This is a genomic window from Hyalangium gracile (assembly GCF_020103725.1).
GTDB classification, from domain to species: domain Bacteria; phylum Myxococcota; class Myxococcia; order Myxococcales; family Myxococcaceae; genus Hyalangium; species Hyalangium gracile.
Genome location: NZ_JAHXBG010000039.1, coordinates 1 through 55730, shown reverse-complemented (window position 1 = coordinate 55730; position 55730 = coordinate 1). Strand labels below are relative to the sequence as shown.

Below are 55730 nucleotides of genomic sequence, written 5' to 3'. Positions count from 1 at the left end.
GGGCGCTGGCTTGCGCGAGCTCGTTGGCAGGCCCAGGGTGACGGCGATGCCTCCGGCGAGGAGCAGGGCATAAAGGCCGTAGCGCCACAGCGGGGTGGAGCGGGCCTCGCGCGGCAGCCGGCGGACCCATCGCCAGGCGAGGAGGGAGAGCAGCACCAGCACCAGCAGCACCGAAAGCAGCACCCAGGGACGGGTCAGCTCCACGCTGACCTGCTCGAGGACATACTGCTCCTGCTTCGCGGCCTGGGTCCTGGGAACGGGAGGAGGGCTCATTACCGCGCGGTCTCCTGGAGCTTGGCCAGCAGGCGCTTGCGCCGTTCGGGGCCTCGGGTGGACCACTCCTGCGTGAGCTGCACGGCGCGCGGCCCTCCATGGGCCAGCGTCTGGACGATCTCGGCGTCGAGGACCTCGTCCTTGTCCCGGTGGGCGCGGTCGAGGAGCAGCGGGACGATCTCCTCCGGAGCATCCTTGACGGGTCCCTGGAGCCCGATCAGCGCCGCCTTCGCGACCGGGAGCTTCTCATCGTGCTCACGCTCGAGCGCGCGGAGCAGCTCCACCGTCCCGGGGTGGCCCATGGTCCCCAACGCCTGGGCGATCTTCGTGCGCGGCTCATTCCCCGCGGGGCGGTTCTTCCTGCTCATCCTCGGGCGGTTCCTGTCCTCGGAGTACGCACGAAGGAGGGTGCCCAGGAGGGAGATGACCTCGGGCCCTGGTTCCTTCACCTGCATGAGGCCGTTGATGAGCAGCTGGCGTTGGTACGCGTCGGCTTGCGAGTTCACGAGCTCGACCAGGAGCCTCCCGTCCTCCGGCGTTCCCCACCGGGCCAGGAACTGGAACGCCAGGAAGTGCGCGCTCTGGGCTTTCGGGTCGGCCAGGATGGAGCGCGCGGTGGGAAGGTGGGGGCGCGCCAGGGACGCGTCGAACTCGCCCAGCTGGGAGATCGCCATGGCACGGGCATGGGCGTCAGGGTTCTGGGTGAGCTTCTGGAGCGTCGACACCACCGTGTCCGTGTGAGCGTTCCGAAGGGTGAGGAGCTTCGCCGCCTCCACCTGGAGCAGGGCATCGGGATGTTGGAGGGCCAGCAGGAGCATCGGGGTGGCATCGGGAAAGTCTGGAGGGAGCGCGCCGAGCGCCTTCACCGCCTCGTAGCTCTTCCCGCTCTTATTGGACTGGATCATCGCGCGGAGCTTCTTCGCCAGGGTCTGCTGGGTGGCGGGCTTCTGGGCGGGAGCCAGTCGGACCAACTGCTCCAGCGCGGTGCCGGCGAAGTCCTCCTCTTCCAGGAGCCGCATGAGGCGGGGCACGGCATCCGCGGGGAGAGGATCCAGGGAGGCCAGACTCTCGATGGCGCCCTGGCGCACATGGTAGTCCCGGGACGAGAGCATGGAGAAAATCATCTGCCGCGAGGCGGCATCTCCAATGCGGGCGAAGACCCGGAGCAGGTTCGCACGGAGCCTGGAGTTCTCGTACTTCCAGTAGGGTTTGAGGATGGGGACGATGGCGGGTCCGAAGCCAGCCAGGTCCGCGATGGCCGCGTCCTGTCGCTCCCGGAGCGAGGGCCCCTCGTTGCAGTCGTCCATGTCACAGAACTCGCGCTCGGTTCCCAGGACTCCCACCAGGAACTGGAGCCGCTCGAGGGCTTGCGGAGAGAGCGACGCATCACCTGTCGCCGGAGGGGAGCCCGCGAAGGCGAATTCGGGAAAGGAGACGAGTCCTGGCGCGATGATTCCCACCAGCATCACGAACAGGCGCGGCATGTGTCGCCTCGGCATGGGTCGACATACTAGCGTGTCTGGAGCCTTCACCGAGGGGCCTCCCGCTCGACCGAGGCATGACGGCGGGCCCCGCATGCGCGGGAGGGGCGGACTACACCTCTTCGAACTCGTCCGGCTCCTCGTCACTGCAGAAGCTGTACGGCGGCCAGGGGCCCGTCGGATCGAAGATGAAGCCCTCGTCGCCGAAGAGCGAGGCCAGCTCCTGCGCGGCGGCAATCAGCGCCGATGCGCCGGTGTTGTCAATGAGAATGGCGACATTGAGCGTCATGGCCTCGCTTCGTCCGCTCGTGGCCTCCGACAGGAGCGGCCGCATTCGGGTGTCCGCGGCCTGGGCCTCCAGGACGTCGAGCACCTCGTCGGAGACCTCATCGCGCCGCAGCTGGCAGAGCTCCGCCAGGCGGGCCTCGCGCTTCTTGCGGAGGACATACGCCTGGCCGGGGCTCGCCCTGGCCGCGGCGGCCTCGAGCTGCCGCAGCTCGGGCTCGCTCACGGCGAGGGCGGCCTCGAGCTTCGCCTTGTCGCAGAAGACCTTGAAGCCCCACTCCTGGCGATCCCGGACCCGCTCCAGCTTGTCCTGGAACCGCTCCTCGTTCTGGACGAGCGAGCTCTGGAGCATCTGGGCGCTGCTGAAGAGCGTGCAGAGGCGGGCCGGGACGACGGAGCCATGCTGCATGACCTCGTCCAGCACGGCGGTGTGCTTCTGCGCGAGCAAGGAGACCCAGTCGATGCGCTGGAGCTTCTCCTTGAGCGCCTGGGAGGAGAACTCGGTCGCGGAGACGGGCTCGACGAGCGCGACGAGGTTGGAGAAGGGGACGGCCTGGAGCGCGGCGGCTTCGCTCACGGGAATGGGCTGCCCCGCGGGGATGACCCCATAGAGGTACAATACGTGCTCACCACGGGCTTCGGTTTCCATGGAATTGCTCCTGCTCAGCGAGCGATCTCGGCGATCGCGGCCTCGAACTTCTCGCGGGTGATCTTCATCTTCGAGGGCGAGCCCTCCTTGCCGTGAGCCGAGATGAACTCACGCACGGCCAGCAGGGCGGCGCGGTGACACACCATCTCGATCTCCGCGCCCGAGCACCCCTGCGTCTGCTTCGCCAGCTCGGCGATGTCGACGTCGGGGGCCACGGGCTTGCCCTTGAGGTGGACCTCGAAGATCCTCCCCCGTCCTGCCGTGTCCGGGTTCGGCACCTCCAGGTGGAGATCGAAGCGGCCCGGGCGCAGCAGCGCGGGATCCAGCATGTCCCGGCGGTTCGTCGCGGCGATGACGAGCACGCCCTTGAGCTCCTCGACGCCATCCATCTCGGTGAGCAGCTGGCTGATCACCCGCTGCGAGACGCCGGAGTCCCCCGCCTCCGCTTCGCGCACGGGGGCCAGCGAGTCGATCTCGTCGAAGAAGAGGATGCAGGGCACCGCCTGGCGCGCCTTCTTGAAGACCTCGCGGACCGCCCGCTCGCTCTCGCCCACGTACTTGGAGATCAGCGCGGGCCCCTTGACGGTGATGAAGTTGACGCCGCTCTGCGACGCCACGGCCTTGGCCAGCAGCGTCTTGCCCGTCCCGGGCGGCCCGTAGAGCAGGATGCCCTTCGCCGGGCGGATGCCCGCGTGGCTGAACAGGTCCGCGTACTGGAGCGGCCACTCGACGGCCTCACGCAGCTCGCGCTTGATGGAGTCCAGCCCGCCCACCTGGTCCCACTTGACGTCGGGCACCTCCACGAAGACCTCGCGTACGCCCGAGGGCTCGACCTCGGCCAGCGCCGAGAGGAAGTGATCCATCGTCACCTTGAGCGAGAGCAGCACCTCGTAGGGCAGCTCCTTGTTGGCGAAGTCGATCTCCGGCATGACGCCGCGGAGCGTGGTCATGGCCGCCTCGCGGCACAGCGCCTCCAGGTCCGCGCCCACGAAGGCGTGGGTGATGGCCGCCAGCCGCTCGAGGTTCACGTCCTCCGCCAGCGGCATGCCGCGGGTGTGGATCTCCAGGATCTCCTTGCGAGAGATGGCGTCCGGGATGCCAATCTCGATCTCGCGATCGAAGCGGCCGGGGCGCCGCAGCGCCGGGTCCAGGGAGTTGGGCAGGTTGGTGGCGCCGATGACGATGATCTGCCCGCGGGACTCGAGGCCGTCCATCAGCGCCAGGAGCTGGGCGACGACGCGCTTCTCCACCTCGCCCTGCACGTTCTCCCGCTTGGGGGCGATGGCGTCCAGCTCGTCCAGGAAGATGATGCAGGGAGACTTCTTGCGGGCCTGCTCGAAGATCTCCCGGAGCTTGGCCTCGCTCTCGCCGTAGAACTTGTGGATGACCTCCGGGCCGCTCACGGTGATGAAGGCCGCCTCCGTCTCGTGGGCCACGGCGCGGGCCAGCAGCGTCTTGCCGGTCCCCGGAGGGCCATAGAGGAGCACGCCCTTCGGCGCGTCGATCCCGAGCCGCTCGAAGATCTGCGGATAGCGCAGCGGCAGCTCGATCATCTCTCGCACGCGCCGGATCTCCTTGCGCAGGCCTCCCACGTCCTCATAGGAGATGCCCGTCGACTTGGTGCCCCGCTCCGTCTGCTCCTCGAGCGTGATCTGCGTCTGGGCATGGACGACGGCGCACCCCTCCCTGGGAGAGGTGCTGACGACCTCGAAGTCCTGATAGCGCGAGCCGAACAGGGTGACTCGCACCCGGTCCCCCGCGATGACCGGCAGGCCCTCGAGCAGCCGCACGACATAGCGCGAGTCGCTGTTGCGCTTGAGGGACGGCGCGCCGCCTACCGGACGCAGGACGATCTTCGTCGCGGGCGCATGGGGGACCTTCGAGATCCTCACCCGCTGGTCGAGCCCGACCTTGGCGTTGCCGCGGGTGATGCCGTCGATCTGCAGCAGCCCCTTGCCTCGCATGTCGCTGAAGGCGGGCATGGCCTTGGCGACCGTGGTGCGCTCGCCCGTGATCAGGATGATGTCACCGACCTCCGCGCCCAGGAGGGCCAGGTCCTTGGGGTCGAGCCGCGCGACGCCTCGACCTACATCCTTGGCCAGGGCCTCCGCGACTCGGAGTGACGTGCCCGCGTCCTGGCTCTCTCTCTTCTTGGCTTCAGCCGTCATTGCTTACCGCTCTTTCCGTTGCCGTCAGGAAGCTTCCCTGCGCGGGAGGTGGTGAATCAGGTGGCGAAACGCGATGTTCGGGTCGAGGAAGTCATCCACCCGGTGGAGCAGCCCGAGGAAGAGCAGCCCCGTCTCGTCATCCCGGAGCGTCGAGCCGATGCGCCGGGCGATGAACCTGTCCCGCTCGCGCAGCAGCGCCTCGCCCTCGTTCTTGAAGTTCCGGACATCCGTCTCCGAGGGGCTCTGCCGGGCGGCCTCCACCAGCTGCTGCCCGCGGCGGTATTCCTTCACCAGCAGCTCCGGGCTCTCGGTGCCCATGAGCGTGGCGCCCCGCTCCATCAGCTCCAGCAGGAGGCGGTGGTTCTGGCTGCCCTTGGACGCCAGCACCTGGACGATGTCGCGCTCCCGGTCGCAGACGGGGAGCCCGTCCTGGTAGAGCCGGGTCTTCTCCCAGGGGATGGGCAGCTCGAGGAGCGTCGTCCGGAGGCTGTTCCACATGGAGTCCACCGAGGCCACGCGCTTGGACCACGCGCTGGCCCCGAAGGACTCCTGGAAGCGCCGGCGCAGCTCTTCCGCCAGGCTGCCGAGGTCTACCTCCGAGTGGAGGATGGGAACGTGGATCAGCGTGCGCACGCTCTCTCCTTGTGCTCATCGAGGAGGACCCTGTCGCCCGCGGCGGGGGCGAGGGTGAAATCACAGAAGCTGTAGGGCGCCCAGGGGCCGCTGCCGAGCATGAGGAGCGAGGGAAACGCCTGCCGGATCTGGTCGGTGGCCGCCCAGAAGCTGTCCACGTCCCGACGCGAGATCAGGTAACAGCCGTCGAACATCTGCCCGGTCAGGGTCCGCTTCATGGACTCCCGTCGGGACTGGCTGTCGGGAGCCAGCGCGCGGAGCCCCTCGAGGCTGAAGGGGAGCTGAGAGAGCCCGCCAGCGAGGAGCTCTGGTAGTTTCACCTTGAGCGCCATCTCGACCCGGCCATGGAAGCGTGCGAGGTACTGGCACAGCACTTCCTCGTTGGCGGTCAGCACGCGGTGCAGCTCCTCCTGGGAGCGGAGCACGACGCCCAGCCGGAAAGGCACCACCGCGCCACAGGCGGCGAGTGCCTTCCCGACGATACGATCGTGCCGCAGCGCGGCACGCTGGCTCTCGCTCTCGGGCTTGCCAACGATGGCCGTGAGGGGGCCTCGGGTGACCCACCGAAGGCCTCGCAACCGGGCCCGCGCGGCGAGCGCCTGATCGGCAGCTACCACGGCATAGAGACCTAATTGTCCGGACTTCGTGGCTTGCATGGCTACCCCCTGGGGCTCCAAAGGCTATCGAGCCTTCGGCAGCTTCAGCTCGAAGACACCGTTGCGATAGGAAGAGGTGGCCGCCTGGGCCTGGACGGGCGCCGAGAGCAGCACTTCCTTGCGGTATTTGCGCTCACCTCGAGTGGCGCTCAGCAGGAGCACATCCTCCTTGAGCTCGAAGTGGATGTCCTGGGTGTCCACCCCGGGCAGCTCGGCGACGATGAGCAGGTGCTCCCCCTCGTCGAACTGATCCACCATGGGCTCGCGGACCTCTTCCACCACGGGGCCCTTGCCATCGTCCTGGACGTTCCCGAACTTCTCGACGATTGGCTTGCCTCCGCCGCCTACGCGAACGGAGAAGCCATACACCGCCTTGACGCCTTTCTTGTCGTCGCCGAGCTCCTCGGAGTGAGTGAACTCTCCGCCGCTCTTCTCGGCCAGCTCGGAGAGCAGCTCCATGAAGCCGCCGAGGCTGCGGAACATCCCACCTAGTCCAACATCGATCGGGCCCGACTCTGGTTTTCGTTTGGGTGCCATGCTTCCTCCTCGCTGAAAGGAATAGCAAGCCCCGCGCCAGCGCCGCTCATGAGGTGGGAGAGGGGTAGATGATCAAAGGGGAAGCCCTTTCCCCGGGGGCAGGGGCTGTCCGCGAGGGGCCACGGGGCCGCAACGGCAGGCTGGGCTCGGGTGTGTTGCGGTCTTCCTCGACGGCGTGGGATTTCGCAACGCCCTTCTGGTTGCTCCAAAGGGAAGCCGATTCCTGCCCGCGGAAGCGCCATGCGAAAGCTTGCATATATCGATAGGGCAGGCGCCTCTCGAAGGGAGCGCTCGTGATCCTCTTGGAGATCCACCGTACGAAAGCACGTGCATTCGAGCGCGCCAGGCGCCTCCGAAACCGTGGCACCCGCCTTGCTAGACACATCAGCAAGCCGCACGAAGCGGCCCAAATACGGAGGTAATGACAATGGCAAAGGTGATGAAGTCGACGGACTCCTCGAGCCTGGCGGAAGTGGTTGATCGCATCCTGGACAAGGGCATCGTGATCGATGCCTGGGCGAAGGTGTCGCTCGTCGGCATCGAGCTGCTCTCCATCGAGGCTCGCGTGGTCGTGGCCTCGGTCGAGACGTACCTCAAGTACGCCGAGGCCATCGGCCTGACGTCGACCGCGGCGGCCCCCACCCCGTGATGAAGGTGGATGTTGATGAGTGAGTTCCGCTTCCCGGGGCGTGAGTCGTTTACCGCCCCGGGAGAGCGGTTTGTAGGAAGTGAAAGCCTGTCGGCCCTTCAGGGCCAGGAGGCTCGAGCACCCCAGAGACGAGAGAGGAGAAAGCCCATGACCGCGCATTTCAATAGCTTCACCCCCGAGGCAATGAGTGCCCTCAGGCACCAGCTCGATGAGAAGGCCCAGCGCCGCTCCGAGTTCATCAGCAACTCCTGCAAGCACACCTCGACGATGCTCGCGGGCTTTCGGAAGCACCAGAACGATGCCGAGGCTCAGCGCCGCGAGCGGGCCGCGCGCGAGGCGGATCGCCGGCGCCAGTTCATGAGCAGGCTGCGCTCCCGCGTCCACTCCCTGCTGGATCGCTTCGAGATGAAGCGCAAGGAGCGGGCCGAGGATCTGCAGGAGATGAACCACGAATTCCGGAGCGCGAGCGAGTCTTTCCGCGCCGGGTAGGTCGGCTCGAAGGCCGCCCGCCCATTCACCCCATGAACTGCAGCCTCGGCGTGATGCTGGCGCATGCCGAGGCTGTCTTGCCTGAAAGGAGCATCCAATGAGCAGGGAAGGAAAGAGGAGTGGCCAGGCGGCGCTGGCCGAGGTTCGGACCCCAGACACCATGCAGGCGGAGGCCAGCGAGAACTTCGTCCTGACGCCCCACGTGAGGCGCATCGCGGACCGGGCGCTGGCCTATCTCCAGGCGGGATATCCCGTCCACTTCTCGGGGCCGGCGGGCACCGGGAAGACGACGCTGGCGCTCCATGTGGCGGCGCTCCGCGGCCGCACGATGACCCTGATGCACGGGGACGACGCGCGGGGCTCGAGCGATCTCATCGGCAGCGACTACGGGTTCCGCAAGAGCAAGGTCGTCGACAACTTCATCCACTCGGTGGTGAGGACCGAGGAGCAGACGACCACCCTCTGGGCCGACAACCGGCTCACCCAGGCCTGCAAGACGGGCGACACGCTGGTCTACGACGAGTTCACCCGCTCGCGGCCCGAGGCGAACAACGGCCTGCTCTCGGTGCTCGAGGAGCGACTCCTGGCGCTGCCCATGCGCGGCCCCCAGGGCGACGAGTACCTCGAGGTCCACCCCGAGTTCCGCGCCATCTTCACCTCCAACCCCGAGGAGTACGCGGGCGTACACCGCACGCAGGACGCGCTGATGGACCGGCTCATCACCATCAAGGTGGACTACTGCGACCGCGACACCGAGGCGCGCATCACCCAGTCCCGCTCTGGAATTCCGCTCGAGGAGGCGGAGGTGATCGTCGACATCGTCCGCGCGCTGCGCGGGATGGCCCTCACCAAGCAGAGCCCGAGCCTGCGCGCCTGCATCATGATCGCCCGGGTGCTCGCCCAGACGAGGGCCCACGCCTACGCGGATGAGCCGATGTTCATGGACGTGTGCGGCGACGTGCTCAGCGGCTTCGCCATCAAGACGGGCCCGGGAGCGAACCCCGTGGAGGAGCTCGTGGCCCGGTACGCGCGCCGCCGCGGGCCCCGCACGGAGCTGCAGGCCGTGCCCACCCCCATCCCCCTCGCCGCCCCCCAGGAGGCCTAGCCATGGGCATTCGCGCCAAGGGTGCCACGGAGATCAAGACCATCGCCGCCATCCGTGGCAGCGGCGTTCACTCCGGCGAGCGGCACGTCCACCAGTTCCAGATCGCCTCCCTGGAGCTGGAGCGCTCCCGGCGGATGCAGGAGCGGAAGGCCGCCATGACGCGGATCGCGAACCTCGACGCGCGCCTGGCCGAGGTGGAGGCGTTGATCCGCAAGCATCAGCAGGTGCTGGGCGTCACGAGCCTGGCCGCTGGCGACGAGAGCGGCCGCGGGGCGCCCGCGGAAGAGAAGGCTCAGACGAACGAGAAGCGCCGCACGCTCCGGTACTGAGCGGGCACGAGGTTCATTCCACTGGCCTCCCGTCACAGGTGAGGCCCTACATGAGAGCGAGAAGACCATGTCCGTGACGGGACGTTATCTGTATGGAGTCATCCCGGCCCCCGAGGCCGAGACGGTAGAGTTCGGAGAGATCGGGCTGCCGCACGAGGGAAAGCCGGGGCGCGTCTACACGGTACGCGTGGACTCGCTGGCGGCGGTCGTCTCGGACTACGCCGTGAGCGGGAAGATCCTCCCGCTGCGCAAGAACCTGGAGCCTCACAACAAGGTCATCCGTGAAGTCATGAAGACGGTGACCGTCATCCCGATGACCTTCGGCCACGTCGCCAGGAGCGAGAAGGACATCGTCCGGCTGCTGCGCCGCAACCGCACGGAGATCCGGGCTCAGCTCGAGCGGGTACAGGGCTCGGTGGAGATGGGGCTCAAGATCAAGTGGGGCGTGGACAACATCTTCGAGCACATCGCGAGCCTCGATCCCGAGCTGGCCGCCATGAGGGACAGGCTCTTCGGAGGCGGAGCGGAGCCCACCCAGCCCGAGAAGATCGAGCTCGGGCGGATGTTCGAGGATCGGTTGAACAAGGAGCGCGAGGCGCAGACGGAGCGCGTGCTCGAGCTGTTCCAGGCCAGCGTCGTCGAGTCGAAGGTGAACCCGCCCAGGAACGAGCAGACGGTGATGGACGTCGCCTTTCTGGTGAAGCGCGAGGACCTTCAGAAGTTCGAGGCGCGGGTCTACGAGGTCGCCAACACCTTCCCCGCCCACTACGTCTTCGACTTCAACGGCCCGTGGGCGCCCTTCAACTTCATCGATCTCGATCTGCAGCAGGTTGCTGCCTGAGGTAGGCACGTCATGGGAATTCTTTCGATGCCATTCCGGGGACTGGTTCGTGTCTTCGAGGAGATCGCCGACCGCGCCGAGAAGGAGATCTTCGACGACGAGGCGGTGAAGACCGAGCTCATGGAGCTCTACGCCCGGCTCGAGGCCGGGGCGGTCTCCGAGGAGGACTTCGCGAAGCGTGAGGCCGAGCTGGTGGAGCGGCTCGAGCAGATCGAGGAGTACAAGAAGGGCCAGGCCAGCCATGCCGCTTAGCCCTCAGTCGAGAGCACGCCCCGCGCGTCCCGTCAGCGCGCGGCGGAGCCCGGCCTCTCGCCACCAGCGCGTCAGCCTGTGCGAGACGCTGGACCGGGTGCTCAACAAAGGCGTCGTGATCGCGGGGGATGTCCTCATCTCCATCGCGGATGTGGACCTGATCTACCTGGGGCTCAACGTCGTCGTCACCTCGGTGGAGACGATGCGCAAGTGGGAGCACGAGGCGCCCACTCCGCGGCTCCCCACCACCCAGCTCGAGGGAGAAGGAACATGAACTACGGAGAGATTCGAGGCAGCGCGGAAGAGCTGGAGGCGTTCGCGGAGTCCGCCGAGCCCCCCCAGGCCAGGCTGCCGAGCCGCATCAACGTCACCCCGGACAAGATCGAGCGAGGGCTGACCCAGCTGGTCCTCTCGCTCGTGGAGTTCGTCCGCCGGCTGATGGAGAAGCAGGCCCTGCGGCGCATCGAGGGCGGCAGCCTGAGCGAGGCGCAGGTCGAGCGCCTGGGCACGACGCTCATGCGGCTCGAGGAGCACATGCAGCAGCTGATGAAGCACTTCGGTGTCGAGAGCCTCAACCTCGATCTGGGGCCCCTGGGAAACCTGTTCGACGAGAGCGCTCCGCGAGGTGAGGTATGATCGAGCGCTCTCGAAGGGTTGCCAACTCCACCGGGCACAGCAACCTGGCCGACATCCTCGAGCGGGTCCTCGACAAGGGGATCATCATCGCGGGCGACATCAAGGTGAAGCTCGTGGACATCGAGCTGCTCACCATCCAGATCCGGCTGATGGTCGCCTCGGTGGACAAGGCGCGCGAGATGGGCATGGACTGGTGGATCCGCAACCCGGACTTCACCTCCAACGCCGGGCCGGACCGCCTCGCCGAGCTCGCCGAGCTCAAGCAGCGCATCGCGAAGCTCGAGCAGCTGCCGGCCCCCACCGAGGTCCGCTGACACGGTGGAGGCCCCGCGCGCTCGGTCGCCTCAGCGCCCGAGCGCCTTGAGCACCACTCCCGCGGCATTGTGCCCCGCCGCGCCGATGACGCTGCCGGCCGGATGGCACCCCGCGCTGCAGAAGTAGAGCCCCTGGACGGGCGTCTCGTACGGGAGCCGCTCGTTGAAGCCGAGCTTGTTGTCCACGTGGTGGATGTGGCCGTGCGTGATGCCGAAGTGGGACTCGATCTTCGGCGGGGGCAGGGCGAACGTCTCCACCACGAGATCGCTCGTGCCCGGGGCGAAGCGGTCGCAGATGGACAGCAGGTGCTGCACGTAGCGCGACTCCTCCTTCTCCCAGGTGGAGCCCTTGGGCTGGTAGGGCACCCACTGCACGAAGAGGGCGGAGTTGTGGTGCCCCTGCTCGTCCCGGAGGCTGGGATCGATGGGCGTATGGAAGTACCACTCCATGGAGGGGAACTCGGCCAGCTTCCCGGCCTTGGTGTCCGCGTACGCCTTCGCGAGCGACTCGAGTACGTCCTCCTGCGGCAGCAGGTGGATGGTGGGGCCGAACTGTCCCCGATCCTCGGGCAGGCAGGTGAAGGTGGGCAGCCCCTTCAGGCACAGGTTCACCTTGAGGGTGGTGCCCTGCGTGGCCATGCCGTTCACCCGCTGGCGATAGGCCGCCGGCACCGCCGAGGCCTCCACCAGCTTCAAGGTGCGGAACGGGTCCGCGTTGGACACCACCACGCTGGCGGAGAGCTCCTCGCCGCTCTCCAGCACCACGCCCTTCACCACGCCGCCGTCCGTGCGGATGGAGGCCACCTTCGCCCGGGTGCGGATCTCCCCGCCGTGCTTCTGCACCAGCCGCGCGAGCGACTGGGTGACAGTGCCCATGCCGCCACCGACGATCATCCACGTGCCGCCACTGCCGGGCAGCCGGCACATGTTGTGGACCAGCAGGTTCATGCCCGCGCCAGGCGTGTCGTAGCCCGCGTCCAGCCCCGAGAAGGCGTCCGTCACCGCGTACATGGCTTTCAGCAGATCCGACTCGAAGCCGAACCGGTCCAGGTACTCGTGCGCCGTGCCGCGGCAGAGGCGGATGAAGTGCGTGCGCAGCTCCGGGCGGATGAAGCGCTCGGCCGTCTCCTCGAGCGAGAGGGGAGGCTGCAGCCACGCCGGCGCCAGGTCATCCCGCATGGCGGCCAGCTCGGCATTCATCGCCTGGTTGGCCTTCCAGTCCGCCTCGGAGAAGAAAGCCAGGAACTGCGTCCGCATCTCCTTCTCGTTCGAGCCGAACAGCAGGTAGCGCTTCTCCAGCGTGGGCAGGAAGTAGTGCGGATCCCTGCGCTTGAGGGGCAGCTCCAGCTCCAGCTCGCGCATGAGCTCCGGCGGCATGAGCCCCAGCAGGTACGCCCCCGTGGAGACGCCCAGCTTCGGCGCGGAGCGGAACGGGTACTCCGTCCTGCTCGCGCCGCCCACCACCTCTTTCTCTTCGAGCACGGTGACCTTCAGGCCCCGGCGCGCGAGCAGGGCCGCGGCGACCAGCCCGTTATGGCCTGCTCCCACCACGATGACGTCTGGCATGGCATCCCTCCGGTGGGGCTGCTCTTAGCCGAGCCGGTGGCTGGTGGACAAACAAACGATTGGCCAGGGGAGCGCTCGCCCGCAAAAGCGAAGAGCCGACGCCCCGAGAGGGGGCATCGGCTCTTCAACGAGAGAAACGGCCGGGACACACGCGAAGGTGCGCTACCGTTGCTTCCTTCCGGACCTGGCGGGGTTCACGTCCCCACGTTGTCCCGACCACAAAAATAACACCTACGGAGAGGGTGGGATTCGAACCCACGATACCCGTTAAGGTATGCACGCGTTCCAGGCGTGTGCCTTCAACCGCTCGGCCACCTCTCCAAGGACCTGCTACAAGCGGAGAGCGTAGGATTCGAACCTACGGTACCGTTGCCGGTACGCCTGATTTCGAGTCAGGTGCCTTCGACCACTCGGCCAGCTCTCCAGTATTCACTTTTCACGCTTCTTCTCGCGCAGTCGCTCGAAGAAGCCCTTGAGTAGCAGACGACTTTCGTCCGCCAGGATGCCACTCGTCACCTGGAGCCGGTGGTTGTGCCTCGGCTCCTCGGCCAGGTTGTAGAGCGAGCCCACCGCTCCCGCCTTGGGATCCATCGTCCCGAACACCAGCCGCGTCACCCGGCTCTGGACCAGCGCGCCGGCGCACATGGCGCACGGCTCCAGCGTCACGTACAGGGTGACTCCCGTCAGGCGCCAGGCGCCCAGGGCCTTGGAGGCCGCGTCCAGCGCGAGCAGCTCCGCATGGGCCAGGGGACTCTTGTCCACCTCGCGGCGGTTGAAACCAGTGCCGATGACCTTGCCATCGTGCACCGCCACCGCGCCGACAGGGACCTCTCCGAGTGCCGCCGCCTCCCGCGCCAGCGCAAGCGCCTGCTGCATGAAAGCGTCGTCTTCACTCATGGAGAGAAGCAGCGTGGGGGGAAGGTGGCGCTCCCTGGAGGATTCGAACCTCCGGCCTTCGGATTCGTAGTCCGACGCTCTATCCAGCTGAGCTAAGGGAGCGTGTCTTCCAACGCTGCTACAACGATAAGTGGCGGAGAGAGAGGGATTCGAACCCTCGATACCGGTTACCCAGTATGCAGGTTTAGCAAACCTGTGCCTTCAGCCTCTCGGCCATCTCTCCAACTCTTCTCTGTCAAAGAACTGCAGAAAACAAGGACAAAGTGCGGAGGAGGTAGGATTCGAACCTACGGAGAGCTTTCACCCTCTGCGGTTTTCAAGACCGCTGCCTTCAGCCGCTCGGCCACTCCTCCAGAACTGCCTGCCGCGCGGCCCGCCATGCTGCGCGGGGCCGCCCTTCTACCTCATCCATTGCTCATTGCAATGGGGATGTGGCTCACAGTGGCCGGATCTCCCGCATGCCCCCCATGTAGGGCCACAACGCCTCCGGGATGGCCACGCTTCCGTCCTCGCGCTGGTAGTTCTCGAGGATGGCGATGCTCGTCCGCCCCACGGCCAGGCCGCTGCCGTTGAGGGTGTGGAGCAGCTGGGGCTTGTCCCCCTTCTGGGCCCGGAAGCGGATCTTCGCCCGGCGGGACTGGAAGTCGCCGCAGTCCGAGCACGAGGAGATCTCCCGGTAGGCGTTCTGGCCCGGCAGCCAGACCTCGATGTCGTACGTCTTGCGCGAGGCAAAGCCCATGTCCCCGGTGCACAAGAGCACCACGCGGTGGTGCAGCCCGAGCCGCCGGAGGATGTCGCACGCGTCGTCCGTCATGCCCTCCAGCTCCTGGAGGCTGGTGTCCGGGGTGGCGAACTTCACCAGCTCCACCTTGTGGAACTGGTGCTGGCGGATGAGCCCGCGGGTGTCGCGGCCGGCGGCGCCCGCCTCGGCGCGGAAGCAGGGGCTGAAGGCGCAGTACTTCAGCGGGAGCTGGCCGCCCTCGAGGATCTCATCCGCGTGGTAGTTGGTGACGGGCACCTCTGCGGTGGGGATGAGGAAGCGCTCGGGGTCGCCGCTCGTCTTGAAGGCGTCCTCCTCGAACTTGGGCAGCTGGCCGGTGCCCATCATCGTCTCGCGCAGCACCAGGTAGGGCGGCAGAAGCTCCGTGTAGCCCTTCTGCGTGTGCACATCGATCATGAAGGTGACGAGCGCCCGCTCCAGCCGCGCCAGCGCCGACTTGTAGAAGGTGAAGCGGCTGCCGGACACCTTGGCGGCCCGCTCGAAGTCGAGCATGCCCAGCTTCTCGCCGATCTCGAAGTGCTGCTTGGGCGCGAACAGGAGGTTGGGCTTGTCGCCCCAGGTGCGGACCACCTGGTTGTCCTGCTCGCTGGCGCCCACGGGCACCGACTCGTGGGGGATGTTGGGAATCAACAGCAGGATGCGGTTGATCTCCTCCTCCACCTCCTTGAGGCGGGCCTCCTTCTCCTTGATCTCCTGGGAGACGGCGCGAAGGTCGCCTCGCAGCGCTTCCAGCGCGGCGGGATCCTCCTTCGCCTTCTTCTTCATCTCGTCGTTGGCGGTGTTGCGGCGGGCCGACAGGCCCTCCATCGCGACGTAGAGCTCCCGGCGCTCGGTGAAGAGCCGCTGGAAGGGGCCAAGGTCCAGGTTGCCGCTCCGGGTCTTCAGCCGGGCGACAACCGCATCGAAGTTCTGGGCGACGTGACGGAGATCCAGCATGGCGGGCGACTTGTAGTCAGCCCGGACGGGTACGGCAAGCGCGAGCTGACCCGCGACGCCCGGAAGCGGACGTCGCGGGCCCCGGAGGACTACTCGAGGGCGGCGATCTCGTCCTCGATCTCCCGCTTGTCCTCGGCGTTGGGCTTGAGCTCCAGGTACTTGCGGAAGTTGACGACGGCGTCCTTCTTCTTGTTCCGGTCCTTATAGGAGAAGCCCAGGTAGTAGTACGCCATGGCGTTCTCCGGCTCGGCGGCGATGGCCTTCTTGTACCAGTCGATGGCCCGGGTGTGCTGCTCGCGCTCGGACCAGGCGCGGCCGATCTTGTAGTAGACGTAGGTGAGCTCCGGGGCCTCCTTGAGCGCCTTCTCGTAGCGCCTGACGGCCTCGTCCCAGCGGCCGGCGCTGAAGAAGGCGTCGCCGATGGCGCCCAGCACCCGCTTGCGCTTGGGGTCCACCGTGAGGGCGGACTCCAGGGAGGTGATGGCGTCCTCGATCTTGCCGGTGTCCAGGTAGACGCGCCCGAGCGCCTCGTAGGCGTCGGCCTTCTTCGGATCCAGCTCGATCGTCTTCTTCCACTCCTCGATGGCCTCGGCGAAGCGCTCGTCCTTGCGGTAGATCTCCCCGAGGGCGTAGTGGTAGTCGGGCCGCTTGGGGGCCTTGTCCACCGCGAGCTTCATCTGCTCGATGGCGCCGGTGAACTCCGCGCGCTTGGCCTTGACCATGGCCAGGTAGTAGAGCGCCTCGTGGTTGGAGGGCTCGCGGGTGAGCGCCAGGCTGAGGTTCTTCTCCGCGTTGGGCATGTCCCCCTTCTCGTAGAGCACCGCGCCCAGGGTGATGGGGATGGTGACCGAGCGGGGATCCTCCTCCTTGGCCTTCTCCAGCTCCGCGACGGCCTCGTCCAGCTGGCCGATGCGCCACAGCACCGTGCCGCGCTGCAGGCGGCCGTCCTTGAGCAGGTGCGGATCCAGCTCCAGGGCCTTGTTGGCGTGGAGCCTGGCCTTCTCCAGGTCGCCGGCGAGCAGCGCCACGCGAGACAGGCCGAGGTAGGCCTCGGCGAGGCTGGGGTTGAGCTGCGCGGACTTCTCGAACTCCTGCGCGGCCAGGTCCACCTTGTTCTCCGTGAGGGCCAGCTCACCCAGGCCCGCGCGCACGCCCGCGTCGTCGGGCGCCTTCTGGGCGGCCTCTTCCAGCTGGGCCCGGGCCTCGGCGTTGCGGCGCAGGCGCAGGTAGAAGCGGCCCAGGTGGAGGTTGGCCTCGAAGAGCTTGGAGTCCGCCTTGATGGCGCGCTGGTAGTGGCCCTCGGCGGCGGCGATCTGGTCTCGCGCGTCGTCGATGCGGCCGAAGAGCAGGGCGATGCGCGCGTCGTTGGTGAAGCGGGCGTTGGCCGCCTCCACCGCCTTGAGCGCGTCACCCATCTTGCCCAGCATCAACAGCGAGGTGATGTAGCCCTCCGTGTACTCGAGGGTGGCGGGCTCCTCCTTGGCGGCAGCCTCGTAGAGGGGCAGGGCGGCGGCGAAGTCCCGGTTGGCGCGCAGCACGCGGGCCAGCTGGGTCCTGATGAAGAGCGACTTCGGATCCTTGGCCAGGGCGTCCTTCAGCTCCGTCTCGGCCTCCTTGAACTTGAACTGCGCGGCGAGCGCCACGCCCTTGAGGCTCCGGGCGCGGGCGATCTCCGCCGGCCCCAGCTCCGCCAGGGCCTTCTCGTCCAGCGCGCGGCCCACGGCCTCCAGGCCCTTGTCCGGGTCTCCCTTGAGCAGCAGCAGCTCCACCGCGGCCAGCTCCACCGCGGAGATGACGTGGGTGGGGTCGGCCTGCAGCGCGGCCTCGTACGCCTTGGCGGCCTGCTCGGCCCGGCCGTTGTCGCGGTGGAGGTTGCCGAGCATGTGCTGGCCCTTGGCCGAGTCCTTGCGCACCTTGAGCGCCTTCTCGAGCGTGCCCTGGGCCTCCTTGTCCTGACGCTTCAGGGCCTGGGCCTCGGCCAGCAGGAAGTGCAGCTCCACGTCACTGGCGTTCTCCTCCCGCTTGGCGGCCTCGGTCAGGTCGGCGAGCACCTCGTCCGCCAGGCGCTGGGCCAGCGCGGAGCCCGCGAAGGCCTTGAGCGCCTCCATGTTCTTGCGGCCGAGCAGCTCGAAGGCCTCGCGGTTGTTCTTGCAGGTGGTCTCGTCCTTCGTCTCGGTGGCGGCGTAGCGGCGCTGCAGGTAGAAGACGGCCTGGCACCACGTGGCGCGGACCTCCGGATACTCCTTGGTCTTGAGCACCTCGTCGGTGAGCTTGCGCGCCTGCTGGTAGCCGCTGAAGGTGTCCTTCAGCAGCTCCTCCCTGGCGGTCTTGACCTTCGCGGCGTCGGGCGAGCCCTCCGAGACGCGCGCCGGGAAGAGCTTGCGCATGCCGAAGGCGCCGTACTTGGTGAAGCTGAAGCTGCCGCCGATGAGCAGCAGCACCGTCACCGCGCCACCGGAGATGAGGAAGGGCATGCGCTTGCGCCACTTCTCGTAGGCGCCGCTGCGGTCCACCACCGCGACGCTCGCCATGCGCCCTTCGTACAGCTGCTTCATGCGCTCCACGCTGGCCGCGGGGTTGGGCGCGGGGCTCTGCTCCGCCTGGGCCGCGGGCTCGCTGGGAGAGACGGCCGGCAGACCCGTCTTGGAGGCGGGGCCCTCCATCAGCTTCTGGATGGCGGCGGCGAAGGAGGCCACCGTGCCGATGGGCGTCCAGTTCTCCGAGTCGGTGGAGACGTCCTCGTTGCCCAGGAGCTGTCCCTCCTCGAGCATCTTGACGATGACGCCCTCCTCGAACGGGCCGAAGACCTTGCCCGAGCGACGGCGGACGTGGAAGCGCTTCACCTTGGCCGCGCCCTTGGAGCCACTGTCCTTGGCGGCGTCGTCGATGAAGCTGAGCATCTCCAGGCCATCCGCGGGGCCCGCGGCGGGCGGAGGCGGCAGCGGCGCGGAGAGGTCCACCTCGAGGTCGTCCCCGGCCGGGCCGCTCGTGGGGGCCGTCGGGTCGAACTCGAGCGAGTCAGCCGAGGCGCCGCCCGGCGGAGAGTCCGCGAAGCTCACGTCCCCGAAGTCCGTGCCCACGTTGATGGGCGAGGGCGCGGGGGCAGGAGCCGGAGCGGCGGCCGGAGCGGGCGCATCGCCGAAGTCCAGGCTGAGGTCGGGCACGGGCGCCGGGGTGGGCGCCGGCTCCGAGAGGTCCACGGCGAACGGGTCCGGCTCCGAGGCCGCGGGAGGCGGCGGGAAGGAGAAGGCCTGCGCCGGCGGAGGCTCCGAGGGAGGCCCCATCTCCGGAAGGGAGAAGCCCTGGTCCTGAGGCGGCGGCAGGGCGAAGGCATCCTGCGCGGGCTCGCTGGCCGGCGGCGGAGGCAGGGCGAACGGATCTTCCGAAGGAGGAGGCAGGGCGAACGGGTCCTGCTCCGGGGCCGCGGGAGGAGGCGGCAGGGCGAACGGGTCCTCCGTAGGAACGGCGCTCGCCTCGGCGTAGCCCTGAGCGGTGTCGTAGGCGGGGGGAGGCGGCAGGGCGAACGGATCGTTCGGGTCCGCGGCCTGCGCTCCGTCGTCATACGCCCCTGCCTGCGCCGCACCCGGTAGCGGGATGGCCTGCTGCGCGGCGGGCGTCTGGTCGAAGGAGTCGAACGGGCTGGGCTCGGCCGACGCCGCGTAGGGGTCCTGGCCGAAGGCATCCTGGGCCGGCTCGTTGGCGAAGTCGAAGTCCCGAGCCGTGCCGGGCATCTCCTGCGGGGCGTAGCCAGGCGCGGGCGCGGGGGCCTCGGTCGGGGCATCCCGGTAGGCGGCCTTCGGCAGCGAGGAGAGCGCGACGACGCGCGTGGACTCGGACTCGTCCCACGCGTAGTCCGAGCCGCCGCCGACCGCCTCGAAGGGATCATTGGTCGGAGCAGGAGGCAGCGGGATGGCGGCCGACTGGGGCGCGGGAGGCAGCGGAATGGCGGCCGACTGGGGCGCGGGAGGCAGCGGAATGGCGGCCGACCGCGGCGCGGCGGTGCCTGGCAGCGGGATGGCGGCCGACTGGGGCGCGGCGGTGCCCGGCAGCGGGATGGCGGCCGACTGGGGCGCGGCGGTGCCCGGCAGCGGAATGGCGGCCGACTGGGGCGCGGCGCTGCCCGGCAGCGGAATGGCGGCCGCCTGAGACGCGGAGCCCGGCAGCGGGATGGCCACCGGAGTCGGCATCCCTTCCGAGGGCGCGCGGATGGGGAAGGTGTTCTGGCACCGGGCGCACTTCAGCTTCGCGCCACCTGGCGGGATCCGCTTGTCATCGATGTTGTAGTTCGTCTGGCAAGTCGGGCACGAGACTTTCATGGGGTTCCTTCAGGGACCTGCTGGCGCGAGCGCCTGCGACCGGGCTGATCATGCCGTCGCGCGCGCGCAGGCTATCAGAGGCGTTTCCGGGGCGGAAAGAACGCGAACAAGCCCCGCTCCTACCGCCCTTGGAGGCCAGGCGAGGGGGCAGGGGGCCGTACGCCCCAGGGAGAAGCCCCCGGAGCCCCCACGTGGGCGCCCCACCCTTCGGTCAGAGGTGGTAGACCCGGAAGCCATGGATCCCACCCTCATCCTTGGCGCGGGGCTGGCGGGCCTGTCGGCAGCCCATTTCCTCAAGCGCCCCTGGCGCCTCATCGAGAAGACAGACCGGGTCGGCGGCCTCATCAAGACCGAGGTCATCGAGGGGTGCTACTTCGACCCGACCGGCCACTGGCTCCACCTGAGGGATCCGGAGATCAAGGAGCTGGTGAACACGCTCTGGCTCCCGGGCCAGATGGTCAGCATTCAACGAAAGGCGGGCATCTTCTCCCGAGGCGTCTTCACCCGCTTCCCGTACCAGGTGAACACCCACGGGCTGCCGGCGGAGGTCATCTCGGAGAACCTGGTCGGCTTCGTGGAGGCCCTCTACGGCGAGAAGGGCCGCGAGCTGCGCGAGCGCGAGCCTCGAAACTTCGAGGAGTTCATCCTCCGCTATATGGGGGAGGGCTTCGCGAAGAACTTCATGGTGCCCTACAACCAGAAGCTCTGGACGGTGCACCCGAGGGAGCTGTCGGCGGCGTGGGTGGGGCGCTTCGTGCCTCGGCCCACCCTCAAGGAGGTAGTGGATGGGGCGCTCGGCGCGGGCAGCGATGCGCTCGGCTACAACGCCTCGTTCCTCTACCCGCGGGAGGGCGGCATCGAGAGCCTGGCCCGCGCCATGCTCCGCCACCTCCAGGGGGGAGAGGTCAGCGTCCGCACCGAGCCCACCGCCATCGACTGGAAGGCCCGGAAGGTCACCCTCTCGGACGGGCGGACGCTCGGCTACTCGGAGCTCCTCTCCACGGTCTCCCTGCCGCACCTCGTGGGCCTGCTGGCTCGAGGGGAGGCCGGGGTGCCGGACGAGGTCCGCGCCGCCGCCAGCCGCCTGCGCGCCACCACCGTCACCTACGTCTGCGTGGCGGCCCGAGGGAAGAACCGGCAGCCCTGGCACTGGATCTACCTGCCCGAGCTCGAGTTCAAGACCTACCGCATCGGCTCGCCCTCGGCGGTGTATGCGCCGCTGGCGCCCCCCGACACCGCTACCTTCTATGTGGAGTACAGCCACCACGGCGAGCTGTCCGCCGCCCAGTGCGAGCAGCACGCGGTGGAGGACCTGGTGCGCTCCCAGATGATCGGCTCGGCGGAGGACGTGCTCTTCGCGCGCGGCCGGGAGATTCCCCACGCCTACGTCCTCTATGACGATGCGTACGGGCCGGCGAAGACGGAGATCCTCCGCTTCCTGGAGCACGCTCGCATCCTGACGGCCGGGCGGTACGGACAGTGGGAGTATTCCTCCATGGAGGACGCCATCCTCGGAGGCCGGGCCAGCGCCCGACTGCTCAACGAGCGCTGATCCCTGGCAGGCCCGCGTCGACTGTTGTCGACGGTCGGCGGCGGGCGTGCTAGGTCCAGCCTCCCGCCTCCGTGCGTCTGCCCTCGACCATGGCCGCCCCGCACCTCTCCATCGTCATTCCCGTCTACAACGAAGAGGCCATCCTCGGCGAAGCGGCGGCCGAGCTCTGCCAGGGGCTCGACGCCCACGGCTGGGACTATGAGGTCATCTTCGCGGAGAACGGCTCGCGCGATGCCACGCCCCAGCTGCTCGAGCGGATGTGCGCCAGCAACCCGCGCCTGAGGTGGTTCCACTCGGAGCGGCCCAACTACGGCGCGGCGCTCAAGGCCGGCATCCTCAAGGCGCGCGGCACCTATGTCGTCTGCGACGAGATCGACCTGTGCGATCTCTCCTTCTATGAGGCGGCGCTGCCGAGGCTGGAGCGCGGCGACGCGGACATGGTGGTGGGCTCCAAGGCCGCCAAGGGGGCCAGTGATCAGCGCCCGCTCGTCCGGCGCGTGGCCACGCGGGTCCACAACAAGCTGCTGAAGGTGACGCTGGGCTTCAAGGGCACCGACACCCACGGCCTGAAGGCGTTCCGCCGCGAGGCGCTGATGCCCGTCATCGCCAAGTGTCTGGTGGACATGGACGTGTTCGCCAGCGAGTTCGTCATCCGCGCCTGGCGCGAGGGCCTGAAGGTGATGGAGATCCCCATCCAGCTTCACGAGAAGCGCCAGCCCTCCATCCACCTCTTCCGGCGCGTGCCCAACGTGCTGAAGAACGTCGGCAAGCTCGTCTACGTCATCCGCATCCGAGGCACCTGAGAGGCGCGCGTGGCTCCCCGGCTCGCGTCCATCTCCGTCGACCTGGACTCGCTGCACCACTACTGCCGCATCCATGGCCTGCCGGAGTCCGTGCTGGACGCTCGCGCCCGAGGGCTCGTGTACTCCACCGCCGTGCCGCGCTTCCGCGAGCTGCTGCGCGCCGTGGGAGCGCCCGGGACGTTCTTCGCCATCGGAGAGGACCTGGCGGACGCGGACGCCGCGGCGGCGCTCCGAGCCTCCCAGGCCGACGGCATCGAGGTAGGCAACCACAGCTTCTCGCACGACTACGCGCTCACCCGGCGCTCCCCGGCCTCCATCCTCGAGGAGCTGGCGCGAGGCGAGGAGGCCATCCTCTCCGCCACCGGCACACGGCCCGTGGGGTTCCGGGCGCCGGGCTACACGCTGAACGCCGCCCTCTACGCCGCCACCTCCGAGCGGGGCTACCTCTACGGCTCGTCCACCTTCCCGGCGGCGCCGTACTACGCGGCCAAGGCCGCGGTGATGGGCGCGCTGGCCCTCCTGCGGCGCCCGTCCCGTTCGATACTGGACAGTCCCCGCGTCCTGCTGGCGCCCCGCACGCCCTACCGGCCCGACCCCCGGCAGCCCTACCGGCGGGGAGCAGGGTCGGTGCTCGAGCTGCCAATGACGGTGACGCCGGGCGTGCGCTTCCCCTTCATCGGCACGTTCGCCGCCACCCTGCCGCTGCCCACCGTGCGCGCCGCCTGGCGCGCGTGCCGGGGCGATGCGCTCTTCAACTTCGAGCTGCATGCCGTGGACGTGCTGGACGCGGCCGACGGCATTCCTCCCGAGCTGGTCCGCCAGCAGCGAGACCTGCGGGTGCCCTCGGCCCGGAAGATGGAGCAGCTGGCGGAGATCTTCCGCTGGCTCAGGGCGGACGCCGACGTCGTCACCCTGCGCGGAGCCGCCGAGCAGCTCGCTCCCACGCTGTGAGGCGCGGGCCTACCGAGGCGTCTCCGGGGCGCCCAGCACCTCGACGACCGCGTCGAGCACCCGCTTGTCCTGGAGCATCCAGTGGTGCAGGAGCACGGGAAAGGTGCGCTCGGTGGCGTCGGGCAGCTGGGAGCTGCTCGGAGGGACGATGATGAGGTCCATCGGAGTCCAGAAGGAGAAGACCTCCACCTCACCCCAGGGATGGGGATCCAGGTTCAGCGCTCGCAGCAGCCGGCTGTGAGGCCGCATCTGCTTCACCCCGGCCCCCGGCAGCAGGTAGGCCATCAGCGTGCCCGACTGCGGCCCCGAGATGGAGACGAAGCGCCGGACCTCGTCCCTGCCGCCCAGCCACTGCACCCAGAAGCGCGTCACCAGCGCCCCCATGCTGAACCCGACGACGTCGATGCGGGTGGCTCCCGTCTCCACGCGCAGCGCCGCGGCCGCGCGCGCCACCTGGCGGGCCATCTCCGGCACGCTCACGCTCCCATTGTTGGGCTCCAGCGACACGGTGCGCACCACGGGCCAGCCCGCGGCCTCCAGGTGGGTCCTCAACGGGCCGAACCCATCCGCGGTGTCGTGCATGCCGTGCACCAGCAGCACCGGCGGCGGGGGAGTGGAGTGGAAGACATAGGGAGACGGGCGCGCGGCGCTCCCCGTCGCGCACCCCCCGGCCAGCCACATCGTCAGGAGCAGCGCCCGGAAACGCATGCACGCATGATGCGCCCTCTCCACTGGGTGGTGTAAAGAGCCGGCCATGTTCGAGGGGCTTGGCGACAAGGTCCGGCAGCGCCTGAAGGGCTGGACGGAGCAGATGGCAGGCGAGGAGCGCAAGGAGCAGCTCCAGGCGCTCGCTCGCACGGAGAACGAGTATGGAGTCGACCCGTTCGGCTTCAACCTGGACTACAGCCTCGCCGCGGTAGCGCCGCTGCTGTGGCTCTACCGCAAGTACTTCCGGGTGGAGACCTTCGGCATCGAGAAGCTGCCTCGCGGCCGTGTGCTCCTCATCGCCAACCACTCCGGCCAGCTGCCCGTGGATGGCGCGATGATCGGCGTGGCCCTGATGATGGAGGCCCAGCCCCCGCGCGCCATCCGCAGCATGGTGGAGAAGTGGGTGCCCACGCTGCCGTACATCTCGACCTTCTTCGCGCGGGTGGGGCAGATCGTCGGCACGCCGGAGAACTGCCGGCGCCTGCTGGAGTCCGAGGAGGCCATCCTCGTCTTCCCCGAGGGCGCTCGCGGCATCTCCAAGCTGTGGCCCCAGCGCTACCAGCTCCAGGAGTTCGGCCTGGGCTTCATGCGCCTGGCGCTCGAGACGAACACGCCCATCGTCCCCGTGGCCGTCATCGGCGGCGAGGAGCAAGCCCCCGCGCTGATGGACCTCAAGCCGATGGCGAAGCTGCTCGGCTTCCCCGCCTTCCCCATCACGCCCACCGTGCTGCCCTTCCCGCTGCCGTCCAAGTACCGCATCTACTTCGGCGAGCCGCTGCACTTCACCGGTCGCCCCGATGACGAGGACACCGAGCTGGACAAGAAGGTGCGCGTGGTGAAGACGGCCATCCAGGGAATGATCCACCAAGGGCTCAAGGAGCGAAGGGGCATCTTCTGGTGAGCGTCAGGCAACGTTCGAGGAGGGGGGCTCCATGAGACCGGCTGTCGTCGTCACGGGCATCAGCGGCAACCTGGGCCGCGCACTCGCCAAGCTGCTCCACAAGAGCGAGCGCATCATCGGCATCGACCGGCGCCCCTTCGTGGGGCGGCCCAAGGACGTCGAGATGTACCAGCTCGACCTGCGCAAGAAGAAGGCCGAGGACGTCTTCCGCAAGAACGAGGTGGGCGCCGTCATCCACATGGGCATCATGCATGACCCGCGGATGAGCGAGGAGGAGCACCACTCCTTCAACGTGGTGGGCACCACGCGCCTGCTCGAGTACTGCGCCAAGTACGGCGTGAAGAAGGTGGTCGTCCTCTCCTCGGCCAACGTCTACGGCCCCAGCCCGGACAACTCCAACTTCCTCACCGAGGACGCTCCGCTCATGGCGGCCAGCCGCTTCTCGGGAGTGCGCGATCTGATCGAAGTGGACATGCTCGCGCACGGCTTCTTCTGGCGGCACCCGGACATCAACACCGTCATCCTCCGCCCCGTCCACATCGTCGGGCCCACCATCAAGAACGCCCCCTCCAACTACCTGCGGCTGCGCCACCCGTGGCGGCTGGCGGGGTTCGATCCCATCGTCCAGCTCATCCACGTGGAGGACGTGGGGCGCGCCATGGTCGAGGCGCTCCGCCCCGAGCTCAAGGGCGTCTACAACGTCACCGGCCCCGGCGAGGTGCCCCTGTCCTCCGTGCTGCGCGAGCTGGGCCACACCGCCATCCCCGTGCCGCACCCCGTGGCCCGCCCCCTGCTGGGCATGCTCTTCAAGTACCGCCTGGCCAACTTCCCGCCCCCCGAGCTGGACCACATCCAGTTCCTCTGCAACGTGGATGGCTCGCGCTGGCAGAAGGAGGCCGCCTGGAAGCCCCGCTACTCCATGCGGGAGACCATCCGCTCCGTCATTGGCGAGTAATCCTGGGCCTGACACTCATGTCATGGCCTATCCGCCGGGAAGGCGGCGGGTGGCTGACAGGCGTGTCATGCCTCTGGCGGCGATGGCATGGGGCTTGAGCCTGGGTTTGGGCGCAAGCGCCTGATTCCACTCGAGAAGCCAGGGTCCCAGGGGCGTGGCACCGGCCTTGCTCTATGGGTACAGCAAGAAGGCGCGGCGACGACGGACCGGACTCGAGTCATCGCCCCGCCACCCTGGTTAGGGGGTTCCATAGGGGAACCTTCGACGCCCGTCGCCTCGGCCGGCCCCGAGTCGACGGGCGGTTTTTTTCTAGGGTAGCTCGCCCGCGAAGGGCCCGCCCTCCATTCGCTCCAGCAGCCACGCCCCGTCCCGGTACACCCACTCCGAGGACACGGTGGCCGTCTGCTCGGAGGCCGAGGGCAGGCGCATCCAGCCGAGCCGCGTGGTGACGGTGGCGCGCATCCCGTCCTGCGCCAGGGCGATCTCGAGGATCTCGAAGTCGGTGATGGACAGGTCCCTCTCGTCCTGGAGGTCCGTCCGGGCGCGCAGGAACTGCTCGCGGCTCTCGGGGACGATGACCCGGGCCGCCCCCCGGAAGTCCTTCCAGCGCACGCGCTTGTGGAAGTCCTGGACCAGGGGCTTGAGCCCGTCCAGCCCGGAGCTCCTGGGGGTGTGGGCACAGGCCCCACCCAGCAGGGCCAACAATAAGAGGAGGGGAGCGAGCGAGCGCATGGTGGTAGGTCACGGTAGCACCCGGAGGTGGACCGACAAGTAGATCGCAGTGCTATCGTCCGGGTCCGCCCGCGCACCGGAGTTCCGAACGTCCATGGCCAAGTCGATGGTGGAGCGGTACGAGCAGCTCCTGCTGCAAGACCCCACATCCGCGGTTTTCGTAGAGCTCGCCAAGGTTCTTCTCGAGAAGGGCGAGCACGCTCGCGCCATTGAGGTGTGCCAGCAGGGCTTGAGCCACCACCCCCAGTCGGTCATCGGCAGGGTGCTGTGGGGCAAGGCGCTGCTGCACCAGGGCAAGCCAGCACAGGCGATGGAGCAGTTCGATCAGGCGATCGCCGTCGATAAGGACAACGCCCACGCCTACAACCTCATCGGTGAGGTGCTGGTGCAGCGAGGGTTGTTCCGCTCGGCGCTGCCCATCCTGCGCAAGGCCGCGGCGCTGCAGCCCAACGATGGGCGCGTGAAGCTGTGGCTGGATCAGACGCAGCAGGCGCTGTCGGGCGGGCCGGCCCCGGTGCTCGCGGATCTGCCGGGCATCACCGCCAACGAGCTCGCGCCCAAGCCCGTGGATGAGGTGCAGCCCGCGGCGAAGCCCGCGCCCCCCGCGCCTCCGCCCGAGGCGGTGAAGGACGAGGAGCCGCAGGCCGCCGCGCCCCCGCCCCCGCCCCCGGAGTCCGAGGGGCTCCCGTCCGAGGCGGACGACCTGGGTGGCGATGACATCACCCGCCAGATCAACATCTTCCAGCTCCAGCCGCCTCCAGGGCAGGCACCTGTGCACAGCGAGGAGGACGCCCAGGCTCAGGCCACTCCTGGCGGCAGGGTGAAGGTGTACATGTTCCCGCCTCGCAAGGGCGCGCCGCCGCCGCCGCCCGACGAGGAGGATCTCGCGGACACGCCGCCTCCGTACGGCGGAAGGCACGAGGAGCGGGAAGAGCACACGCCCGTGACCGAGCACGGCGTCCCCGAGTCCCGCGCCGCGCGCGAGGAGTCCGGAGGGCTGCTGCCCGATCTGGACGGGCCCGACGACCAGGGGCCGCCGGGCGACGAGGCTGCCGGGGCGGACGACGAGGAGGAGCTGCCGCCCGAGCCGCAGACGCAGGTAGAGCCTCGAGCGGCCTCACGCTCCTCCTCTTCCGGAGGAGGGCTCCTGGGCGACCTGCCTTCTCCTGACGAGGACGAGCTGCCCGCCGTGCCCGCCGCCGCGCGCGCGTCCTCCTCCGCTCGGAGCGCCTCGCCGGCGCGGTCGCGCGCTCAGAAGGGGGGCGCCAAGCGCTCGCTGCTCGACGACATCCCCGAGGCGGGCGAGCCGCAGGCCGTTGCCGCTCCGCGCACGCCTTCCTCCCAGGTGGACGCCGCGGCCGCTGCCGCCGCGTACGAGAAGGAGCTGCGCGAGAAGCTCGCCAAGAGCAAGGCCAACCCTTCCTTCTTCGCTCGCTACGGGCTGAAGCTGGCCGTGGGCGCGGTGGTGCTCGTGGTGCTGGGCGTGGGGCTCGGCGTGTACCGCTTCCGCCGCGCGCAGCAGGGAGGCCAGACGCTCGCCGAGGTGCTGGAGCGCACCGAGCGCGCCATCTCCCAGGACACCCGCACCTCCTTCAATAACGCGCTCGAGCTGCTCGAGCGTGCCCAGGAGATGGATGACGGCAGCAGCCGCGTCTGGGCCCTGAAGGCGTACACGCACGCGCTGCTCTACGCGGACCACGGCGGCCTCACCGAGGAGCGGCAGATGGCCCTCACCTCGCTGGAGCGTCCCGGCGTGCGGACCGACTTCCCGGGGCTGAGCCTCGCCACCGACATGCTCGTGGCCGACGACAAGGCCCGGCCCACCGTCCGCCGCACGCTGCTGGAGTCCAAGATCGACGACTCCGCCGAGCTGCACACCCTGCTCGGCACCGCGCTGCTGGAGGACAAGAAGCCGGAGAAGGCGCTCGAGCACTTCAAGCGCGCCCTGGAGATCTCCTCTCGCAACGTGCGCGCACTGGTGGCGATCGGCCACTACTACCAGGACTTCGATGACTTCGCGGGCGCGCTCCGGGTGTACACCACCGCGAAGGAGATCTCCCCGGAGCACCCGGTGGCGCGCATCGGCCTGGCGGAGAGCCGGCTCGCGGTGGGACAGGAGCTGGCCGAGGCGCTCGCGGAGGTGCAGGCGCTCAGCGGGGACGAGAAGCTGTCGGATGCGCTGCGCGCGCGTCAGCAGCTCATCCATGGACGGCTCCTGGCTGAGACGGGCAAGTACAACGAGGCGCTGCAGCTGCTCGAGGCCGGGACGAAGGGGCCGCTCGCCTTCGAGGCCCAGCTCGCGCTCGGCGAGGCGAGCCGCGCCTCCGGGAACCTGCCGAAGGCCCAGCAGGCCTACGAGGCCGCGCTGGCCCTGCAGCCCAAGAGCGAGGCGGCTCGCGAGGGCCTGGGCCGGACGCTGCTGGATCGCGACCGGGTGAAGGAGGCGATCGAGAAGCTGTCGGGCAGCGAGGGGCGCAGGGTGGCGCTGGTGCGCGCCGCGGCCTACGTGCGGCAGGCGGACTGGAAGCGCGTGCGGCAGGAGCTGGAGAAGACCAAGGTCAACAACCGCTACGTCCCCGAGGCCGTGGCCTACCTGTCCATGGCGGACACCCTGGACAGCAACGCGGGAGACCAGGCGCGCGAGGTGCTGGAGAAGGCCGTGGCCGCGTCGAAGCAGCCTCGGCCGGAGCTCCGGCTGGCGCTGGGCCGGGTGTACTGGCAGCAGAGCACCCTGGACAAGGCGCAGGTCCAGTTCGAGGAGGCCATGAAGGACTCGCGGGACTACGAGGCCGCGTGCTCCCTGGGCCGGCTGCTGCTGGCGCGCGGGCTGCCCGATCTGGCGCTCAAGCCGCTCACGCAGGCGGTGGAGCGCAACGGCTTCCATGGCGAGGCGCGGGATGCGCTCGGCCGGGCGCTGCTGGCGCTGGGGCGCACGGAGGAGGGCTTCAAGCACTTCGAGGAGTGGAAGAAGGACAGTCCGGAGAGCCCGGAGGCGCTGAAGGCGTACTCCCTGGGGCTGCTGCGCATGGGCCAGCGCCAGCAGGCCGCGGACCTCATCCGCGGGGTGAAGCTGGCGCAGGGGGATGGCTCAGGTCAGCGCCTCAAGGCGCTCATCCTCTACGCCGTGGGAGATGCCAAGGGTGGCATCTCCGCCCTGCAGCTCGCCGCCAAGACGCCGAACCCGGAGAACTTCTGCGAGATGGCCCACATCTTCCTGCGTCAGGACAAGAAGGAGGAAGCCGCGGACGCCTTCGAGCAGGCGCGCAACGCGGGCTCGGACACCCCATGCGGCCAGATCGGCGAGCACTACGTGTACCCGGAGGAGGGGACCAAGGCGACCGCCGAGACGCTCAAGGCCCTCGCGGGTCGAGCCTCCGCGGTCTGGGACAAGGCCTTCGCGCAGGCGACGCTCGCCCGGGTGTTGCTGAGCAACAAGAACGTGAAGGCGGCCCGCGCGGCGGCGGAGGAGGCGGTGAAGCTGGACCCCTTCACCGGGCGCAACCAGCTCGCCCTGGGGCTCGTGGCCCTCCGGGAGAAGCAGACGGACGTGGCGATCGCGGCCCTCACCAAGGCGGTGGAGTACGATCCGGCCCACGGGATGGCCCACCTGGCCCTGGCGGACGTGCTCGCGAACAAGCAGGAGGAGCTGCCGCGCGCCATCCAGGAGTACGAGCTGTTCCTCAAGCACGCCGGCTCCGCGGAAGAGGCGAAGCGGGTGAAGAAGGCGCTGCCCAACCTCAAGCGCCGGGTGAAGTAGCGTGGAGCACTCTCCTCAACCCGGGCCGTCCTACCCACCGCCGCCGCCCTATCCGCTGCTGCGCATCATGGGGAGCAACGCCTTCCTGCTCTCCATCATCTACCTGGTGGTGGGCATCTCGGTGGAGCTGGCGCGGCGCATCTACCCCACGCGCTTCGTCCAGCGGCTCTCCCTGTCGCTGGACTCGCTGCCGGCCAAGGCGCTGGAGCTCACCGGTTTGATGGAGCCGCTGCGCGCGGACTACCTCAACGCGAAGATCCCCGACTACCAGGTGCGTCTCATCTTCGCGAGCACCACCATCGTCATCATCTTCGCGCTGGCGTTCATGGTGGGCATCCTCGTGGGCAGCATTCGCAGCTACGTGGAGCGCCGGGCGCTGAAGAAGGCCAGCCACCACCGGCCGGGGTAGGGCACGCGGCTCAGGCCTTGCGGCTCTTGCGCGTCCGGGGTGCTTCCGAGACGGCCACGGGCTCGTGGCCCGCGGCGCGCGCCATCAGGCAGATCTCCACCACCTTGGGGCCGAAGCGCTCCCAGCGGCTCTCGCCGGTGCCCTTCACCGCGAGGAACGAGTCCCGATCCGTGGGCAGGGCCGCCGCCAGCCCCAGCAGCGTGGAGTCGTTGAAGATCATGAAGGGCGGAATCCCCAGATCCTTGGCCAGCCCCTTGCGCCAGCGCCGCAGCTCCGTGGCGGCCAGCTCGCTGTAGTTCTCCGGCTTCCCGGAAGGCGCGGCGGGGCGGGCCACCGGCGCCAGGCGCGGCATCCGGCTGCCCGCGCAGACATCGCAGTGGCCACAGTTGGGCTCCAGCTCCTGCTGGCCGAAGTAGCCCAGGATGAACGCCCGCCGGCACCGCCGCGTGTACGCGTAGTCCGTCATCCGCTTGAGCTGCAGCAGGGCCCGGCGCTGCTGCTCGCGCACCCGGTCCAGGTCCAGGCCCAGCTCGCGGAAGGGCACCTGCTCCAGCGCCCGGATGGTGCGCCCGGCGAAGGGCTTGCGCACCCGCACCGCGCCCGCCTTCTCGAGCAGCCCGAGCGCGTGCCGCACCTCCTCCTCGCCCAGCCCCGTGCGCCGGGCCAGCGGCTGCAGCTCCGTGTTGTTCAACCGCCCCACGTGGTAGACCTCCAGCATCGCCTGGAGCAGCCGCCGCGCGTCCGCCGCATGCGGGTGGGTGGCCAGGGCCTTCTCCGTGAGGGTGAGGCCGTACTCGCCCTCGCCCCGGCCGCCGCGCTCCACCTTGCCCTCGCGCTCGAAGATGCGCAGCGCCGCGGATACCTCGAACTCGCTGGCGCCCACCATCCCCGCCAGCACGCCGATGCCCTTGTTGAACTCGGGCACCGTGCGCAGCGCGTTCCAGATGTCCCCGAGCACCACCTCCGAGGGGTGGTTGCCCTCGATGAGTCGCTCCTGGGTGTAGACGTCCGCGTGGTTGAAGAGCAGCACCGCGGTGGCCGGCTTCCCGTCCCGGCCCGCGCGGCCCACTTCCTGGTAGTACGCCTCCACCGCCTTGGGGATGTTGGCGTGCGCCACGAAGCGGATGTCCGGCTTGTCGATGCCCATGCCGAAGGCGTTGGTGGCCACCACGACCGCCTCCCTGGCCGCCATGAACTCCTCCTGGGCTCGGCGCCGGGCCTCGTCCTCCATGCCCGCGTGGTACAGCACCGCGTTCACCCCCCGCTCCTGCAGCGCGGAGTGCATCCCCTCCGAGGCCTTGCGCGTGGCGCAGTAGATGATGCCGCTGCCGCCCTGGGCCGCCAGCTGCGCGCACGCCTGGCGCTTCTCCTCGTCCCCGCTGACGCTCATCACCTCCAGGAAGAGGTTGGGCCGATCGAAGCCCTGGGCGAACACCTGCGGCTCCTTCATCAGCAGCACGCGGATGATGTCGTCGCGCACCTCGGGCGTGGCCGTGGCGGTGAGCGCTACCGTGCGCGGCGGGCGCAGGCGCTTGCGCACCTGTCCCAGCTGCGCGTAGTCCGGCCGGAAGTCGTGGCCCCACTGCGAGATGCAGTGCGCCTCGTCCACCGCGAACAGGTCCACCCCCACATCCCCCAGCGTCTCCAGGAAGCTCAGGCTCCGCAGGCGCTCCGGCGCCACGTAGACGAGCTTGTACTCACGCGCGCGCAGCCGCCGCATCCGCTCCGCCCGCTCCAGCTCCGTCAGCGAGGAGTTGATGAAGGTGGCGGGCAGGCCCCGCGCGCAGAGCTGCTCCACCTGGTCCTTCATCAGCGCAATCAACGGAGAGACGACCAGCGTCACCCCCGGCAGCAGCAGCGCCGGCAGCTGGTAGCACAGGCTCTTCCCGGCCCCCGTGGGCATCAGCACCACGGTGTTCCGCCCGCTCAGCACGGAGCTGATGACCTCGGCCTGCCCAGGCCGGAACTCGGACAGGCCGAAGTGGCGGACCAGGCCTTCCTGGGCTTCCGTGAAGTGGGGAAGGTCCTGTGGCTGCATCCTCCGCATATTCACTTTTCCGGTCGGATCGTCAACGGGGGATGCTCACTACCTTCCAGGTCAAATCCCGGTGGGACGGGGACCGCCAGCCGCGCCCGTGTTTCCGCAACCTCCCGGGTAAGCCGGGCCCTCAGCTCGGGATCCAGGCGACCGTCCACCACGACGTCCCCTTCCCGAGCTCCGGTGGGCAGGGTACTCCGGTCCACCGTCCGGGCCTTGCCGCTGCCTGGCTCCACCACCCGCGCCCGTCCTTCCTCCACCGCGTCCACCTGAAGGACCTGCCCGGAGCCCTGTCCCGCGCTCCCACACCCCATCACCGCCGTCATCACCAGTCCCCTCCAGCCGCGCTCCATCGACCCTTGCCCTCGTCCTCCGTGATGAAGCCTCGCTCCATCAGCGACACGTATGCCCCGTCTCCCATCACCAGGTGGTCCAGCACCTTGATGCCCAGCAGGCGACCGGCCTCGACGAGCTGCAGCGTCAGCTGCAGGTCCTGCGCCGAGGGCTCCGGGTCCCCCGAGGGGTGGTTGTGCGCGAGCACGATGGCCGTGGCGCGCGTGCTCAGCGCCGCGGCGTACACCTCGCGCGGGTCCACCGGGCACGTGTTCATCGTCCCCTCGGCCACCCGCACATCCGCCAGCAGCACGTTGCGCGGGTTGAAGCACAGCACGTGGAAGACTTCGCGCCGCAGCGCGCTCAGCACCGGGAACAGGTACGTGGAGATCTCCTTGGGGTTGCGCAGCTTCGGGCGCCGCTCCGTGACGCGCTGGGCCCTGCGTCCCAGCTCCAGCGCCGCGACCACCTGCGCCGTCCGCGCCGGCCCCAGTTGAGGGTGCATGCTCAGCTCCAGCGGATCCTTCAGGAGCAGGGCCTTGAGGCCTCCACCCCAGGAGAGCAGCGCCTCGGCCAGCCCGTGCGCGCGGGCGCCCGTTCCCAGCAGCACCGTCAGAAGCTCCGGATCGGTGAGGGCCGAGGCGCCCAGCTTGAAGAGACGCTCCCGCATCTCTTCCAAGCCGTGGTGCCGTGCCCTCACCGACCCTTCACCCGCAGATTCCTCCTCACGCTCCATCCCCACACCCGACCCCCGCTCCATCCCGCCCTCCGCCTCCTGCTCCATCCCGCCCTCCGTCTGCGTCCGGAGGCCAAAGCAACTGGCGTGCCGCACCACGTCCCCTCGGAAGAGCCCTACCTGTCCGGTCTGGATCCTCGCGGATCCGTCCAGCTTCGGAGACTTGGAGTCCACGTCCGGAGCGGATCGCAGAGAGCGTTCGGTGTGGAGGCTCGGGCGCGAGCCTCCGAGGGGCGGCCTCAGCGCTCGTCGGGAGGGGACTCGTGAGGCAGGGCGGCGCGGGCCCGTTGCTGCTCATCCCAGGTGAGCCCGTCTTCGTAGCCCCACTCGTCCACGTCGATCTGGTAGCCGGGCTGGGACAGGAGCCGGCCGCGGCAGAGCTTCCCGCTCCAGTTGCCGCCCCGGACGCTGTCGAACGCCCGGGAGAGCAGCCCCCACATGAGCCAGGCCGGCACGCGCTCGCGGTCGGACGGGTAGGCGAAGCGGAAGAACATCAGGTGGCCCAGCAGCACCTCCCAGTAGCGCTCGAAGCGCTGGAAGAGCCGGTTCCAGTCCATCCGCTCCCCCGCGGCCAGGATGAGGTGGTTCAGCTCCGTGCCGTCGAAGCGCTCGCGCTCGAGGACGAAGGCCTTGCTCCAGATGATCTCCTCCACCGGGGAGATGAGGCAGCGCTGCCCGAGCACCTCTCCCTCCACGCCGTGCTCCACCCACGCGTCATCCACCTGGGCGATGCCGTTGCCCGCGCTGAAGATGAAGTCCACCAGCGAGTCATCCCAGAAGGCCTTGTGCAGCCAGCCGTGGGTGTTGCGCTCGGTGCGCCAGCCGTTCGCCTCGAACACGTCGATGGCCCGGTCCGCATCCGCCTTGCGCAGGAAGAGATCCAGATCCTTCGTCTCGCGCTGGAGGCCGGTGTAGTGGGTATAGGCGTACGCACCGCCGACGACGAAGGGGACGCCCGCCTCCCGCAGCAACTGGAGGGCCCGGATGCGGGCAGCCAGGTCCGCCGGCTCTCCCGGCGCCTGGGCGGGACGAGTCTCCGCTCCACCTGCTTTGGCGAGATTGCTGTCGTGTCCTTGCATGCCCGAAAGGTAGGAACGATTCCCGCCGGTTCGTCAGCCGCGCAGGAGGGCAGGCAGGCAAGGGAGCCGTTGGAGGTCTCCCCGAGGGGAGCCGCTCCCGCGTGGCTCAGCGTCGCCCCAGGCTCGTGACCAGCGTGGGGAGCACCTCGCCGACCCGGGCCTCTACGCGCACGTCCGCCAGATCGTCCCCGCGACTCTCGCCGATGTTGATCATGCCGATGGGCATGTGGCGCTCCGCGGCCCGGAGGACGAAGCGGTAGCCGGAGAAGACGGCCAGGGACGAGCCCACCACCAGCAGCGCGTCCCCCTCCTCGAGCATCGCGAACGCGGCCTCCACGGTGGGCCGGGGCACGTTGTCGCCGAAGAAGACCACGTCGGGCTTCAGGGCCCCTCCGCAGTGCTCGCAGTCGGCGACGCGGAAGTGGCGCACGGCCTCCAGCGGGAGCTCTGCGTCACCGTCCGGACGGAGCTCCACCTGCTGCTCCACGAAGCCCGGGTTGAGCGCGAGCAGCCGCTGCTGCAGGGCCCAGCGGGCCTCTCGCGCACCGCAGGACAGGCACCGCACGTCCGCCAGCGCTCCGTGCAACTCGATGATGCGCTCGCTGCCGGCGGCGTGGTGCAGCCGGTCCACGTTCTGGGTGATGAGGCCCAGCACCTGGCCGTTCCGCTCCAGCTCCGCGAGCGCTTGATGCGCCGCGTTGGGACGGGCCGTGGAGAAGCGCGGCCAGCCGATCAGGCTCCGGGCCCAGTAGCGCGCGCGCACCTCGGGCCGGCTGAGGAACTCCATGTGCTGGATGGGGTTGCGGGCGCGGGCGCGGGTGCCAGGGCCGCGGTAGTCCGGGATGCCCGACTCGGTGCTGCAGCCGGCGCCCGTGAGCACCACGGTGCGGCGCCCCCGCAGCAGCTCGACCAGGGCTCCCACATCGGGAGGCTCGGAGGTGGCAGGCTCTGGCGCCAGGGGAGCACGCATGCCCGGTATGTATAGCGCCGGCCTCCTGGCGTTTGCATGGCCGACGCCGCCGTGCCTGCCTGCCCCTCGTCCGGGGCTCTACTTCTGGGGCGGGGGATGGGCGCCGTGCTTCATCCGCTCGCGCAGCTTCGCGCAGAGGTCCTCCCGCTCGGCCGCGGGTGTGAACCAGACATAGTCGAAGGGCAGCCGGCCGGTGCCATCGGCCTCCACGTAGTCCCCAGGCTCGCGCTTGTCGGCGGAGACCTCCACGAAGCCCACGCTGCGCACCGTGGCCCCGCCGGCCCCGCGAGCCAGGTGCGCCGGCACACCGCGGTCCGTGCGCGCGTGCCCGGCGCCGGTGATGAGGATGGCGCCGTCGCCCGTGTCCGAGGCCCGCAGGCGCTCCGCCATCTGTGCGTCTCGCGCGCGCTGGACCTGCACCATCGGCTCCATGTGCGTCTCGGGCATGGCGCCGCAGTGGGCCTGGAACAGCTCCGAGCGCATGGCGCGGGACACGTCCTCGGGCAGCGGGGTGTCGAGCCCCAGCCGGGTGACGAGCTCCGCGGGCAGGGCGGACGTGCCCTGCATGGCCAGCGCCTTGCCCTGGGCCCGGGACAGGTTGGCCGCGACGATGGGCAGCCCCCGCTCGAGCCCCGCCGCGAAGATGGGGCGGTAGAGCGCCCAGTCCGGCCAGCCGCTGTGAGCCCAGTCCACCGCCTGGGCGATGGCATCGGCATTCCCAGGCTCGCGGGCGAGCGCCGCGTCGACCGTGGCCTGCTGCTCCACGTCGAGCATCTCGAAGGCCAGCGCGGGACGGCGCCCGCTTCCGGCGAGGGCGCGCACCAGCGAGGCCTGGAGGAGGTGGTGGTCGGCGTTGTCATGCCGCTCGCCGAGCAGGACGTAGCGCGCCTTCGCCAGCTGCTCTCGCAGCGCGGGCTCCTCCAGCCACCGGCCCTGGGAGACATCCCAGATGCGGCCGATCAGCGGGTGGTCCCGGAGCAGCGGGCTCTGCCAGGCATGGGCGGCAGCGGCCTGCCCCGTGGGGGCTTCCCGGGTGCCGGCCGTGGCGCAGCCGACGAGGAGGAGGAGGAGCGGGACGAGGCGGAGGAGGGGAGCGGGACGCATCACGGCTGAATCTGACACCGCGCGCCAACGCCCGGGAACCGTTTCTCAGCCCCCGGAAGGTTCCGCGCTAACCTGAGGACAGATGAGGAGTGCTCCCATGCGTATCCGTGCATCGATGGCTCTTCTGCTCGTACTGACGGGGTGCACCACCACGTACCGAGTGCCGAAGACGGAGATCTCCCGGCTGAACGGCTGGTACGTGCCGGATCTGGTGGTGAAACACCCCGGGGATGGACGGCTCGAGGAGCCGCGCGGCGTGAAGCTGCGAGACACCGAGGGCCGCGAGCATGCGTTCACCGAGGACACTCCCCTGGTGCTCGTCCAGAACAACGGGATGGTGATCGCCGAGAAGTACATCGACGTGAAGGTCGACGCGGAGCACTTCCGCGCCGTCCCCCTGGATGCGTTCCGGCGGAGCGTGGAGATCCCCTTGAGCGACGTGAAGTCCGCGGGCATCCGCGAGCTCCACCTCGGTAAGACGCTGCTGTTGGTGAGCGGAGTGGCGCTCGGCGTCGTGGGCGCGCTCGTCGGCATCCGGCTGGCCATCGGCAACCCGACCCCGAATCCGCCGGTGGATCCGTGCGGCGAGGCCGGCTGCCCGTTCTAGGACTCCACGTCCTTCACCGAGATGGCAGCCGTGGAACGAGGGGCGCGGCGCCTCACGTCCCGTGCCCGGTGTGCGCGGGGGCGGGAGCTGTCGCCTGGGCGACGTGCACGACGAACGGGACGGTGATGACCCGTCCGCCTCGCTGCACCTGGGTCCACACCTTGTAGAGGCCCGGGCGTGGGAACGAGGTGTGCGCGCTCACCTCCGAGGGGCTCGGCCCACCGGGGGCGCTCGGCTGAGCCTCCAGGGGATGGGCGTGGAGGAAGTGCTGGGTGTCCTCGCTCAGGATGACGAAGTGCGCGAGCGCACCGAGGTAGGGCTGCAGGTCGGTCACGGGCTTGCCCGTCTTCGCATCCGCCACGGAGAAGCGCAGCAGGGCGTCCGCCCCCGCGCGCAGCGGCCGATCCGTGTGCATCGTCACGCGGACGCCCTCCACCGTCTTGGTGGCAGTGGCGTCCTCCTGGAGTCGAGCCACCGGACGGGAGGGGCCCTCCACGGTGAGCTCGATCTGGTTGACCACCTGGGGTGCGCCGCGAGGGGTGTAGTCCACGTAGAGCTTGTAGGCGCCGCCGCTGGGGAAGGTGTGGCGGACCTGGTAGGTGCCGTCCGGCTGGGGCTCCGGGTGCAGGTGGGCGAACTCGGCCAGGTCGCGGGAGATGGCGAGCAGGTGCATGGGCTTCTCGTGCACCCGTGGCAGCTCGCGGACGAGCGTGCCCGTCGCATCCTTGACGGAGAGGGTGAGGGTGGCCGGCTGGCCCGCCTTGATGGTGGAGGGAGTCGTCTCGAGCTCGGCGCGGAAGCCCGGCTGGCCACCGGGCTCCGGCTTGTGCTCCATGTGCCCCTTGCCATGCGCGCCGCCGTGAGCGGCGCTCGGAGCGGGGGAGGGAGCCACTGGGGTGGTGGGCCTGGCGCCCGGCTGAGCATGAGAGCCTTCGTGGGCTTGTGCGGCACGCGCGGCGCCCAGGCTGAGCAGGCCGAGCACGAGCAGAGCCTTCGGGAGAGTCATCATGGTGCGCATCCTCCAGGAGAGTGCTGAGGTCAGCTCTCAGGAGGTGCACCCGGTGTGCCGTTGGCAACCCATGGGTATCCGGCCTGTTTCCGAGTGGAGCAGGCCGGAGGGTGTGATGCCAACGGTCACACTGTGATGTGCCGAAGGTGCTCGGGTGCTGGGCGGATGAGCTAGGGGAGGGCGAGCCCGCCTGCCTTCAGGAAGGCGCCGGCCCGGCTCTTCATGAAGAGCTGGCCGTCCGTGTAGTAGTCATTCGTGTACGAGCTCTGTCGGCTCTCGCCCCGTCCGAAGAGCAGGGCGATGACGCCGCTGCTGGCGAACTTCTCGCGGTGCGCCGCGCCCGCGGGCCCGAAGAAGTACTCGGCGCGGTTGTCGCGGTAGCCCTCGCGCGCGGCGTCGCGCGTGTTGTCCACGTTCAGGTGGTTCGAGTTCCCCAGCGGCACCTGCCACAGCACCCAGCGCTTGCCGGAGGTGACGTTCCACAGGCGCAGCCACTCCGCGTAGCGGTTGAAGCTCTTGGAGTTGATGGGGGCCGAGTCGCTCGGGTCCCACCACCGGTCCTGGCCGTAGGCGCGCCGGTAGAACTCCGCGTCGCGATCCAGCGGATCTCCCACCAGCACGTCCCACGTCGTGCCCGTCACGTTGGAGGCCAGGCCGAACGGCCGCAGGAAGTTGTAGACCTTCGTCACCTCGCTCTGCAGCGGGGTGGTGACGGAGAAGTGCGCCAGGTCTCCATCCCCGGCCCACGCGGACACGTGGATGCCGAGGATGACGTTGGTGGCGCCCACCGCCTTGCGGAGCTGGAGGAAGGAGAGCCCCCAGCCCGCCACGGTGTTGGGCAGGCCCCGCAGCTCCGGCAGGCCCGTGGCCGCCACCGCCGCGTACGTGTTGGGGTTGCTCTGCGCCTGCTTCTGCAGAAGCCCGAAGCCGTCCGCCTCCACGAGCACCAGCACCGGCTTTCCGAACTCGCGGGCCCGCTGCATGAGCACCTTGAAGTCGGAGAAGTAGCTCCGCATGGTGGTGGCGTTCTGCGCCTTGGAGAGGAACTGCTCCTCGCCGCCGCCGGGCTCGCCATTCATCTGGTAGTACTGGACGGCGGGGATGAAGCCCTGCGCATCACACTCGCGCAGGTACTGCAGACCCCACTGGCCGTTCGTCGGGCCCCAGCCCCAGTTGTCCATCCAGCCCTTGACGAAGTAGCGGTAGCGCACGTTCCACGGCACGGCGCTGCTCTTCATCCATGTCTGGCCGGTGTCCTCGAAGAGCCCCACCAGCAGGCGCTTGGGCAGGCCTCTGGGGATGGCGCCCGACACCGGGCCGACGAGGGGCGCCTGTTCGGTCGAGAGGGTGTCCGAGGTGGAGTCTTCAGCGAACTCGGGCCCACAGGCACCGAGCACCAGGAGAGCAAGCGATAGGAGGATGCGTTTCATGGGCCCCCGGAACCGTGAGGGCCTCCATGCCGTTCCCCACGCTCATGGGCCCGCCCGTTCCGCATGCGGAGGAACGGGCGGACGCGAGCGCATGCCGTGCTCGCTCTGCGCCGGTTACTTCTCCACGCCGAGCTGCGTGAGCAGGAAGGCGTAGTCGAAGGCGATCTCCTTGAGGAAGTCGTAGCGCCCGGACGAGCCGCCATGGCCCGCGGCCATGTTGATGTTGAAGAGCAGCGGGTTCTTGTCCGTCTTCGTCGCGCGCAGCTTCGCCACCCACTTGGCCGGCTCCCAGTAGCCCACCTGGCTGTCGTTGATGCCCGTCCTCACCAGCATCGTCGGGTAGGCCTTGGCGGTGACGTTCTCGTAGGGGCTGTACTGGCGGATGTACTCGTACTCGTCCTTCACCTGCGGGTTGCCCCACTCCTCGAACTCGCCCACGGTGAGCGGCAGGCTGGTGTCGCTCATGGTGTTGATCACATCCACGAAGGGCACGAGCGCCACCACCGCCTTGAAGAGGTCCGGGCGCATGTTCGTGACGGCGCCCATCAGCAGGCCGCCGGCGCTGCCGCCGATGATGGCCAGGCGCTCCTTGGAGGTGTAGCCCTGGGCGATGAGCGCCTCGGCCACCGAGATGAAGTCGGTGAAGGTGTTCATCTTGTTCTTCATCCGGCCCGCGTCGTGCCAGGGCTTGCCCATGTCTCCGCCGCCGCGGATGTGCGCGATGGCCACCGTCATGCCGCGATCCAGCAGCGACAGCTGGCCGGAGTCGAAGTACGTCGAGGAGGGGTAGCCATAGGAGCCATAGCCCTTGAGCAGCAGCGGCGCGCTGCCGTCCTTCTTCATCCCCTTGCGGTACACGAGGCTCACGGGCACCTGCACGCCGTCCTTGGCCGGCACCAGCAGCCGCTCGGTCTCGTAGCGAGACGGATCATAGCCACCCAGCACCGGCTGCTGCTTGAGCAGCTTCCGCTCCCGGCTGACCAGGTCGTAGTCGAAGACGGAGAAGGGCGTGATGAAGGACGTGTACTGGAAGCGCAGCTGGGTGGTGTCGAACTCGGTGTTCGCGCTGGCGAACACCGTGTAGACCTGCTCGGGGAAGGTGATGCGGTGGCTGTCGCGCGTCTTCAGGTTCGTGACGACGAGCTGCTGCAGGCCGTTGTCGCGCTCGAAGACGACCAGGTGGTTCTTGAAGAGGACGATGGACTCGAGCATCACCTGCTGCCGGTGAGCGATGAGCTCCTTCCAGTTCTTCTGGCCCGGAGCCTTCACCGGCGCGGTGACGAGGCGGTAGTTGCGGCCCCCCGAGTTGGTGACGATGTAGAAGAGCTCTCCATGGTGGTCCACGCTGTACTCGTGGTCCTGCTTCCGAGGCTCCACCAGCTGGAGCGCCGCCGTGGGCTTGCCGGCGGGGAGGACGCGCACCTCGCTCGTCGTCGCGCTCTGGGAGTCGAAGAGGATGTAGTCCTTGGAGAGGGTGCGGCTGACGCGGACCGTGAAGCGCTCGTCCTTCTCCTCGTAGACGAGCGTGTCGCTCTTGCCGTCGGTCCCCACCGTGTGCCGCCACACGCGGTAGGGGCGCTTGGCGGAGTCCTCGGTGACGTAGAAGAAGGTCTTGTTGTCGGCGGCCCAGGCGGCGTTGTAGCCGACCGTCTTCTCGATCTGCTCGGGGCCGAGCTTCCCGGTGCGCAGATCCTTCACGTAGAGGGTGAACTGGCGGTAGCCCGTGGTGTCCACGGCGTAGGCCAGCAGGTTGCCGTCATCGCTCACCTGGAAGGTGCCCACGCGGTAGAACTTGTGGCCCTCGGCGAGCGCGTTGACGTCGAGCAGCACCTCCTCCGGCGCGTCCAGGCTGCCCTTCTTCCGGCAGTAGAAGGGGTACTGCTTCCCCTCCTCGGTGCGGGTGTAATAGTAGAAGTCGCCCTGGCGGTAGGGCACCTCGAGGTCCGTCTGCTTGATGCGCCCGAGCATCTCCTCGTAGAGCTTCTTCTGCAGGGCCTCGGTGGGCTTCATCACCTGGGCGGTGTAGGCGGCCTCCGCCTCCAGGTAGGCGCGGACCTCGGCGTTCTCCTTCTCTCGCAGCCAGAAGTAGTCGTCCTGGCGGGTGTCCCCGTGGAGCGTGACGGGGTGCGGCACGCGCCTGGCCACGGGCGGCGTGGGCTGCGCGGGGGCGGGCGCCGCGGCGGCGGGAGCAGGCGCGGCGGCCTCCGGCGTGGGAGTCGGCGGGGGAGGCGTGGCGCAGGCCGCGAGGAGCGCGACCAAGAGGAGGCGGGAGAGGCGCATGGGCAAAGGAGGAGTGAGAGGAGAAGGCCCCGATTTCAGAGGCCGGGCAGGAGTTAGCCCAAGGCTGGGGCTTTGAGAAGAGCCGGGCTGTCCATGGCCGGGTCATGCTCCCAGCCAGCGAAAGGCCCGGTGGAGCTCCCGCTCGCCATCCGCTGGGTACCAGCGGCCATGCGCGAGGATGATGCGCTCGGGCTTCCAGGCGGCCATGCGCCGGTAGCACTCGCGCGCCACCTGCTTGCGACCCGTGAAGGTCATCCGCAGGTCCAGTGGGGCCTTGCCATCGGGATCCACCGCGCCGCTGAGCCGCATGAGCAACTTCGGCAGGCCGCTGACCCGCTGGCGCTCGAAGTTCTCGATCAGATCCGCCAGCAGGAGCGTCCGGCTCTTTCGATGGAGGAAGACGACCTCGTCCATGAAGCGGCTGCCGCGGAACAGAAACTGGTCGACGTCGGCGGCCCAGGCTGGCTCGGGTGCGTCACCCAGATCCGCGTCGAACGTCACGGCGATCCGTTGGGAGGCCGCGCGCTCGCGAACTCCGGGCGAGGCCCAGGCGATCGCCTCGGGATAGGCCGCCTTCCAGGCCGCGATGCTGGCGTAGTGGATCTTGTTCGGCGAGACGAGGTGCCGCACGGGGCCCAGGCGATCGAGCTCTGCCCGGAGGCTGTCGACGAGCGCCGTCGGCGAGTGGAGGAAGAGCTCGCCCGCTCCGAGCCGGACCACGGTCATCCGCGTTGGGAACGGGATGGTTCCGCCATACATCGCCATGCGGACGACGGGCCCATCCACCACCCAGAGGTCCTCGGCGACGGGCTTCAACGTGTTGAGGGGCTCGTACACGAACATAGGGGCTCCTGGGAGGGACGTTACGCGGGGCCACGGCGCACGGGGAGCCTGCTGGCGTGGCCACCGTCCAGAAACTGGAGCCCGTCCGTGCCGCCGCTACAGTGGTGTGTCATGGGACTCGACAAGAGAGAGCTGATGGCTCAGCTCGCCGAACGTCTCCAGCACAGCGACCGGCTCGCCGTCCGTGCCCAGATCGAGGCGCGCGAGGCCGCGCGTTCCCTGGCGACCGAATCCGAGAAGAAGGAAGACGGCAGAGCCGCGATTGAGTACGGCAGCCTGGCCACGGGACAGGCCGCTCGGGCCCGTCGCGTCCAGGAGGAGATCAGCCTGCTCACCGCCTTCCGGGAGGCGGATTTGCCGCGTTTCAACCGGCGTACTCCGGTGGCGCTGGGCGCCATCGTGGATGTGCGCACGGAAGACGACACGGGCTACGACGAGCGCACCTTCTTCCTGCTCCCGGTGGGGGCAGGCACGGAGCTGACCGGCCCCGGCGGTGATGGCTTCCTGTCCGTTATCACTCCCGCCTCACCCGTGGGCCGTGCCCTGATGGGGCGCCGCGCGGGAGAAAGCGTCGACGTGACGCTCGCGGGCGAAGTGCACGAGTGGACCGTGCTCGACGTGGCATGAGGGTCTCTTCGGCGGCCGTGAACGAAGCGGAGCAGGCTAAATCCCTTCAGGTAAGTCGCTTAAGCAGCCTCAGCGGGAGAACAGACGGCTTCTTCGAGGAGCCCGTCTTAGCGGAAGCTGTTGAGGCAGGTTAGGGGTGTCCTCCTTGCGCTACTTCTTGATGAGAGCAGGCAGCTCGAGTCGCCACGCAGGATGCGGTCGTAGGATCGCCCCCGGTTTCGCAGCATTGGCCCTTTCGCTGTTGAGCTTGAGCAGGTACGAGCGCGGCATGTTGAGGGCGTATCCACCTCCCGTCAGGGGCACTGCGCTGTTCGGTGCGGTGCCAACCAGTCCTTGGTTCTGAAAGTCCACGGACAACTTGTGAGCGCGCACGAAGGCGAAACCAATCAGCACCTACTCTGCTCCCGGGATACAGAGCACATCGTGGGTTGACGCAAACCCCTGGCCCTCGTACATCGTCCATGCGACGAGGCACCGGTATTCGACGGCGATCATCGGTTCATGCCCTGGACTCGACACGTCGACTGTGCCGCACGCGTCGAGTTCAAGTGCGTCGACAACTGCCTGAGTAATGATCGTGCGCTGCGCGCCGGTGTCGATAACTGCGTTGTCGGTGGTGAATGCGCGGGTCCCGTTGCGAAACGTAAACTCCTCAACGATCTCGTGGCGAATGGTCATCTCGTGGCCGCTTTTCGTCCGTGAGCTGATCGCTCCTGTTGAGGTCCGCCAGTCTAGTCGTTGGTACCGGGTGGTACCATCGGTGGTACCCGCGCGAGGCACGCCAGCCACTCAGGCACATCCTTGAGCGACAAGTATTAAAGCGGTCTCCTTGGAGAGGTTGCCCATCCTCCCTCTGAGACTGCTCAAGCGACTTACCTGAAGCGGGTTAATGGACTGTCCGCGAACCCCCGAGTGACTAGACGGAGAGTACGGGCCTACGTCTTGGGAACGCAGGTCACGGAGCCCTCGTCTCGGCGCAGGTATTCCCGTTCTGACGGGTCCTCCCGCGCCGGTCGTCCCGCTCTCCCTCGGCACACGGCTCTCCTTCACTCAACCAGTTCGCGGGAACCCCTCACCGGCACGCTCTGGGCGAACTGGTATGGTTGTAGGACCAGTTGGTTCGAGGTGTCGCCCCTCTGCTCGCTCGGCACCCACCCTATGCGCTGATGCTGAACCCGGTTAAGCAGATCGGTTGCAGAACTTCGCACCCGAGGATGTCTGCCGTGCCGGTGATTCGAGGACTTCACTGCTTAGTTCTTCGTGCATCGGCTACTGCGCGAGCACTGGGATGATCTATCAGGCGAATCTCGCGAGACGACTCCGTCAGTGACCAACCAGAAGGAACAATGAAAGGTTGGAGCGCTAGGTATGACAGGACCTGCTGCGGCCAGGAGTGCTTTGGCTTCTTCAGCACGAGGCACACGTCCATCCCACGCGCCATTCTGTCACTCGCGAAACCTAGTAGTTCCCGCACATCTTTGGGCGTTACACGGCACTTATTGAGTGGGTAGCCGTGAAAATCTCCAGCATGGAGACTCTCGACGGGCCCGTTACGCCAAGCAGCATTGATCAGCGCATTCGCAAGCATCCTGCTCGGGTGTTGCTCGATGGCGCTCTTTATTGGCGATGAAAAAAACTGGGGCGCTTGAGCTTTCAAGATGTCAGGGATGTTGGTGAATGTGGAGGGCAGTAACTCCTGTGGGGGGACATGGCTTGGCTTCGATAGCTTCCTTGGCACGGGCAGGTAACTCACGGCCTTGTCCACCAGTGACGCGTAGCCCACTGCATCCGTGCGGAAGATGTCAATCCACTCCGCCATTGCCGCTGATGATTCGATGTTAATCCGCGCCATCTCATCATCGCTTATGCGGCTGACGTCTGGGGAGCGCACCTCGCGCCATATAGGTTTGTTGCGGTCAGCAAGCACCGAGAGGTAGGAGCCCCATCGGAGAGTCACGGCAGCGGCTGCGACTCCCTCTCGGGAAAGGAAGGTTCCAGAAGGTTGATCTTGCGGAGCAGGTTTTGCCCTCAGGTAATTGATAAGCTGGTGGAAGAGGGTGGTCCGTGGAGGCTGAACGATTCGTTCGAGACCATGTGACCCCTCTACTATTCTGCACTCTCCTGCATCAAGCACAAGGTCATCGCTGACGCGGACGCGAAGCTGTTCTAGGGCCATCATATACGAGGAGAATAGCTCACAGCGTGGCTTGTGCCCACGGTGAGTGACCCGACGAACTACACCTCCTTGAACTTCGTCCCTGTGGCTCCGATGTGATCTAGAGCTTCCTTGATCTCCTCGGCGACGATGAGGGCGATGGTCCATCCCCAAGGGCGGAAGACCCTGGCATCCCCCACCTTCGAGGGATCAATTCGCATACCGGCCACGGCTCGGTACTTGCCGGTCTTCTCCGGACGCCCATCCTCGGGAGTCCAATACTCCACCTCCTCGGATGCGGCATCGTCGATGCACATCACCAGACGAGTGACATTCATGAGGCAGAATTGATCCGTCTGTCCATCGATCTCGACAGGGAAGAGCTGGATATCCCCAGGGGCCAATTGCTTCAGGAGCGAAGCGACCCTGGCGTGGACAACAGGAATGGCCCCAGCATCCGCGAGCGAAAAGTCGAGCGGCCTGCCAGGACGATAGAGGGGGACCCGCAGCTGTCCCTGGACTCGAGCGGGTTCTCCCTGCATGAACAGCCACGACCCATGCTCCTGTCCTGCTGAATCGATGGGTGTGCCCAGATGCCAGCGGCCGGCAATGTAAACGTCATCGGAGAGGTCGAAGTACCGCTTCGCCATCGTCGCTTCCTTGAATCATGGGTTCCGCGTCACAAGCTTGTTGAGCCGTGTACCCGGGGTGGAGATCTGCCGTCCCAGTCGTTGGAGTTCGCTCGTCAGTGCCGCTCGGCACTCCAGGATGCTACGGCACTCCAGCGTTGCATCCCTCAAACGTCGGAAGACCTCCTCGTGGTACTCCTGCGGATGAGGTCCCTTGTGGCCCGGAACACGAACCTTGTTGGCTGCATCGTCCAGTGACATTCCGGCCTTGTCGAAGAGTGCCTGATACCTGGGCGTCCACGGCCCTCCGTTGTTTGTCGACGTGCTGAACTTGTCAGAGGCGATGTGGTGCCAGGGGCCTTCTGCATCCACCGGCCCTGATGCCGCACCGCTCAAGCCTTCCGCCGTTGAAGCGACCGCGTTGGGCGCAAGAGCGATGGTGACTGCATCAGCAGTCACGGCTACTGCTTCCACCTGCGCTACCTCAGTCAGCTGGACTCCCACCCGCGCCGCGCCCGCCGCTGACGCTTGAGCCGAGCCGGGCAGGGTGGGCACCTTGGCTGAGAAGCTGGCTGCCGTCTGGCCGATGGCAGCCGTGAGCAGCAGGGCGAATGCCCTCGCCGCATTCTTCCCCATCACTTTGCCATACTTCTTCCCGGCCTCGCGGATCGCAGCGAACGAGGTGGCGTGATCCACCTCCTCCACCAGCCGCCTCCAACCCTGGATGAGCGTCCAGAACGTGTCCACTCCGATGTAGCAGACGAAGCTGGCCGTGAGGACCGCCGCGAGCCCCTTGGAGAACACCGGCTCGGGTGCCAGCCACATCGCCGCGTAGATCGCCATGGTCCAGTAGAGTGACGCCTTGATCGCCTCAGGATCGGCCATGTCCTTGAAGGACTGCATCATCTCGGGAACGATCTCTTCGATAGCGAAGGACATGCCGAGGGCATAGCGGCCATCCCCGGTGAGGACGGGGCTGTTCATCAGCGCCTTCCGGCAATCGCCCGGTTTCCCGAGTGCCTCGCAGAACCGCAGGTACTCCTGCGTCACTCGTGCAGCCACCTCGGCCCACTGCGAAGCCGAGAGCGGCTCGTCCAGAGGAACAACACCTTCACGCGGGGTGTAGCGGTACCAGCCGCTGCGAGGGGGAACCTCGAACAACTCTCGCGCGGCTTTCTCGGGGTTGAACGAGGGCCTCTGCCGCCGGACCTCCTTCACCATTGCCTGGGTGAACTCTTCCTCCCCCAGAACCACTGGACTGGCATCGTCCGTGCGGGGGATGTGGGTGAAGGGCTCGCCCTGGCCCGTGTCGAGGCGCACCACGCGCGTGCCGCTGCAAGCGGTGGCCAGTGCCCAGAGGAGAACCACGACGGACAGATGACGCGGAGACATGAGACATCCTCTCAGAGTCCCCGAGGCTCCAGGGCTTCAAGGCGCCACGGAGATCTCCACGCTCCCCAGCCCGTCCACGGTGAGCCGGACCTGATCCGCCGGCTTCATCATGTGCGCGGCGGTGGCCGCTCCCGCCAGCACGATGCTCCCCGCCGGCAGTGACTCACCGCGTTGAGCCAGCAGCTCGCACAGCTGCACCACCGACAGCACCGGGTCTCCCGAGATGGCGTTGGACAGCGCCGACTGCACCTGCGTGCCGTTCACCTCCATCGACATCTGGAGCCGCCCCAGGTCCAGCTCGCGCGGCGGACGCTCGGTGGTGCCCAGCACGAACATGGACGAGGACGAGTTATCCGCCACCACGTCCGGCAGCGAGAAGTATTTGAAGTCCAGGTAGCGCGAGTCGAGGATCTCCATCGCCGCCATCGCGCTGGAGCATGCGTCCAGCGCCTCCTCCCGCGTAATCCGCCCGCGCAGCTCGCGTGAGGTGCGGAAGGCGATCTCCGGCTCGATCTTCGGGTGGATGAAGCCCTGCAGCCGGAAGATACCTCCCGCCTGCACCTGCATCCGGTCCGTGAGCACCCCGTACACCGGCGAGTCCAGGTTCATCTGCTTGCGCTTGGCCTCGGACGTCAGCCCCATCTTCAGGCCCACTACGCGCTCGCCCCGCGCCAGGCGCAGCCGGATGCCCTCCGCCTGGATGGAGTAGGCGTCCGGTAGCGGCAGGTCGGCGTGCGTCCGTGTGAGCGGGGGCACCTCCCGGGCCTCCAGCCGTGCCTGGTCCAGCTGCCGCGCCAGCTCCTGATGATTCCGTTCCGTCATCGCCATGTGCTTGCTCCCCGCGAGCCAGGGCGGGCGAGCTTCGGAGGCCCCCCACCACCAGCGCAAGCAGCTTCTGCTTCCTATGTGAAATCCAGAGCGGCGGAGCCGTGACCCGACGCTTGCCCCCGTGCTATTCCGGCGCTCGTCTGCCAGAGGAGGTATCCGCCGTGCTGAAGGTCCTCAACTACATCGGTGGGGAGCTGGTGGAGCCCAACGCCCACAAGTGGCTGGACAAGCCCGAGCCCGCCACCGCCGAGGTCTACGCCCACGTCCCCGACTCGGACGAGACCGATCTCTGGCGCGCCGTCGAGGCCGCCTCGCGCGCCTTCCCTGCCTGGGCCGCCACCCCCGCCGCCGATCGCTCGCGCCTGCTGCGCCGCATCGCGGACACCATCCGCGCCCGTCTGAACGACTTCGCCCGCGCCGAATCCGTCGACACCGGCAAGCCGCTCTCGGTGGCCTCCACCGTCGACATCCCGCGCAGCATCCTCAACTTCGAGTTCTTCGCGGACGCCGCCACCCAGTTCTCCAGCGAGGCCCACGCCACCGACTCCGTGGCGCTCAACTACACCCTGCGCTCGCCGCTGGGCGTCGTCGGGTGCATCTCGCCGTGGAACCTGCCGCTCTACCTGTTCACCTGGAAGATCGCTCCCGCGCTCGCCATCGGGAACTGCGTGGTGGCCAAGCCCTCCGAAGTCACCCCCATGACGGCCTTCCTGCTCTCGCAGGTGTGTCGCGAGGTGGGGCTGCCTCCCGGCGTGCTCAACGTCGTCCACGGGCTGGGCCCCAAGGTCGGCGCCGCCATGAGCCGCCACCCGGAAGTCCGCGCCATCTCCTTCACCGGCAGCACCCGCGTCGGCGCCGAGATCGCCCGCACCGCCTCGCCCCTCTTCAAGAAGATCTCCCTGGAGATGGGCGGCAAGAACCCCAACGTCATCTTCGCCGACTGCGACTTCGACGAGGCGCTCGCCACCACCATGCGCTCGTCCTTCGCCAACCAGGGGCAGATCTGTCTCTGCGGCCCGCGCATCTTCGTCCAGGCCCCCATCTACGAGCGCTTCAAGGAGGCGCTGGTGGCTCGCACGCGCGCCCTCAAGGTCGGCGATCCCCTCGAGCCGAGCACCGACCAGGGCGCGCTCGTCTCCCAGCAGCACTTCGACAAGGTGCTGAGCTACATCGAGCTCTCCCGCAAGGAGGGCGGCCGCGTCCTCACCGGTGGCGCTCGCGCGAAGCTCGAGGGCCGGTGCCGCAACGGCTGGTTCGTGGAGCCCACCCTCGTGGAGGGGCTCGGGCCCGAGTGCCGCACCAACCAGGAGGAGATCTTCGGTCCGGTGGCCACCCTCACTCCCTTCGAGAAGGAGGAGGAGGTGCTCGCCTGGGCCAACTCCACCAACTACGGCCTGGCCGCCACCGTCTGGACCAAGGACCTCAGCCGCGCCCACCGCTTCGCCGCCCGGCTGCACAGCGGCATCGTGTGGATCAACTGCTGGATGCTGAGGGATCTGCGTACGCCGTTTGGCGGCGTGAAGGACTCGGGCGTGGGCCGCGAGGGCGGCCACGAGGTGCTGCGCTTCTTCACCGAGCCCAAGAACGTGTGCGTGAAGCTATGAGCCAGGAAGAGCGGATCGAGTCGAAGCGGGCCCCCGAGCCGGTGGGCCTCTATCCCCATGCCCGACGCGTGGGCAACCTCCTGTTCCTCTCGGGCGTGGGCCCGCGCGAGCGCGGCTCCAAGAAGATCCCCGGCGTGGAGCTGGATGCCCAGGGCAACATCGTCTCCTATGACATCGAGGCGCAGTGCCACTCGGTGTTCCGCAACGTGCGGTACATCCTCGAGGAGGCGGGCTCGTCCTGGGACAGGCTGGTGGACGTCACCGTCTACCTCACCAACATGAAGGCGGACTTCCCCCGCTACAACCAGCTCTGGGCGGAGTACTTCAAGGAGAACCCGCCCTGCCGCACCACGCTGGAGATCAACGCGCTGCCCACGCCGATCGCCATCGAACTCAAGTGCATCGCCACCATCGGAGACTGAGCCATGGCCTTGATGCCGCCCTTCAACTTCAAGAAGTGGATCGACGAGCACCGCCACCTGCTCAAGCCCCCCGTGGGCAACCAGCTGGTGTGGAAGGACCAGGAGTTCATCGTCATGGTCGTGGGCGGGCCCAACTCGCGCACCGACTTCCACATCGACGAGAGCGAGGAGTTCTTCTACCAGCTCGAGGGCGACATCAACCTGCGCATCATCGAGGACGGCAAGCCGCGGGACTTGCCCATCCGCGAGGGCGACATCTTCCTGCTGCCGCCGAAGGTGCCGCACTCCCCGCAGCGGCCCGCGGGCACGGTGGGCCTGGTCATCGAGCGGCGACGCCAGGGCCACGAGCTGGACGGCTTCGCCTGGTTCTGCCCCCGCTGTGACTCCAAGCTGTACGAGGAGTACCTCCACGTCTCCAACATCGTCACGCAGCTGCCGCCCGTGTTCGACCGCTTCTACAGCGACCCCGCGCACTGCACCTGCAAGCAGTGCGGCTTCCAGATGACCCGGAGCGGGGGCAAGTGAAGATCGACATCCACACGCACCTGCTCCCGGCCGAGCTGCCACGCTTCGCCGAGCGCTATGGCTATGGCGGCTTCATCACCCTGGAGCACCACGCCCCCTGCCGCGCCCGCATGCTGCGAGACGACGGGAAGTTCTTCCGGGAGATCGAGAGCAACTGCTGGGACCCCGCTCAGCGCCTCAAGGAGTGCGACGCGGCGGGAGTCTCCGTCCAGGTGCTCTCCACCGTGCCGGTGATGTTCAGCTACTGGGCGAAGCCCGAGCACGGGCTGGACCTGTCCCGCTTCCTCAACGACCACGTGGCCTCGGTGGTGCGCACCAGCCCCCGGCGCTTCGCCGGCCTGGGCACCGTGCCCCTTCAGAGCGTCGACCTGGCCATCCGCGAGCTGGAGCGCTGCGTGCGCGAGCTGGGGCTGCCCGGCGTGCAGATCGGCTCGCACGTCAACGGCACCAACCTGGGAGACCCGGCGCTCTTCCCGTTCTTCCAGGCGGCGGCCGAGCTGGGCGCGGCGGTGTTCGTCCACCCCTGGGACATGCTCGGCGGGGCGCGGCTGGAGAAGTACTGGATGCCCTGGCTGGTGGGCATGCCCGCCGAGGTGGCCATCGCCATCTCCACCCTCATCTTCTCCGGCACGCTGGAGCGCCTGCCCCGGCTGCGGCTCGCCTTCGCCCATGGCGGCGGCGCCTTCCCCGGGACGGTCGGCCGCATCCAGCACGGCTTCGACGCCCGGCCGGACCTGGTCGCCGTGGACAACAAGGTGCCGCCGCGCGACTACCTGGGACGCTTCTGGGTGGACTCGCTCGTCCATGACGCGGAGACGCTGCGCTTCATCGTCAAGCTGTTCGGCTCGGAGAAGGTGGCGCTCGGCAGCGACTACCCCTTCCCCCTGGGCGAGGACCGCCCTGGCACGCTGATCGAATCCCTGTCGGACGTGGAACCTTCCATCCGCGAGCGGCTCTTGTGGCGCAACGCGCTCGAGTGGCTCGGGCGCTCGCGAGAGGACTTCGCCTCATGATGAAACACGGCTCGGTGCACTTCGAGGAGGGCGAGGCCTTCGCCCGACGCATGGATGGCGAGGACTCCCTGCGCCACTTCCGCGACGAGTTCCTCTTCCCCCGAGGCAAGGACGGCGAGCCCGTCATCTACCTCGTGGGCAACTCGCTCGGACTGCAGCCTCGCAAGGCGAAGCAGTACGTCCTGGAGGAGCTGGAGGACTGGGAGCGCCTGGGTGTGGAGGGCCACTTCCACGCCCGCAACCCGTGGCTGCCCTACCACGAGACGTTGACCGCCCAGACGGCGCGCCTGGTGGGCGCCCAGCCGCTCGAGGTGGTGGTGATGAACACCCTCTCGGTGAACCTTCACCTGATGATGGTGTCCTTCTACCGGCCCACCCGCGAGCGCTTCCGCATCCTCATCGAGGGCGGTGCCTTCCCCTCGGACCAGTACGCGGTGGCCTCGCAGGCGCGCTTCCATGGCTTCGATCCGAAGGAGGCCATCCTCCGCCTCGAGCCGCGCTTCGGCGAGGACACCCTGCGCCTGGAGGACATCCTCGACACCATCGATCGACGCGGGTCCGAGATCTCCCTCGTGCTGCTGGGCAACGTGAACTACCTCACCGGCCAGGCCTTCGACATGAAGGCCATCTCCCGCGCCGCTCACGAGCGGGGCTGCCGGGTGGGGTTCGACCTGGCGCACGGCGCCGGCAACCTGCGGCTGTCGCTGCATGACGACGGGCCGGACTTCGCCGTGTGGTGCTCGTACAAGTACCTCAACGGCGGCCCGGGCACGCTGGGCGGCGTCTTCGTCCACGAGCGCCACGCCCACATGCCCGGCATCCCCCGCTTCGAGGGCTGGTGGGGCCACGACAAGGCCACGCGCTTCGAGATGGGCTCCAACTTCGTCCCGCTCCCGGGCGCGGAGGGCTGGCAGCTCTCCAACCCGCCCATCCTCCAGCTCGCGGCGCTGCGCGCGTCCATGGAGCTGTTCGATCAGGCCACCATGCCGGCGCTGCGCCTCAAGGGCGATCTGCTCACCAGCTACCTGGAGTTCCTGCTCGATCGACTGCCCCCAGGCATCGTCGAGATCGTCACGCCTCGGGACATGAAGGAGCGGGGCTCGCAGTTGTCCCTTCGCTTCCGCAAGGAGCCACGGCGCCTGCTCGCGAAGCTGGGGGAGGCGGGCGTCTTCTGCGACTTCCGCGAGCCGGACGTCATCCGCGCCGCGCCCGCGCCGCTGTACTGCAGCTTCCTCGACGTATACCGCTTCGTGAGGATCCTCGAGAGCCATGCGCGAGATTGATCGGACCCAGCCCGTCACCCTGGCCGGAGCGGGCCTCGTGGGCTCGCTCATGGCCATGTTCCTGGCCCGGCGTGGCTTCCAGGTGGAGGTGCTCGAGCGGCGGCCGGACATGCGGCGAGAGACCGTGGAGGCCGGGCGCTCCATCAACCTGGCCATCTCCACCCGAGGGCTGCATGCGCTCCGGCAGGTGGGGCTGGAGGAGGAGGCGCGGCGGCACGCCATCCCCATGCGCGGGCGGATGATCCACCCGCTGTCCGGAGAGCTGACGCTCCAGCCCTACGGCAAGGACGACTCGCAGCACATCAACAGCATCTCTCGCGCGTGGCTCAACAAGTTCCTCATGACGCACGCGGAAGCCACGGGCCGCGTGCGCATCCGCTTCAAGCAGCGCATCCAGCACGTGGACTTCGAGTCGGGCCTCCTCGCCGTCCACGACGACGCGAGCGGCGCCACCCGCGAGGAGCGCGCCCCGGTGCTGCTGGGCGCGGACGGCTCGGGCTCGGCGGTGCGCCAGGAGATGATGAAGCTGCCGGGCCACTCCTCCACCCAGGAGCTGCTGAGCCACGGCTACAAGGAACTCACCATCCCCGCGGGTCCGGGCGGCACCTTCCGCATGGAGAAGCACGCGCTGCACATCTGGCCGCGCGGCTCGTTCATGCTCATCGCCCTGCCCAACGAGGACGGCAGCTTCACCTGCACGCTCTTCCTGCCCTTCGAGGGGCCGGTGAGCTTCGCGACCCTGGACTCGCCCGGAAAGCTCACGGCGTTCTTCACAGAACAGTTCCCGGACGCCCTGGAGCTCATCCCCGAGCTCACCCACGACTTCTTCAAGAACCCGACGGGTTCCATGGTCACCGTGAAGAGCACGCCCTGGCACGTAGGAAGTCGCGCCCTGGTGCTGGGGGATGCGGCCCACGCCATCGTCCCCTTCTTCGGGCAGGGGATGAACTGCGGCTTCGAGGACTGCGTGGTGCTCGACGGGCTCCTGGCCCGGCACTCCCGCTGGGAAGAGGCCTTCTCCGAGTTCTTCCGTGCGCGCAAACCCAACGCGGACGCCATCGCCGACATGGCCGTGGAGAACTTCATCGAGATGCGCGACAGCACCGCCAGTCCGCGCTTCCTGCTGGAGAAGCAGGTGGAGAAGTTGTTGCTCAACGCTTTCCCGGGGCAGTTCCTCAGCCGCTATACTCTCGTGAGCTTCAGCCGTGTGCCGTATCGCCTGGCTTACGAAGTGGGCAGCATCGCCGGGAGCATCGTCACTGAACTGACCGGGGGGATTTCCCGCGCGGAGGATGTGGATCTCGAGCGCGCCGCCCGGCTCGTCCGCGAGCGGCTCGCTCCATTCCTGGAGGAGCACGCAGATGGATTTAGGACTGAAGGGTAGAAGGGCCCTGGTACTGGGGGCCTCGGCGGGGCTCGGCTTCGCCGTCGCCTCGGAGCTGGTTCGCGAGGGTGCGCGCGTGGCGATCTGCTCCCGCAGCGAGGAGCGCATCCGCGCCGCCGCGGCGAACATGGGCGCCGCCCTGGGCGTGGCCGCGAACCTGGCCATGCCGGGCTCGACGAAGGTGGTCATCGACCAGGTGAGGGAGGCGCTCGGGGGCCTGGAGGTGCTGGTGATCAACACGGGTGGCCCGCCGAAGGGTGGGGTGATGGACCTCACCGATGTGCAGTGGCAGGCGAACTTCCAGAGCCTGTGGATGGGGGCGGTGGAGGGCATCCGCTCGGCGGCGCCGATCATGCGGGAAGGGAAGTGGGGCCGGATCGTCCTCATCACGTCCGTGTCGGCCCGGGAGACCATCCCGGGGATGACGATCTCCAGCAGCCTGCGGACGGGGCTGCTGGGGCTCACGAAGTCGGCCAGCAATGAGCTGGCGGCGGACGGCATCACCGTCAATGCCGTGCTGCCCGGCTTCCACGCCACCGAGCGTCTGGCGGAGCTGGGCTTCACCGAGGAGAAGCTCGCGCCGCAGCTCCCGGCGCGGCGGCTCGGGCGCCCGGAGGAGCTGGGCGCCCTGGTGACGTTCCTGGCCTCGGATCGCGCGGGCTACATCACCGGCCAGTCCATCGTGATCGATGGCGGCTGGATGCGGGGCTTCTGATCAGAGGTTGATGCGAAGGCCCCCGCCCACCTGGAACGTGGGGGCGGGCAGTAGCGGCCGACCGTCCTCGGTCTGGAAGGGTGGAGAGTCCATGGCGAAGCGGAACTCGCCGCCCTTCTCGCCGTAGTTGACGGAGGCATAGGCCTCCACGCTCAGGTACGAG

The 55730-nt window shown here is 68.4% G+C and carries 52 protein-coding genes, 5 tRNA genes and 1 other RNA gene (1 of these 58 running past the window's edge); 25 read left to right on the top strand and 33 right to left on the bottom strand.

What is annotated here, in order from left to right:
* From KY572_RS43840 to hsp20, 7 genes are all read right to left on the bottom strand, one after another.
* A protein-coding gene (locus KY572_RS43840) for a hypothetical protein (RefSeq protein WP_224249744.1) crosses the window boundary here: on the bottom strand, positions 1-273 show its 5' end (the start). The gene continues 1146 nt to the left of window position 1, outside the view; only the first 273 of its 1419 coding nucleotides appear in the window; it begins with the start codon at positions 271-273; the stop codon falls past the left edge of the window.
* The gene (locus KY572_RS43835) at positions 273-1757 is read right to left on the bottom strand and encodes a HEAT repeat domain-containing protein (protein ID WP_224249743.1); all 1485 of its coding nucleotides are present in this window, start codon (positions 1755-1757) and stop codon (positions 273-275) included. The genes KY572_RS43840 and KY572_RS43835 overlap by 1 nt, the downstream gene beginning before the upstream one ends.
* Before the next feature lie 109 nt (positions 1758-1866).
* Positions 1867-2688: a GvpL/GvpF family gas vesicle protein gene (locus KY572_RS43830; protein WP_224249742.1), complete on the bottom strand. Its 822-nt coding sequence runs from the start codon at positions 2686-2688 to the stop codon at positions 1867-1869.
* 14 nt (positions 2689-2702) lie between these two features.
* A complete protein-coding gene (locus KY572_RS43825; RefSeq protein WP_224249741.1) occupies positions 2703-4856 on the bottom strand; it encodes a CDC48 family AAA ATPase in 2154 nt (717 codons plus the stop codon).
* Between the two features lie 24 nt (positions 4857-4880).
* Positions 4881-5489 carry a hypothetical protein gene (locus tag KY572_RS43820; protein ID WP_224249740.1) on the bottom strand — a complete coding sequence of 203 codons (609 nt, stop codon included), beginning with the start codon at positions 5487-5489 and terminating at the stop codon, positions 4881-4883.
* Entirely contained in the window at positions 5477-6145 is a 669-nt protein-coding gene (locus KY572_RS43815; RefSeq protein ID WP_224249739.1) for a GvpL/GvpF family gas vesicle protein, read from the bottom strand. The genes KY572_RS43820 and KY572_RS43815 overlap by 13 nt, the downstream gene beginning before the upstream one ends.
* A 24-nt stretch (positions 6146-6169) precedes the next feature.
* Positions 6170-6628: an archaeal heat shock protein Hsp20 gene (gene hsp20 / locus KY572_RS43810; RefSeq protein ID WP_224249738.1), complete on the bottom strand. Its 459-nt coding sequence runs from the start codon at positions 6626-6628 to the stop codon at positions 6170-6172.
* A gap of 481 nt (positions 6629-7109) precedes the next feature.
* Between hsp20 and gvpA the strand changes: the two genes are divergently transcribed.
* The 9 genes from gvpA to KY572_RS43765 all read left to right on the top strand — a co-directional run bounded on the left by gvpA (position 7110) and on the right by KY572_RS43765 (position 11297).
* A complete protein-coding gene (gene gvpA, locus KY572_RS43805) occupies positions 7110-7331 on the top strand; it encodes a gas vesicle structural protein GvpA (RefSeq protein WP_224249737.1) in 222 nt (73 codons plus the stop codon).
* Positions 7332-7478: 147 nt separating this feature from the next.
* Positions 7479-7820: a hypothetical protein gene (locus KY572_RS43800; protein WP_224249736.1), complete on the top strand. Its 342-nt coding sequence runs from the start codon at positions 7479-7481 to the stop codon at positions 7818-7820.
* Positions 7821-7917: 97 nt separating this feature from the next.
* Positions 7918-8925, top strand: a complete 1008-nt coding sequence (gene gvpN / locus KY572_RS43795; protein ID WP_224249735.1) for a gas vesicle protein GvpN — start codon at positions 7918-7920, stop codon at positions 8923-8925.
* A 2-nt stretch (positions 8926-8927) separates the two neighbouring features.
* Positions 8928-9254 (top strand): hypothetical protein, encoded by a 327-nt coding sequence (locus tag KY572_RS43790; protein WP_224249734.1) that lies wholly within the window; start codon positions 8928-8930, stop codon positions 9252-9254.
* A gap of 67 nt (positions 9255-9321) precedes the next feature.
* Entirely contained in the window at positions 9322-10095 is a 774-nt protein-coding gene (locus tag KY572_RS43785) for a GvpL/GvpF family gas vesicle protein (protein ID WP_224249733.1), read from the top strand.
* A gap of 27 nt (positions 10096-10122) precedes the next feature.
* On the top strand, positions 10123-10347 hold the full coding sequence (locus KY572_RS43780) for a gas vesicle protein GvpG (protein WP_263452490.1): 225 nt from the start codon (positions 10123-10125) through the stop codon (positions 10345-10347).
* Positions 10337-10621 carry a gas vesicle protein gene (locus KY572_RS43775; protein ID WP_224249731.1) on the top strand — a complete coding sequence of 95 codons (285 nt, stop codon included), beginning with the start codon at positions 10337-10339 and terminating at the stop codon, positions 10619-10621. Before KY572_RS43780 ends, KY572_RS43775 begins: the two co-directional genes overlap by 11 nt.
* The gene (locus KY572_RS43770) at positions 10618-10983 is read left to right on the top strand and encodes a gas vesicle protein K (protein WP_224249730.1); all 366 of its coding nucleotides are present in this window, start codon (positions 10618-10620) and stop codon (positions 10981-10983) included. Before KY572_RS43775 ends, KY572_RS43770 begins: the two co-directional genes overlap by 4 nt.
* A complete protein-coding gene (locus KY572_RS43765; protein ID WP_224249729.1) occupies positions 10980-11297 on the top strand; it encodes a gas vesicle protein in 318 nt (105 codons plus the stop codon). Before KY572_RS43770 ends, KY572_RS43765 begins: the two co-directional genes overlap by 4 nt.
* A 30-nt stretch (positions 11298-11327) precedes the next feature.
* Here KY572_RS43765 and KY572_RS43760 read toward each other — a convergent pair whose 3' ends face one another.
* The 10 genes from KY572_RS43760 to KY572_RS47615 all read right to left on the bottom strand — a co-directional run bounded on the left by KY572_RS43760 (position 11328) and on the right by KY572_RS47615 (position 19793).
* Positions 11328-12863: a phytoene desaturase family protein gene (locus KY572_RS43760; protein ID WP_224249728.1), complete on the bottom strand. Its 1536-nt coding sequence runs from the start codon at positions 12861-12863 to the stop codon at positions 11328-11330.
* Positions 12864-12993: 130 nt separating this feature from the next.
* Positions 12994-13086, bottom strand: an RNA gene (gene ffs, locus KY572_RS43755) — signal recognition particle sRNA small type.
* 11 nt (positions 13087-13097) lie between these two features.
* Positions 13098-13184: transfer RNA gene (locus KY572_RS43750), tRNA-Ser, on the bottom strand.
* A gap of 16 nt (positions 13185-13200) precedes the next feature.
* Positions 13201-13287, bottom strand: a tRNA-Ser gene (locus KY572_RS43745).
* A 5-nt stretch (positions 13288-13292) separates the two neighbouring features.
* Positions 13293-13760 carry a tRNA adenosine(34) deaminase TadA gene (tadA, locus tag KY572_RS43740; RefSeq protein WP_224249727.1) on the bottom strand — a complete coding sequence of 156 codons (468 nt, stop codon included), beginning with the start codon at positions 13758-13760 and terminating at the stop codon, positions 13293-13295.
* Positions 13761-13785: 25 nt separating this feature from the next.
* Positions 13786-13862 (bottom strand) — tRNA-Arg (locus tag KY572_RS43735).
* A gap of 29 nt (positions 13863-13891) precedes the next feature.
* Positions 13892-13983, bottom strand: a tRNA-Ser gene (locus tag KY572_RS43730).
* Between the two features lie 43 nt (positions 13984-14026).
* Positions 14027-14113 (bottom strand) — tRNA-Ser (locus KY572_RS43725).
* An 83-nt stretch (positions 14114-14196) separates the two neighbouring features.
* The gene (gene serS / locus KY572_RS43720; RefSeq protein WP_224249726.1) at positions 14197-15477 is read right to left on the bottom strand and encodes a serine--tRNA ligase; all 1281 of its coding nucleotides are present in this window, start codon (positions 15475-15477) and stop codon (positions 14197-14199) included.
* A gap of 89 nt (positions 15478-15566) precedes the next feature.
* The gene (locus tag KY572_RS47615; RefSeq protein WP_263452489.1) at positions 15567-19793 is read right to left on the bottom strand and encodes a tetratricopeptide repeat protein; all 4227 of its coding nucleotides are present in this window, start codon (positions 19791-19793) and stop codon (positions 15567-15569) included.
* Positions 19794-20028: 235 nt separating this feature from the next.
* On the opposite strand from KY572_RS47615, the gene KY572_RS43705 reads away from it, so the two are divergent.
* The 3 genes from KY572_RS43705 to KY572_RS43695 all read left to right on the top strand — a co-directional run bounded on the left by KY572_RS43705 (position 20029) and on the right by KY572_RS43695 (position 23099).
* Positions 20029-21345 carry a protoporphyrinogen/coproporphyrinogen oxidase gene (locus KY572_RS43705; RefSeq protein ID WP_224249725.1) on the top strand — a complete coding sequence of 439 codons (1317 nt, stop codon included), beginning with the start codon at positions 20029-20031 and terminating at the stop codon, positions 21343-21345.
* Between the two features lie 89 nt (positions 21346-21434).
* A complete protein-coding gene (locus KY572_RS43700; RefSeq protein ID WP_224249724.1) occupies positions 21435-22148 on the top strand; it encodes a glycosyltransferase family 2 protein in 714 nt (237 codons plus the stop codon).
* 9 nt (positions 22149-22157) lie between these two features.
* Positions 22158-23099, top strand: a complete 942-nt coding sequence (locus tag KY572_RS43695; RefSeq protein ID WP_224249723.1) for a polysaccharide deacetylase family protein — start codon at positions 22158-22160, stop codon at positions 23097-23099.
* A 9-nt stretch (positions 23100-23108) separates the two neighbouring features.
* Here KY572_RS43695 and KY572_RS43690 read toward each other — a convergent pair whose 3' ends face one another.
* Positions 23109-23807 carry a lipase family alpha/beta hydrolase gene (locus tag KY572_RS43690; RefSeq protein ID WP_224249722.1) on the bottom strand — a complete coding sequence of 233 codons (699 nt, stop codon included), beginning with the start codon at positions 23805-23807 and terminating at the stop codon, positions 23109-23111.
* A 46-nt stretch (positions 23808-23853) separates the two neighbouring features.
* Here KY572_RS43690 and KY572_RS43685 point away from each other — a divergent pair, with 46 nt between their 5' ends.
* Positions 23854-24708 (top strand): lysophospholipid acyltransferase family protein, encoded by an 855-nt coding sequence (locus KY572_RS43685; protein ID WP_224249721.1) that lies wholly within the window; start codon positions 23854-23856, stop codon positions 24706-24708.
* Positions 24709-24739: 31 nt separating this feature from the next.
* Positions 24740-25663 carry an SDR family oxidoreductase gene (locus KY572_RS43680; protein ID WP_224249720.1) on the top strand — a complete coding sequence of 308 codons (924 nt, stop codon included), beginning with the start codon at positions 24740-24742 and terminating at the stop codon, positions 25661-25663.
* Positions 25664-25972: 309 nt separating this feature from the next.
* Here the strand turns inward: KY572_RS43680 and KY572_RS43675 are convergent, their stop codons facing one another.
* Entirely contained in the window at positions 25973-26395 is a 423-nt protein-coding gene (locus KY572_RS43675; protein ID WP_224249719.1) for a hypothetical protein, read from the bottom strand.
* A gap of 94 nt (positions 26396-26489) precedes the next feature.
* Here KY572_RS43675 and KY572_RS43670 point away from each other — a divergent pair, with 94 nt between their 5' ends.
* Positions 26490-30152, top strand: coding sequence for a tetratricopeptide repeat protein (locus KY572_RS43670; RefSeq protein ID WP_224249718.1), 3663 nt, complete (start codon positions 26490-26492; stop codon positions 30150-30152).
* A 1-nt stretch (position 30153) separates the two neighbouring features.
* Positions 30154-30561, top strand: coding sequence for a hypothetical protein (locus KY572_RS43665; protein WP_317987979.1), 408 nt, complete (start codon positions 30154-30156; stop codon positions 30559-30561).
* A 10-nt stretch (positions 30562-30571) separates the two neighbouring features.
* Here the strand turns inward: KY572_RS43665 and KY572_RS43660 are convergent, their stop codons facing one another.
* The 5 genes from KY572_RS43660 to KY572_RS43640 form a co-directional block, all read right to left on the bottom strand.
* Positions 30572-32608 (bottom strand): RecQ family ATP-dependent DNA helicase, encoded by a 2037-nt coding sequence (locus tag KY572_RS43660; protein ID WP_224249717.1) that lies wholly within the window; start codon positions 32606-32608, stop codon positions 30572-30574.
* A 316-nt stretch (positions 32609-32924) separates the two neighbouring features.
* Positions 32925-33602: a RadC family protein gene (gene radC, locus KY572_RS43655; RefSeq protein WP_224249716.1), complete on the bottom strand. Its 678-nt coding sequence runs from the start codon at positions 33600-33602 to the stop codon at positions 32925-32927.
* Positions 33603-33907: 305 nt separating this feature from the next.
* The gene (locus tag KY572_RS43650; RefSeq protein ID WP_224249715.1) at positions 33908-34747 is read right to left on the bottom strand and encodes a nucleotidyltransferase; all 840 of its coding nucleotides are present in this window, start codon (positions 34745-34747) and stop codon (positions 33908-33910) included.
* A 106-nt stretch (positions 34748-34853) separates the two neighbouring features.
* Entirely contained in the window at positions 34854-35717 is an 864-nt protein-coding gene (locus tag KY572_RS43645) for an NAD-dependent protein deacetylase (RefSeq protein ID WP_224249714.1), read from the bottom strand.
* Positions 35718-35795: 78 nt separating this feature from the next.
* Entirely contained in the window at positions 35796-36821 is a 1026-nt protein-coding gene (locus KY572_RS43640; RefSeq protein ID WP_224249713.1) for a ChaN family lipoprotein, read from the bottom strand.
* A gap of 97 nt (positions 36822-36918) precedes the next feature.
* Between KY572_RS43640 and KY572_RS43635 the strand changes: the two genes are divergently transcribed.
* Positions 36919-37428 carry a hypothetical protein gene (locus tag KY572_RS43635; RefSeq protein ID WP_224249712.1) on the top strand — a complete coding sequence of 170 codons (510 nt, stop codon included), beginning with the start codon at positions 36919-36921 and terminating at the stop codon, positions 37426-37428.
* Between the two features lie 52 nt (positions 37429-37480).
* On the opposite strand, the gene KY572_RS43630 is transcribed toward KY572_RS43635, so the two are convergent.
* The 4 genes from KY572_RS43630 to KY572_RS43615 form a co-directional block, all read right to left on the bottom strand.
* Positions 37481-38437, bottom strand: a complete 957-nt coding sequence (locus tag KY572_RS43630) for a hypothetical protein (protein ID WP_224249711.1) — start codon at positions 38435-38437, stop codon at positions 37481-37483.
* Positions 38438-38607: 170 nt separating this feature from the next.
* Complete coding sequence (locus KY572_RS43625; RefSeq protein WP_224249710.1) at positions 38608-39867, bottom strand: hypothetical protein; 1260 nt, start codon at positions 39865-39867, stop codon at positions 38608-38610.
* A gap of 114 nt (positions 39868-39981) precedes the next feature.
* Positions 39982-42147, bottom strand: a complete 2166-nt coding sequence (locus KY572_RS43620; RefSeq protein WP_224249709.1) for a S9 family peptidase — start codon at positions 42145-42147, stop codon at positions 39982-39984.
* 102 nt (positions 42148-42249) lie between these two features.
* Positions 42250-42990 (bottom strand): DUF4336 domain-containing protein, encoded by a 741-nt coding sequence (locus tag KY572_RS43615; protein WP_224249708.1) that lies wholly within the window; start codon positions 42988-42990, stop codon positions 42250-42252.
* A gap of 111 nt (positions 42991-43101) precedes the next feature.
* Here KY572_RS43615 and KY572_RS43610 point away from each other — a divergent pair, with 111 nt between their 5' ends.
* Positions 43102-43617, top strand: coding sequence for a GreA/GreB family elongation factor (locus KY572_RS43610; RefSeq protein WP_224249707.1), 516 nt, complete (start codon positions 43102-43104; stop codon positions 43615-43617).
* Between the two features lie 393 nt (positions 43618-44010).
* Here the strand turns inward: KY572_RS43610 and KY572_RS43605 are convergent, their stop codons facing one another.
* The 5 genes from KY572_RS43605 to KY572_RS43585 all read right to left on the bottom strand — a co-directional run bounded on the left by KY572_RS43605 (position 44011) and on the right by KY572_RS43585 (position 48615).
* Positions 44011-44295, bottom strand: coding sequence for a hypothetical protein (locus KY572_RS43605; protein WP_224249706.1), 285 nt, complete (start codon positions 44293-44295; stop codon positions 44011-44013).
* A 565-nt stretch (positions 44296-44860) separates the two neighbouring features.
* Positions 44861-45796 carry a hypothetical protein gene (locus tag KY572_RS43600; protein ID WP_224249705.1) on the bottom strand — a complete coding sequence of 312 codons (936 nt, stop codon included), beginning with the start codon at positions 45794-45796 and terminating at the stop codon, positions 44861-44863.
* A gap of 56 nt (positions 45797-45852) precedes the next feature.
* Positions 45853-46422, bottom strand: a complete 570-nt coding sequence (locus tag KY572_RS43595; RefSeq protein WP_224249704.1) for an imm11 family protein — start codon at positions 46420-46422, stop codon at positions 45853-45855.
* Between the two features lie 15 nt (positions 46423-46437).
* Positions 46438-47793, bottom strand: coding sequence for an AHH domain-containing protein (locus tag KY572_RS43590; protein ID WP_224249703.1), 1356 nt, complete (start codon positions 47791-47793; stop codon positions 46438-46440).
* A 36-nt stretch (positions 47794-47829) separates the two neighbouring features.
* Positions 47830-48615, bottom strand: coding sequence for a 2-keto-4-pentenoate hydratase (locus tag KY572_RS43585; protein WP_317987981.1), 786 nt, complete (start codon positions 48613-48615; stop codon positions 47830-47832).
* Positions 48616-48782: 167 nt separating this feature from the next.
* Here KY572_RS43585 and KY572_RS43580 point away from each other — a divergent pair, with 167 nt between their 5' ends.
* Genes KY572_RS43580 through KY572_RS43550 form a run of 7 tightly spaced genes read left to right on the top strand, consistent with a single transcriptional unit; the run spans position 48783 to position 55567 of the window.
* On the top strand, positions 48783-50225 hold the full coding sequence (locus tag KY572_RS43580) for an aldehyde dehydrogenase (protein WP_224249701.1): 1443 nt from the start codon (positions 48783-48785) through the stop codon (positions 50223-50225).
* Positions 50222-50647 carry a RidA family protein gene (locus KY572_RS43575; protein ID WP_224249700.1) on the top strand — a complete coding sequence of 142 codons (426 nt, stop codon included), beginning with the start codon at positions 50222-50224 and terminating at the stop codon, positions 50645-50647. The genes KY572_RS43580 and KY572_RS43575 overlap by 4 nt, the downstream gene beginning before the upstream one ends.
* A 3-nt stretch (positions 50648-50650) precedes the next feature.
* Positions 50651-51172: a 3-hydroxyanthranilate 3,4-dioxygenase gene (gene nbaC / locus KY572_RS43570; RefSeq protein WP_224249699.1), complete on the top strand. Its 522-nt coding sequence runs from the start codon at positions 50651-50653 to the stop codon at positions 51170-51172.
* On the top strand, positions 51169-52185 hold the full coding sequence (locus tag KY572_RS43565; RefSeq protein WP_224249698.1) for an amidohydrolase family protein: 1017 nt from the start codon (positions 51169-51171) through the stop codon (positions 52183-52185). The genes nbaC and KY572_RS43565 overlap by 4 nt, the downstream gene beginning before the upstream one ends.
* Positions 52185-53468, top strand: coding sequence for a kynureninase (gene kynU, locus KY572_RS43560; RefSeq protein WP_224249773.1), 1284 nt, complete (start codon positions 52185-52187; stop codon positions 53466-53468). The genes KY572_RS43565 and kynU overlap by 1 nt, the downstream gene beginning before the upstream one ends.
* The gene (locus tag KY572_RS43555) at positions 53455-54852 is read left to right on the top strand and encodes an FAD-dependent oxidoreductase (protein WP_224249697.1); all 1398 of its coding nucleotides are present in this window, start codon (positions 53455-53457) and stop codon (positions 54850-54852) included. Before kynU ends, KY572_RS43555 begins: the two co-directional genes overlap by 14 nt.
* Positions 54830-55567 (top strand): SDR family oxidoreductase, encoded by a 738-nt coding sequence (locus KY572_RS43550; protein WP_224249696.1) that lies wholly within the window; start codon positions 54830-54832, stop codon positions 55565-55567. Before KY572_RS43555 ends, KY572_RS43550 begins: the two co-directional genes overlap by 23 nt.
* Positions 55568-55730 lie beyond the last annotated feature (163 nt).

Coding starts and splice junctions, on each gene's coding strand:
- KY572_RS43835 (WP_224249743.1), bottom strand. CDS start 1,757: ATGCCGCGCCTGTTCGTGATGCTGGTGGGAATCATCGCGCCAGGACTC.
- KY572_RS43830 (WP_224249742.1), bottom strand. CDS start 2,688: ATGGAAACCGAAGCCCGTGGTGAGCACGTATTGTACCTCTATGGGGTC.
- KY572_RS43825 (WP_224249741.1), bottom strand. CDS start 4,856: ATGACGGCTGAAGCCAAGAAGAGAGAGAGCCAGGACGCGGGCACGTCA.
- KY572_RS43815 (WP_224249739.1), bottom strand. CDS start 6,145: ATGCAAGCCACGAAGTCCGGACAATTAGGTCTCTATGCCGTGGTAGCT.
- hsp20 (WP_224249738.1), bottom strand. CDS start 6,628: ATGTTCCGCAGCCTCGGCGGCTTCATGGAGCTGCTCTCCGAGCTGGCC.
- gvpA (WP_224249737.1), top strand. CDS start 7,110: ATGGCAAAGGTGATGAAGTCGACGGACTCCTCGAGCCTGGCGGAAGTG.
- KY572_RS43800 (WP_224249736.1), top strand. CDS start 7,479: ATGACCGCGCATTTCAATAGCTTCACCCCCGAGGCAATGAGTGCCCTC.
- gvpN (WP_224249735.1), top strand. CDS start 7,918: ATGAGCAGGGAAGGAAAGAGGAGTGGCCAGGCGGCGCTGGCCGAGGTT.
- KY572_RS43790 (WP_224249734.1), top strand. CDS start 8,928: ATGGGCATTCGCGCCAAGGGTGCCACGGAGATCAAGACCATCGCCGCC.
- KY572_RS43785 (WP_224249733.1), top strand. CDS start 9,322: ATGTCCGTGACGGGACGTTATCTGTATGGAGTCATCCCGGCCCCCGAG.
- KY572_RS43780 (WP_263452490.1), top strand. CDS start 10,123: ATGCCATTCCGGGGACTGGTTCGTGTCTTCGAGGAGATCGCCGACCGC.
- KY572_RS43775 (WP_224249731.1), top strand. CDS start 10,337: ATGCCGCTTAGCCCTCAGTCGAGAGCACGCCCCGCGCGTCCCGTCAGC.
- KY572_RS43770 (WP_224249730.1), top strand. CDS start 10,618: ATGAACTACGGAGAGATTCGAGGCAGCGCGGAAGAGCTGGAGGCGTTC.
- KY572_RS43765 (WP_224249729.1), top strand. CDS start 10,980: ATGATCGAGCGCTCTCGAAGGGTTGCCAACTCCACCGGGCACAGCAAC.
- KY572_RS43760 (WP_224249728.1), bottom strand. CDS start 12,863: ATGCCAGACGTCATCGTGGTGGGAGCAGGCCATAACGGGCTGGTCGCC.
- tadA (WP_224249727.1), bottom strand. CDS start 13,760: ATGAGTGAAGACGACGCTTTCATGCAGCAGGCGCTTGCGCTGGCGCGG.
- serS (WP_224249726.1), bottom strand. CDS start 15,477: ATGCTGGATCTCCGTCACGTCGCCCAGAACTTCGATGCGGTTGTCGCC.
- KY572_RS47615 (WP_263452489.1), bottom strand. CDS start 19,793: ATGAAAGTCTCGTGCCCGACTTGCCAGACGAACTACAACATCGATGAC.
- KY572_RS43705 (WP_224249725.1), top strand. CDS start 20,029: ATGGATCCCACCCTCATCCTTGGCGCGGGGCTGGCGGGCCTGTCGGCA.
- KY572_RS43700 (WP_224249724.1), top strand. CDS start 21,435: ATGGCCGCCCCGCACCTCTCCATCGTCATTCCCGTCTACAACGAAGAG.
- KY572_RS43690 (WP_224249722.1), bottom strand. CDS start 23,807: ATGCGTTTCCGGGCGCTGCTCCTGACGATGTGGCTGGCCGGGGGGTGC.
- KY572_RS43685 (WP_224249721.1), top strand. CDS start 23,854: ATGTTCGAGGGGCTTGGCGACAAGGTCCGGCAGCGCCTGAAGGGCTGG.
- KY572_RS43680 (WP_224249720.1), top strand. CDS start 24,740: ATGAGACCGGCTGTCGTCGTCACGGGCATCAGCGGCAACCTGGGCCGC.
- KY572_RS43675 (WP_224249719.1), bottom strand. CDS start 26,395: ATGCGCTCGCTCGCTCCCCTCCTCTTATTGTTGGCCCTGCTGGGTGGG.
- KY572_RS43670 (WP_224249718.1), top strand. CDS start 26,490: ATGGCCAAGTCGATGGTGGAGCGGTACGAGCAGCTCCTGCTGCAAGAC.
- KY572_RS43660 (WP_224249717.1), bottom strand. CDS start 32,608: ATGCGGAGGATGCAGCCACAGGACCTTCCCCACTTCACGGAAGCCCAG.
- radC (WP_224249716.1), bottom strand. CDS start 33,602: ATGCGGGAGCGTCTCTTCAAGCTGGGCGCCTCGGCCCTCACCGATCCG.
- KY572_RS43650 (WP_224249715.1), bottom strand. CDS start 34,747: ATGCAAGGACACGACAGCAATCTCGCCAAAGCAGGTGGAGCGGAGACT.
- KY572_RS43645 (WP_224249714.1), bottom strand. CDS start 35,717: ATGCGTGCTCCCCTGGCGCCAGAGCCTGCCACCTCCGAGCCTCCCGAT.
- KY572_RS43640 (WP_224249713.1), bottom strand. CDS start 36,821: ATGCGTCCCGCTCCCCTCCTCCGCCTCGTCCCGCTCCTCCTCCTCCTC.
- KY572_RS43635 (WP_224249712.1), top strand. CDS start 36,919: ATGCGTATCCGTGCATCGATGGCTCTTCTGCTCGTACTGACGGGGTGC.
- KY572_RS43630 (WP_224249711.1), bottom strand. CDS start 38,437: ATGATGACTCTCCCGAAGGCTCTGCTCGTGCTCGGCCTGCTCAGCCTG.
- KY572_RS43625 (WP_224249710.1), bottom strand. CDS start 39,867: ATGAAACGCATCCTCCTATCGCTTGCTCTCCTGGTGCTCGGTGCCTGT.
- KY572_RS43620 (WP_224249709.1), bottom strand. CDS start 42,147: ATGCGCCTCTCCCGCCTCCTCTTGGTCGCGCTCCTCGCGGCCTGCGCC.
- KY572_RS43615 (WP_224249708.1), bottom strand. CDS start 42,990: ATGTTCGTGTACGAGCCCCTCAACACGTTGAAGCCCGTCGCCGAGGAC.
- KY572_RS43610 (WP_224249707.1), top strand. CDS start 43,102: ATGGGACTCGACAAGAGAGAGCTGATGGCTCAGCTCGCCGAACGTCTC.
- KY572_RS43605 (WP_224249706.1), bottom strand. CDS start 44,295: ATGACCATTCGCCACGAGATCGTTGAGGAGTTTACGTTTCGCAACGGG.
- KY572_RS43600 (WP_224249705.1), bottom strand. CDS start 45,796: ATGATGGCCCTAGAACAGCTTCGCGTCCGCGTCAGCGATGACCTTGTG.
- KY572_RS43595 (WP_224249704.1), bottom strand. CDS start 46,422: ATGGCGAAGCGGTACTTCGACCTCTCCGATGACGTTTACATTGCCGGC.
- KY572_RS43590 (WP_224249703.1), bottom strand. CDS start 47,793: ATGTCTCCGCGTCATCTGTCCGTCGTGGTTCTCCTCTGGGCACTGGCC.
- KY572_RS43585 (WP_317987981.1), bottom strand. CDS start 48,615: ATGACGGAACGGAATCATCAGGAGCTGGCGCGGCAGCTGGACCAGGCA.
- KY572_RS43575 (WP_224249700.1), top strand. CDS start 50,222: ATGAGCCAGGAAGAGCGGATCGAGTCGAAGCGGGCCCCCGAGCCGGTG.
- nbaC (WP_224249699.1), top strand. CDS start 50,651: ATGGCCTTGATGCCGCCCTTCAACTTCAAGAAGTGGATCGACGAGCAC.
- kynU (WP_224249773.1), top strand. CDS start 52,185: ATGAAACACGGCTCGGTGCACTTCGAGGAGGGCGAGGCCTTCGCCCGA.
- KY572_RS43555 (WP_224249697.1), top strand. CDS start 53,455: ATGCGCGAGATTGATCGGACCCAGCCCGTCACCCTGGCCGGAGCGGGC.
- KY572_RS43550 (WP_224249696.1), top strand. CDS start 54,830: ATGGATTTAGGACTGAAGGGTAGAAGGGCCCTGGTACTGGGGGCCTCG.